This is a genomic window from Pseudomonas sp. URMO17WK12:I7 (genome assembly GCF_003269045.1).
GTDB classification, from domain to species: Bacteria; Pseudomonadota; Gammaproteobacteria; order Pseudomonadales; family Pseudomonadaceae; genus Aquipseudomonas; species Aquipseudomonas putida_J.
In genome coordinates this window covers 1-56268 of sequence record NZ_QLTL01000015.1, presented here as the reverse complement: position 1 = coordinate 56268, position 56268 = coordinate 1, and the positions used below count along the sequence as shown (strand labels likewise).

Here is a 56268-nt window from a genome sequence, read left to right as displayed (position 1 = left end):
GCCTCCAACTGGCAGCGTTTGTCATGCGGGCCGGGCTTGGCGCCGTTCTCGTCGCGCAGATGCACCTCGATGCGGGTAAGGTCGTCATCAAAGCGTTCGAGGGTGGCTTCCAGCGTACTGCGGACCCACTCGTTAAGACGGATGTTGCCTTCGATATGGTTGCTGCTGTTGACCTGGATTTGCATGATTCCAATCCTTATTCAGCTTGCTCGCATGGAGGCGTGCCTAGGCCCTTGAGGGCCCTGATATTTCTGCGCCTCTTGACTCTAAGGTCAGGCAACGGCGAAGCGATTACAACCCCTTTCCGAAAATAAATTTCCTGTTGCAAATTCGCCAGCGGGGGCTGCTTTGCAGCCCATCGCCGGCAAGCGCGGCTCCCACACCTCCAGGGTGTTGCCTCAGAATGCCACCGAGGTCTGCACATACAAGGTCCGCGGCTCACCCACGTACTTGCCCTTGTTGTTGTCGTCGAACGAGCGCGTGTAGAACTCGCGGTTGAAGAGGTTCTTTACCCCCACGGCCAGCTTCAGGTTGGACAGCGGCGGGCCGAAGTCGTAGCCGGCGCGGGTGCTGACCAGCATGTAACCCGGTATGCGCCCAGTGCTGCCATCGGCGCTTTCAGCGTGGGTGTTGGCGTTGTCGGCGTACTGGCTGCTCTGGAAGCTGCCATCCAGGTTCAACTGCCAGGTCCCTTCGGTGTAACCCACGCCCAGGTTGCCTTTGTGTCGTGACGAGAACGGCACCTGATCGCCCTTGTTCGGGCCATCTTCGCGGATGGTTGCGTCAACGAAGGCATAGCTGGCGTGCACGTCGAAACGGGCCTGTGCCGGGCTCAGGCCATCGAGTGCATAGCGTACGCTGGTCTCGACGCCTTGGTGGCGGGTCTCGCCACGGGCGATCACCGAATCGTTGGTCTGGTTGCTCTCGTACTGGTTATCGAAATTGATCAGGAAAACGCCGATCTCGGCCTGCAGGTCGCCGTTGTCATAGCGGGTCCCGAGCTCCCAGGTGCGTGCTTTTTCCGGTTTCACTTCGCCACTGCTCACGCGGTTGGGCATCTGGCCTAGCACTTGACCGTAGCCAGCGAAATGCCCAGCTCGCGGGCAATCGCTGTCTGGCCCAGGCCATCGACCTGAGCCAGCAGGAACACGCGTTTCACCAGCGCTGGCAGGCCATCGAGCAAGCGGTCGAGCTCCAGCAGGGTCTCGAAGACGCCTCGGCAATCCTCTGACCGCGGGTGTCTCAGTCTTTGCTTATGAGAATTGAAATCATTATTATTGCAGCCCCATTCCCCGGACATACGTCATGAAGCGCAGCGCCGCCGGACTCCCTCACAGCTACCGCCTGGCCGTGGTGTCACGCAGCCTGGCCGCCTTGCTGGGCGGCTATCTGCTGGCGTCGCTGCTGAGTGTCTGCCTTGCCCTGTTGCTGCCATTGCCCCAGGTCGACGCCACGCTGACCGGCCTGATGCTCTCGTTCGTGTTCTACCTGCTGGCCTTCATCTGGTGCTTCGCCTGCCGCAGCGCCTGGCGCGCCTGGCTTGGCGTGTTGCTGCCAAGCCTGGTACTGGGCCTGCTCGGCGGGTTCGCCTACTGGATGAAAAACCCATGAAGGAAGGCTTCCGTCAGGCCATGGCCTGGCTGCACACCTGGACCGGCCTGATCTTTGGCTGGTTGCTGTTCGCCATCTTCCTTACCGGCACCCTGTCTTATTTCAAGGAAGAAGTCAGCCACTGGGCGCAGCCGGAAGTGCGCCGCCATGCACTCGACCCGGTGGCCAGCCTGGGGCTGGCCCAGCGCTATCTGGAAAGCAACGCCGCGCATTCGGGCAGCTGGATGATTCGCCTGCCCAGCGAGCGCGACGCTGCCTTGAACGTGGGCTGGCGCGACCCTGAAGGCGGGCGTCGGGGCTTTGTCAGAAAAGACCTGGACGCGCAGAGCGGGCAGCCGGTCCAGGCGCGTGACAGCCGTGGCGGCGAGTTCTTCTACCGCTTCCATTTCGAACTGCAGATGCCGTACCCATGGGGCCGCTGGTTGTCCACCCTGTGCGCATTCATCATGCTGCTGGGGCTGGTCACCGGGATCATCACCCACAAGAAGATCTTCAAGGAGTTCTTTACCTTCCGCCCCGGCAAGGGCCAGCGCTCGTGGCTGGACGGCCACAACGCCATCGGCGTGCTGGTGCTGCCGTTCCATCTGATGATCAGCTACAGCAGCCTGGTGCTGTTCATGTACATGGTCATGCCGGCCGGCATCATGGCCAGCTACGGCGATACCAGCGGGTATTTCAATGACCTGTTCGGCCGCGACGAGGCCCCGAAGGTGGCCAATGTGGCCACGCCACTGGTGCCGCTGGCGAGCCTCTATGCCAAGGTCCAGGAGCAGGTGCCTGGCGCGCGCATGGGCTCTATCCAGGTACAGAACGCGGGTGATCGCAATGCCCGTGTCACCTTCACCCAGTCATCGGCCGACAATGTCCCCTACAAGCGCAGTGCCAACTGGACCTTCGAGGGTGCCACGGGCGAGCTGCTGAAACAGGGCGCGCCGGAAAGCGCCACGATGATGACCTCGTTCAGTTTCGCTGGCCTGCACATGGGCAACTACGCCGGGCCCTGGCTGCGCTGGTTGTACTTTGCCTTCGGGCTTGGAGGCACTGCGGTGATTGGCACCGGCCTGGTGATGTGGCTGGGCAAGCGCCAGCTCAAGCATGCCAAGTGCGAACGCCTGCCGGGCGAACTGCGCCTGGTCGAAGTGCTGAACATCGCCAGCATGAGTGGCCTGATCCTGGCCGTGGCCGGGTTCTTCTGGGCCAACCGGCTGTTGCCCGTCGCCCTGCAAGGGCGCGCTGACTGGGAAGTGAACACGTTCTTCCTGGTCTGGCTGGCGTCGTTGCTGCATGCCGTGCTGCGCCCGGGGCGCAAGGCCTGGGGTGAGCAGCTGGCGCTGGGCGCAGGGGCCTTTGCCTTGTTGCCACTGCTCAACGCCCTGAGCACCGGCCAAGGGCTGAACGCCTCTGTGCCTGCTGGTGACTGGGCCATGGCCGGGTTCGACCTCACCGCCCTGGCGTGCGGGCTGTTCCTGGCCTGGGCTGCGAGCAAGATGCTGCGCCCGCCAAAGCCCGCCGCAAAACGCGCGCCGAAGGCGGCCAAGGTTTCGTCTGAAAGGGTCGAGGTGCAGTGATGCTGAGCGTTGCCCTGATCGGTTTCGCAGGTTTCGCCGCGCTGTGCCTGGCGATGGAAAAGCACTTCAGCGAGCTGCTCAAGCGCAAGCCTGGCCCGGGCCAGCTGCGCGGGTTGCGCATCGGCGGCTGGCTGTTGCTGATGCTGTCGCTGGTACTCGCCGTTCACTGGCGTGGCTGGGCGCATGGCCTGGTGGAGTGGATTGCATTGCTGATGGCGGGCGTTACCTTGTGGGTGTTCGGTTTGCCGTACATGCCGCGGCTGTTGCTGGGCCTTGCGGCTGTCAGCCTGGTGCTTGGCCCGCTGTTGACGGTGTTGGCCGGGTGATGCCTTGACTGAACCCGATAGCGAAAGCACACGGGCGCGTTTCGTCCAGGTGTTCCTGGCCCAGCGTGCGCGCATGGAGGCCCTGGTCAGCCGCCGGGTAGGCTGCCGTGCCACGGCCTCGGACCTTGTGCAGGAGCTGTTCCTGCGCTTCTGGCGCCGGCCCGACTTCAAGGTCGAAGCGCTCGACACCTACCTGTTGCGCTGTGCCGGTAACCTGGCCATCGACCATTTACGCAGTGAAGGCAGCCGCGAGCGCGTCGCCGAAGCATCACTGCCGGTGGATGAAGATGGCCTGGTGCAGGCGCCAGAGCAAGCCGTGGAAATCGATCATGACCTGCAGCGCATCGAAACCGCCCTGCGTGCCCTGCCGGAGCGTACCCGGCAGATCTTTCTGCTCAATCGTATCCACGGCTGCAAGTACGGCGAAATCGCCAAAGCCATGCAGCTTTCCCAGAGTGCCGTGGAAAAGCATATGATGCGCGCCCTCGAAGCGTGCAAGGCCAGTGTTGCCGAGCCCGCGATCTTCACTCGCAGGCCTGGGAGCGCCCGCCGATGAGCCATCCAGACCTGATCACCGCTGCCCAGTCCGAGGCTGCCTTGCAGTGGTTGATGCGCATCAACGAGCAGCCGGAAGCCGCCAGCAGTGCTGAGTTCAAGCGCTGGTTGCTGGCTGACCCCAGGCATCGCGAAGCCTACGCCGAGGCCCAGCTGTTGTGGCAGCTCAGCGAAGCACCGGCAGCGCGCGTGGCCGAGGCAGAAGATGCGGCCTTGCAACGCTACTTGCTGGCCATGGCCAAGCCACCCGGCCAAGGGCATTGGCGGCGCGCCGGCATGGCGTTGGCAGCCGCGTGCCTGGTGCTGGCTGTCAGTGTGGCGGGTGGCTGGCGCCCGAGCGACTGGTTGCTGGACTTGCAAGCCGACTTCAGCAGCCGTGATGCGCTGCGCCAGGTGACCCTGGCAGACCAGTCGCAGGTGACCCTGGATGCTGGCAGCGCCATCGCCGTCGACTTCCAGCAAGGTGAACGCCGCGTGCGCCTGTTGCATGGCGCAGCGTTCTTCCAGGTTACCCACACGGGGCAGCCATTCGTGGTGGAGGCTGCTGGCGGCGAAGTCCGGGTGCTGGGTACGCAGTTCGAAGTGCGTGACCAAGGGCAGGGCGCGCAGGTCATTGTGCGCAGCGGGCGGGTAGCGGTTGTACCGGCGGTGGGGCAGGCAGGCCAGGTACTGACAGCCAACCAGCAGCTGGCCTATGCCGACGGGCATGCCGGCGAGCTGTCGAGTGTGGACAGCGAAAGCCGGCTGGCCTGGCGCCAGGGCTGGCTGAATTATTACCAGGTGCCGCTGGCGCAGGTGGTGGCAGACCTGGGCCGTTACTACCCGGGGAATATCGTCTTGCTCGACGGCGAGTTGGGGCAGCGCAAGGTCAGCGGTAGCTTCCCGGCGGATGAGCCGCTGCTGGCATTGGATTCGTTGGGCAAAGTGCTCGGGTTTTCTCGACAGACCTTGCTCGGGCGCTTGACCGTCATTCGGTAGTCGCCTGTACCCGAAAGCGGTGCAGAAAATAAATTGCGAAAGCGGATGAGGTAACAGCAGGTGGCATCCGTGTAATGAGTGGAAGTGCGATTCATTCGCAGTAATAGCCCTCTCACAGGTCAGCGTCCATGAAGTTCACCCCACGTTGCGTTCCCCTCTGGCTCGGCCTTTCAGCGTGCTCGGCCATCACCGCGGCCCCTGGCCTCATGGCTGCCGAGCAACTTCAACTGCACGCATTCGCCCAGCCCAGCCAGCCGCTGGCGCAAGCCCTGAATGCCTTCAGCCGTGCCACTGGCCAGAGCGTCGTCTACACCCTCGAACTGCCCAGTGTGCAGGCCCCGGCCCTCAACGGCTCGTTCAGTGCCGAACAAGCTCTGCAGCTGCTGCTGGGCAACACCGGGCTGGCCTGGCGCCGCCTCGACGCGCGCACCCTGACGCTCGAACCCGTGGATACTTCCGGCGCCCTCAACCTGCAGGCCACCACAGTGACCTCGCAAATGGACAGCTACAGCTATCAGCCGCCAGCCAGCGCTTCGATCATGCGCGGTCAGGGGCCGTCCCAGGACATCCCCCAGGCGATCAACGTGGTGCCGGCCCAGGTGATCCGCGACCAGGCCCCGCGCAACCTCGACGACGCCCTGGCCAACGTCAGCGGCATCACCCAAGGCAACAACTTTGGCGGCACCTCAGACACCGTGATGAAGCGCGGCTTTGGTGACAACCGCGATGGCTCGATCATGCGCGATGGCATGCCGCTGGTGCAGGGCCGCAGCCTCAATGCCAGCACCGAGCGGGTCGAAGTGCTCAAGGGCCCGGCCTCGCTGCTATACGGCATCCAGGACCCGGGCGGGGTCATCAACGTGGTCAGCAAGCGCCCGCAACTGCAGCAGTACAACGCCCTGACCGTGCGCGGCTCCACTTACGGCAGCGGCAAGACCGGCAGCGGTGGCGGGTTCGACAGTACCGGCGCGTTGGGTGACAGCAACTTCGCCTACCGCCTGATCGTCGATCACGAGGACGAGGACTACTGGCGCAACTTCGGCGTGCACCGCGAGTCGCTGGTGGCGCCGTCGCTGGCCTGGCTTGGCGAAGACACCCAGGTGGTGCTGGCCTATGAGCACCGTGAATTCCTTTACCCGTTCGACCGTGGCACGGCGTTCGGCAGCAACGGCCACCCTCTGGACATTCCTGCTACCCGGCGGCTGGACGAGCCATTCAACGACATGGAAGGGCGTTCCGACCTGTATCGCCTGGAAGTCGATCACCAACTGGCCGACGACTGGAAGCTGCACTTCGGTTACAGCTTCAACCGCGAGACCTACGATGCCAGCCAGGTTCGCGTTACCGGTGTGAACGAAACCAAGGGCACGTTGACGCGCAGCATCGACGGCACGCACAACGCCATGAGCCGCGACCAGTTCGCTACCCTGAGCCTCAATGGCAATGTCGAACTGGCTGGCATGCAGAACGACCTGCTGTTCGGCATCGACCATGAAGACCGCAAGATCTTTCGCGGCGACCTGATCCGTCAGTCCTCTCGGTCCACCTTCAGCTACGTGAACCCGATCTACGGTCAGGAAGTGGAGGGCACTGCAGTGCGTGCCAGCGACAGCGACCAGACCGACAAGCTGCGCACCGATGCCTTGTTCGTGCAGGACGCGTTGCACCTGGACGAGCACTGGATCCTGGTGGCAGGCGCGCGTTATCAGCAATACGACCAGTACGCCGGCCGCGGCCGCCCGTTCAAGGCCAACACCGACGCCAGTGGCCAGGCTTGGGTGCCCCATGCGGGCATCGTCTACAAGGTCGATGACCAGTTGTCGTTCTATGGCAGCTACAGCGAGTCGTTCAAGCCCAATTCCAGCATTGCCCCGCTGACCGGGGGCGTGGTGCTGGATTCGTCGGTGGCGCCGGAAGAGGGCAAGTCGTGGGAACTGGGCGCCAAGCTGGACATGCCAGGCAGCCTCACCGGTACCCTGGCGCTGTTCGACATCACCAAGCGCAACGTGCTGGTCGCCAACTTTGACAGTGGCACCGGTGAGACGGTCTACAGCAACGCAGGTGAAGTCAGCTCGCGCGGTGTCGAACTCGACCTGACCGGGCAGCTTAGTGAGCGTTGGAGCCTGATCGGCAGTTATGCCTTTACCGATGCCAAGGTGACCAAGGATCCCGACCTGCAAGGCAACCGCCTGCAGAACGTGGCCCGGCATACCGGTTCGCTGTCGGCGGTGTATGACTTTGGCAGCCTGTTCGGTGGCGATCGCCTGCGCTTCGGCGCCGGGGCGCGCTATGTGGGGGAACGGCCGGGGAACTCGACCAATACCTTCGACCTGCCGAGCTACACCGTGGCCGATGCGTTCGCCACCTATGAGACCAAGCTGGACGAGCACAACGTGCGCCTGCAGTTGAACGTCAAGAACCTGTTCGACAAGGTCTACTACAGCTCGGCGGTGAACCAGTATTTCGTCGCCATTGGTGATGCGCGGCAGGTGAGCCTGTCCAGCACCTTCGAGTTCTGAGCCTTAATTGCCGGGGCCGCTTCGCGGCCCATCGCCGGCAAGCGCGGCTCCCACAAGGATCGCGCCAGTTTTAAGAAATTGAGCAAGACAGCGGCTTCAGCCACGAATGGCCGAACGGTACTCTCCAGGTGTTGCGCCCATCGCCTGGCGGAAGCGGTTGCTGAAGTGGCTGGCACTGGCAAACCCGCACGACAGTGCCACCTGGCCCAAGGGCAGCTCGCCCAGGCGCAACAGCTGGCAGGCCCGATGCAGCCGTCGCGCCAGCAGGTATTGATGTGGCGGCAATCCGAAACTGGCGCGGAACATGCGCGCAAAGTGGTATTCGGACAAATTGCAGCGCAATGCCAGTTCGCCCAGGGTGATGGGCTGGTCCAGGTGCGCTTCCATGTAGTCGACCAGCTGCCGGCGCAGGTTCGGCGCCAGCCCGCCTTTCAGGCGCAGGCCATTGCGTACCCCGACCTGGCCAAGCAGTGCATGGTCGACAATCTCATGCGCCAGGCTGCTGGCCAGCAGGCGCTCACCGGGCTCGTCCCAGTTCAGGCGGATCAGCTGGCGAAAGCGTGTGGCCTGCTGCGGATCGTCCAGAAAGGTCGCTTCCTGCAACTGCAGTTCACGTGGTTCCCGGTCGAGCAGGCGCACGCAACCCAGGGCGAACTGCGCCTCGCTGACATACAGGTGCGCCAGGCGGATTGCCCCGTTCACCACCCAGTTCGACTCGTGCCCTGCCGGCATGATGCACAACTTGCCCGGCGCGCCCTTGTCGGCCGGGCGCTGGCGGCGGAAGGTGCCGGTGCCGTCGGCGATGTAGCACGACAGCGTGTGGTGGCTTGGTGCCTGATAGTCGCGGGCGTCGTCGCGGTTGCTCCACAACGCCGCCGCCAGCCCGTCGCCCAGCTGCGCGCTCAGCTCCAGCCGGGCGTTTGGCGAGGCATGCATGGCGTTGAACACTTGCAACTGGGTGAGTGGGGTCATGGCGCAATCCTCTTGCCAGCCATCCTACTGCCACTTGGGCTGGCGTACAGCTACCCGCGGGACAAAAGCGCAAGTTTGTGCAAGCGGGTAAACACCGATCGGCAGAACACTGCTGATCCCTGTGGGAGCGGGCTTGCCCGCAAAAAGCCAGATACCGAAATCGAAAGGCCCAAGGAACCGCCGCCATGAACCTGTCCCTTTACCTGCTCACCGTCCTGATCTGGGGCACCACCTGGATCGCCCTGAAACTGCAATTGGGCGTGGTCGCCATCCCGGTGTCGATCGTCTACCGCTTCGCCCTGGCCGGGTTGATCCTGTTCGCCATGCTTCTGCTCACCCGCCGCCTGCAGCCGATGGGGCGGCGTGGTCACCTGATCTGCCTGGCCCAGGGACTGTGCCTGTTCTGCGTCAACTTCATGTGCTTCCTCACCGCCAGTCAGTGGGTTGCCAGTGGCCTGATCGCCGTGGTGTTCTCGACCGCCACCTTGTGGAATGCCCTCAACGCCCGGGTCTTCTTCGGCCAGAAGATCGCCAGCAATGTCCTCGGTGGTGGTGCGCTTGGCTTGCTCGGCCTGGGCCTGCTGTTCTGGCCCGAGCTTTCGCATCACTCGGCCAGCCGTGAAACCCTCTATGGGCTGGGCCTGGCTCTGCTCGGCACACTGTGCTTCTCGGCCGGCAACATGCTCTCGAGCATGCAGCAGAAGGCCGGGCTCAAGCCCATGACCACCAATGCCTGGGGCATGGTCTATGGTGCGTCGATGCTGGCGGTGTACTGCCTGCTCAGCGGTATCCCGTTCGCCATGGAATGGAACGCCCGCTACATCGGCTCGTTGCTGTACCTGGTCATCCCTGGCTCGGTGATCGGCTTCACCGCCTACCTGACCCTGGTCGGGCGCATGGGGCCGGAGCGGGCGGCATACTGCACCGTGCTGTTTCCGCTGGTGGCGCTGAACGTGTCGGCCTTTGCCGAAGGCTATCAGTGGACGACACCGGCGCTGCTGGGGCTGGTGGCGGTGATGGTGGGGAACGTGCTGGTGTTTCGCAAGCCTGCACGTCCACAGGGTGTGGCCTTGGCGCGTTAGCGCAGTTTTGCAACTGGCAAAAATGTCAGATGTGCATTCGGGCAGTCTGACTAGACTTCGCCGTGTATCCCTGGGGGGAACCGACGATGTCATGGAACACGCCGCTGACGGGCACACAACGCTGGTTACTGTGCTCAGCCGCTTTGCTGTTGCAGATTGTGCCGCTGCTGATGGCGGACTTGCCGGCACTTGACGACTACGCGCGCCAGCAACTGGCGCGTAATGACTGGGAGGCGGTCGGTCGCCCGCTGGCAGTGACAATGCATATGCTGTTCAGCTTCGGGGCTGATGCGGTGAACGTCTACCCGTTGCCGCTGATCGTGGCGACCCTCGTCGCCGCACATGCGCTGGCGTGCCTTGCCCGGCACTGGTTCGGGTTACCAACGGCCAGTGCGGTACTGGTGGTGCTGCCCTTGTGGATGCAGCCCATGTTCCTGCAGAACTTGTCCTACCAGTACGATAGCGCGTCCATGGCGCTGGCGCTGGTTCTCAGTGTCTGGGCGATCATTCTGGGCCGCGCGTGGCCGGCTCGGTTTCTGCTCGGCAGCCTTCTTGTGGCGCTGGGGGCTGCACTTTATCAGCCGACCGTGAACGTTTTTGCAGGCTTGTGCTGCATCGAGGTGATGCGTCAGGTCATGGATGGCCATCGGCTGGCGAGGATTTGCCGATACGCCGCCTTGCGCTTGGGCCAGCTGCTGGTGGGGTGTGGTTTCTATTACTTCACCTGCAACTGGATGGTGCTCCGTGGGCGCGCGGAGTTGCTCGCGGTCGATGACCACTGGCCGGCGGCCATCTTGCGACACCTTGCGGCCACGGCAGAGGTGGTCAACTTGCTGATCACGCCCTGGATATTCTGGGGGGCCATTGGCCTGGGCATACTGGCGCTCGGAGGGCTGGGCAGGCAAATCCGAATCGTCTGGTTGCAGCCCTACGGCGCGGGTGAACGCTTGGGGCTGGTGGCGTTCCTGCTGCTGCCGATGGCGCTGCTGGTGCTGTGTGTACCTGGCGTGATGCTGGTGCTAAGGGATTTTTCCCCTGACCCGCGCGCGTTGATGGGCCTCGGTGCTGTCCTGGCCCTGTTGCTGTACTTAGTACACGATGCATTGTCTGCTCTACCGCGCTTGCGTTTGGGAGTGCTGGTGCTGACGGCGGTGGCCATGCTGTCTGTATCGTTTGCCTATGGCCGAGTTCTGCTGTGGCAAAAAACCTTGCTTCAGTCTGTGAGTCAGTCGGTGGCGCATGACCTGTCATCGTTGCCTGCCAGGCAGTACTACCTGCTCGATTACTGGCAAGCCAGGCTTTGGTTGCCAGCGGCCAAAGGGACGCTGCGCAACTTGCCGGTGCTGGAGCGGATCAACCCTAACAATTTCGTGATGTTGCCGGAGATGCTGCCGCTGGTCGGTATCGACCAGCTTCATACCTTTTACCAGCCGCCACCGCTCAGTCGCGAACAGGTATTGGCTGCCAGCCCGTCACCGCAGTTGGTCAGACAACTGTATGACATCCATTTGCTGGGCGACGCTGCCTATGTGTTGTTCAAGGTGCCACCTGCGCCTGCCGGAGGGCATTGAACATGCGTCGATTCGCTCGCTACGGGCTGGTCGGCATCGGCAACACGCTGGTGCACTGGGGGGTGTTCCTGTCGCTGCACCTTGCACTTGGGCTGAGCCAGGCGCAGAGCAACTTCTCAGCCTTCGTAGTGGCATCGAGCCTGTCATACCTGGTCAATGCTCGCTACACCTTTGCAGTCAGGCCGACAGGGCGGGGGTACATCATTTTTCTCTTTGGAATGGGCAGCTTCAGCCTTGTGCTGGGGGCCGTTGCGGATTGGGCAGACCTGTGGCCTGGCGTGATATTGCTGACATTTTCGGCAGCCAGCCTGGTAGTGGGGTATTGCTTTACACGCGGGGTGGTTTTCAGAACGAGGGCGCCATGAACATTACTCTGATCGTGCCGGTGTACAACGAGCAGGACACTCTGCAACGCTTCTATCATGCGGTGCGCAATGAGCCGACGCTACAGGGCGTGACGGTGGAGATCCTGTTCGTCAACGACGGCAGCAGCGATGCCAGCGAAGACATCTGCGCGGAGCTGGCAGCGCGGGACGAGTGGGTCACAGTGATCAATTTTTCGCGCAATTTCGGCAAGGAGTCGGCGTTGTTCGCTGGCCTTGAATATGCCGAAGGCGATGCCATGGTGCCGATCGATGTCGATCTGCAAGACCCTATCGACGTCATTGCGCAGATGCTCACGCTTTGGCAGGAGGGCGCCGACGTGGTGCTGGCCAAGCGCCGCAGCCGGGCCGCCGACACGCCGCTCAAGCGCTGGAGCGCGCGCTTCTACTACCGCCTTCACAATCGCATCGCCTCGACCCCTATCGAAGAAAACGTGGGCGATTTCCGCCTGCTCGACCGCAAGGTGGTGACCGCGATCCGGCAGTTGCCCGAGCAGCAGCTGTTCATGAAGGGCGTGCTGTCGTGGGTGGGCTTTCGCACCGCGATCGTCGAATACGACCGGCCGGAACGTGCGGCGGGCAACAGCAAGTTCAGTTTCTGGCGTTTGTGGAACCTGGCACTGGACGGCATCACCTCGTTCAGCACCGTGCCGTTGCGGCTGTGGAGCTACGTGGGCGCAGGGGTGTCGCTGTTCGCCTTTGCCTTTGCCGTGTACATGCTGGTCGACAAGATGCTGCACGGCAATGATGTGCCGGGCTATCCCTCGATGATGACGGCGATCTTGTTTCTTGGCGGGGTGCAGCTGATCGGCATCGGCATACTGGGGGAGTATGTCGGGCGGGTCTACCAGGAAACCAAGCATCGGCCGCGCTATGTGGTGCGCAAGGTACTGGGCAGGCGGCGGCAGCCCAGATGAAATGTGTTGCCTGTACCGGCCGCCCCACAGCTATTGCGCGGTCCCTGCAGGAGCGGCTTCAGCCGTGAACAGGCCGTTACAGGCGCTAGCGCATTGTCAGCCCTTCCACACCTGCGGATTCACCAGGTCCCGCGGCCGCTCACCGAGCAACGCCGCACGCAGGTTTTCCATCGCCCGGTTGGCCATGGCCTCACGGGTTTCGGCCGTTGCCGAGCCGATGTGCGGCAAGGTCAGCGCGTTGGGCAGCTTGAACAGCGGCGATTCGCTCAGCGGCTCTTTCTCGTACACATCAAGGCCGGCGCCACGAATGCTGCCGTTCTGCAACGCTTCGATCAGCGCCGTTTCGTCGACCACCGGGCCCCGGGCGATGTTGATCAGGAACGCGCTCGGTTTCATCAGCTTCAATTCACGGGCGCCGATCAGCTTGCGCGTGGCATCGGACAGCGGCACCACCAGGCAGACGAAGTCGGACTCGGCCAGCAACTGGTCGAGGCTGCGGTATTGGGCGCCCAGTTCCTGCTCCAGCGCACCCTTGCGGCTGTTGCCGGCATACAGGATCGACATGTTGAAGCCGAAGCGGCCACGCCGGGCGATAGCCGCGCCGATGTTGCCCAGGCCGACGATGCCCAGTGTCTTGCCATGCACATCGCTACCGAAGTGCATCGGTGCGACCGTGGCCTGCCAGTTGCCAGCCTTGGTCCAGGCGTCGAGCTCGGCGGTGCGGCGGGCGCAGCCCATGATCAGCGAGAAGCCAAGGTCCGCGGTGCTTTCGGTGAGCACGTCGGGGGTGTTGGTAAGGGCGATACCACGCTCGTTGAAATAGTCGACGTCGTAGTTGTCGTAGCCGACCGAGACGCTGGACACCACTTCGAGCTTGCCCGCGCCTTCGAGTTGCGCGCGGCCGAGCTTGCGGCCGGCACCGATCAGGCCGTGGGCCTCGGGCAGGGCCTCATTGAACTGGGCGCTGATGTCGCCGAGCTTGGGGTTCGGCACGATCACGTTGAAGTCTTGCTGCAGGCGCTCGGCCATGGCCGGGGTGATGCGGCTGAAGGCCAGGACGGTTTTTTTCATCGGGCAACTTCTCAGGGCGGTGGATGGGGTTGATTGGTTAGCAACCTACCATTGTCCACCGCCGCCGTGCAGCAGCTTTTTCAGTTGGCGATCAGCAGTTCATGGGTTTTCAGGTCGGCTTCATGGGCCGCCAGAATCTCTGGCAACGAGTTGCGCAGGTACTCGACCCAGGTCTTGATCTTGGCATCCAGGTACTGGCGCGAAGGGTAGATGGCATACAGGTTCAGCTCCTGCAGCCGGTACTCCGGCATCACTCGCACCAGGCTGCCGTCGCGCAAGCCATCGATCACCGAGTAGATCGGCAGCACGCCCATGCCCATGCCACTGCGGATTGCGGTTTTCATCGCATCCGCCGAGTTGACCTGGAACGGCGAGCTGGTGATGTTCACCAGTTCCTGGCCTTCCGGGCCGTCGAACAGCCATTTTTCCAGCGGGATCACCGGGCTGACCATGCGCAGGCAGGCGTGCTTGAGCAGGTCGACCGGCTTGTGCGCAAAACCGTGCTTGGCCACGTACTCAGGCGAGGCGCAGACAATGCTGTAGGTGATGCCCAGGCGCTGCGACACGAAGCCCGAGTCCGGCAGCTCGGTGGCCAGCACGATGGACACGTCGTAGCCCTCGTCGAGCAGGTCGGGCACCCGGTTGGCCATGGTCAGGTCGAAGGTCACATCCGGGTGCGACTCGCGGTAGCGGGCGATGGCATCGACCACGAAGTGCTGGCCGACCCCGGTCATCGAATGCACCTTCAGCTGGCCGGCAGGCCGCGCATGGGCGTCGCTGGCTTCGGCTTCGGCTTCTTCGACGTAGGTGAGGATCTGTTCACAGCGCATCAGGTATCGCTTGCCCGCCTCGGTCAGGGCGATGCGCCGGGTCGTGCGGTTGAGCAGCCGGGTTTGCAGATGGGCTTCCAGGTTGGAGACCGCCCGCGACACGTTCGCGGTGGTCGTATCCAGTTGCGCCGCAGCAGCGGTAAAGCTGCCTAGCTGGGCTACGCAACTGAAAGCACGCATGTTTTGCAGGGTGTCCATGGGTCACTCTCAAGGTAGAGGACAAAATTGTGTCACGAAGTAACGCGAATGTGCGTTCGACCAAAGCCGGATTATCGCTGTTTCGGTAACAAAGATTCGCAGGAATATGCGCTTATCGCCAGTGCGGCGGCCCCCTAGAATTGCCCGGCCCCTCCACCTCTTCCTCGGGAAATCGCAGCTGTGCCGCGTCGCATCATCAGAACGCTTCAAGTGTTCAGTGCCTGTGCCCTTAGTCTCACCTTGAGCGGCTGTATCGGAACCTGGGGTATCGCCCCGCAAAGCAAGACCTTGCAAGCCAACACCTTGAGCACCGACGCGGCCATTCGCGAAGCGGCCAGCGACGCGCACTGGCCTGACCAGCGGTGGTGGCACGCCTATGGCGACCCGCAACTTGACCGTTGGATCGACCTGGCGGTAGCCGGTAGCCCAAGCCTAGCCATGGCGGCAGCGCGTGTGCGTGAAGCCAAAGCCATGGCCGGTGTGGTCGAGTCGGCGGAAAAGCTCCAGGTCAATGGTGATGCCACGCTCAAGCGGCACAACTGGCCCGAGGATCAGTTCTATGGCCCAGGCGCGCTGTCGGGTGCCAACACCTGGGACAACAATGCCGCCTTCGGCTTCAGCTACGCGCTGGACCTGTGGGGCCGTGAGCGCAATGCCAGCGAGCAGGCAGTGGACCAGGCCCACATGAGCGTGGCCGAGGCTCGCCAGGCCCAGCTGGAACTGCAGAACAACGTGGTACGTGCCTACATTCAGCTGAGCCTGCATTTCGCCCAGCGCGACATCGTCAAGGCCGAGCTTGAACAGCAAGAGCAAATCCTGGCCTTGGCCAAGCGTCGTTTGGACGGCGGCATCGGCACCCATTTCGAGGTCAGCCAGGCCGAGGCACCGCTGCCCGAAACCCATCGCCAACTCGACAGCCTTGATGAAGAAATCGCCCTGACCCGCAACCAGCTCGCGGCGCTGGCCGGTAAAGGCCCGGGGGAGGGCGCGCAGTTGCAGCGGCCGACCCTGGCGCTCGCGGCGCCGCTTAAGCTGCCATCGAACCTGCCTGCCGAACTGGTCGGCCAGCGCCCGGACGTGGTCGCCAGCCGCTGGCAGGTCGCGGCCCAGGCACGTGGCATCGATGTCGCCCACGCCGGGTTCTTCCCCAACGTCGACCTGGTCGGCAGCCTGGGCTTCATGGCCACCGGTGGTGGCCCGCTGGAGTTCCTGACCGGGCGCAAGTTCAACTACAACGTTGGCCCGGCGATCAGCCTGCCGATCTTCGACGGTGGCCGCCTGCGCTCGCAGCTGGGCGTTGCCTCGGCGGGCTATGACGTGGCGGTGGCGCGGTACAACCAGACCGTGGTCGGCGCGCTGAAGAACATTTCCGACCAGCTGATCCGCCGCGAGTCGATGAAGGAACAGTCGCATTTCGCCGCCGAGTCGGTGGCTGCTGCGCAGAAGACCTATGACATCGCCACGGTGGCCTTCCAGCGCGGCCTGACCGACTACCTCAATGTGCTCAATGCGCAGACTTTGCTGTTCCGCCAGCAGCAGGTGCAGCAGCAGGTGCAGGCCGCACGCCTGATCGCCCATGCCGAACTGGTCACCGCCCTGGGCGGCGGCCTGCAGGCCGGCCAGGACGTGCCGAAGGAAGAACGCCAGGGCGCGCCGAAAACCCCGGCCACCCTGGCCATTTTCGACAAGAAGCCGGATAACGCCGAATGAGCACTTCCAGTTTGCCCGTGCGCTGGCTGCAAAGCCTCGAATGGCGCCGGGGCTTCTTCGCCTGGGCGCGTACCGATGGGGTGACCTGGGTCTACATCTTCAAGGTGCTGGCGGCAGCCTTTATCACCCTGTGGCTGGCCATGCGCCTGGAGCTGCCGCAACCGCGTACGGCGATGATCACCGTCTTCATCGTCATGCAGCCGCAGAGCGGGCATGTGTTCGCCAAGAGTTTCTATCGGGTGCTCGGCACCCTGGCTGGCTCGGCGATGATGGTCGCGCTGATCGCGATCTTCCCGCAGAACACCGAGCTGTTCCTGCCCAGCCTGGCGGTGTGGGTCGGCCTTTGCTCGGCCGGCGCCATGCGCTACCGCACCTTCCGCGCCTATGGCTTCGTCCTCGCCGGCTACACCGCGGCAATGATCGGCCTGCCAGTGCTGCAGCACCCTGACCAGGCGTTCATGGCGGCCGTATGGCGGGTGCTTGAAATTGCCCTGGGCATCCTGGTGTCGACGTTCGTCAGCGCCGCGATCCTGCCGCAGTCGGCCAGTGCCGCCATGCGCAACGCCCTGTACCAGCGCTTCGGTGTGTTTGCCGGGGTGGTGGTGGAAGCCCTGCGCGGTGATAGCCAGCGTGACCGTTTCGAGACCAGCAACGTGCGCTTCGTCGCCGAAGCGGTGGGGCTGGAGAGCCTGCGTAACGTCACCGCCTTCGAAGACCCGCACATGCGTCGACGCTCTGGCCGCCTGGTACGCATGAACAGTGAGTTCATGGCCATCACCACGCGCTTCAACGCCCTGCATCGCTTGCTGGAGCGCCTTCGCGCCCGTGGTCCGCTGCAGATCGTCGGTGCCATCGAGCCGGGGCTGAACACCTTGGTGGAGCTGTTGCAGCCCTATGTGGGCCGGGCGCTGACCGACGCCGATGCGCTGCGCCTGACCCTGGAACTGGCGGCCTACAAAGAGGGCCTGCAAGCGCAGGTGCGTGGCCTGCGTGCCGACTATGTAGCAACCGGCCCCAGCGAATCCGATCTGCTCGACTTCCATACCGCGTTCGAGCTGCTCTACCGCTTCGTCGACGAGATGTACAGCTACGCCGAAACCCACGCTTCGCTGGCCGCGCACAAGCACGAGCGCGAGCAGTGGGACGAGCCCTATGTGGCGCAGACCAGCTGGCTGGTGTCGCTGGCCGCCGGTGTGCGGGCGTCGGCGGTGCTGTTGCTGCTGGGTAGCTATTGGCTGATGAGCGACTGGCCCAGCGGCGCCATGATGACCCTGATCGCCACCGTCACCGTGGGCCTTTCGGCCGCCTCGCCAAACCCCAAGCGCATGTCGTTCCAGATGGCTTGCGGCACGGCGATCGGTGCCTTCATCGGTTTCTTCGAAACCTTCTTCGTCTTCCCCTGGATCGACGGCTTCCCGCTGCTGTGCATGGTCCTGGCCCCCGTCTTCGTGCTCGGTGCGTTTCTGTCGTCGCGGCCGGCGTACGCCGGTTACGGCATCGGCCTGCTGGTGTTCTTCGCCATCGGTTCGGTGCCGAACAACCTGACCGTCTACGACCCGTACAGCTTCATCAACGATTACATCGGCATGGTCATCGGCATGTTCGTCTGCGCCGCGGCGGGGGCGATCATTCTGCCGCCGAACAGCCGCTGGCTGTGGAGCCGCCTGGAGCAGGAGCTGCGCGAGCAGGTGCTGTTCGCCATCAGCGGGCGCCTGCGCGGCATCGGTTCGGCCTTCGAAAGCCGCACCCGTGACCTGCTGCACCAGGCCTATGGCTTGGCCGCCGGCAAGCCGCAGGTGCAGAGCCAGCTGATGGGCTGGATGTTCACCGTACTGGAGGTTGGCCACGCCGTCATCGAGTTGCGCAAGGAGCAGGCCCGCGCGCCGATCCACCCGGCCTACGCCGAATCGCAGCCGTGGCGCCAGGCCATTCGCGTCATGGGCCGCGCCCTGGCTCGCCTGTTCCTGCAGCCCAACGCCAGCAACCACGAGCGCGCCCTGGTCGCGGTGGACCACGCCATCGCCCGCGTGCAGGCCACCGACGAACCTTTTGCCCGGCACTTCGACACCTCGGTGCTGCGCCGCGCGCAGAGCTACCTGCACTTCATCCGTTCTTCCCTGCTGGACCCACAGTCGCCGCTGGCACCGGCGAAAGGATTGCACCATGTTCCGTGAAAGCATGCCCCGTGAGATCGCCTTCCATGGCGTGTACATGCCCACCATGACCCTGATGTTCCTGTTTGCCCTGGGCCTGGCCTGGGGCCTGGACCGGTTCATCGCCAGCCATGATGGCTACCGCTTCTTCTGGCATCCGGCGCTGCTGCGCCTGAGCCTGTTCGTCTGCCTGTTCGGCGCCCTGGCGCTGTCGCTCTACTGGTGAGAATCCTTCGATGAAAAAGTTCTTCAGCCTGATCGCCACCCTGCTGGTGCTGACCGCTGCCGTGGTGATTGGTCGCCAGTTGTGGTTGCACTACATGACCACGCCGTGGACCCGCGACGGCCGCGTGCGCGCCGACATCATCAACGTCGCCGCCGATGTGCCCGGTTATGTGGTGGACGTGCCGGTCAAGGACAACCAGCGGGTGAAGAAGGGCGACCTGCTGATCCAGATCGACCCCGAGCACTACCAGCTGGCGGTCGACCAGGCCAAGGCCCTGGTCGCTTCGCGCAAGGCCACCTGGGAAATGCGCAAGGTCAACGCCAAGCGCCGCGCCGACATGGACAACCTGGTGATCTCGAAGGAAAACCGCGACGACGCCAGCAACATCGCCAACTCCGCCCTTGCCGATTACCAGCAGGCCCAGGCAGCGCTGGCGGCCGCCGAGCTGAACCTCAAGCGCACCCATATCGTTGCTACGGTGGACGGTTACGTGACCAACCTGAACATCCACAAGGGTGACTATGCGCGCACCGGCGAAGCGGTGATGGCGGTGGTCGACGAGAACTCGTTCTGGGTGTACGGCTTCTTCGAGGAAACCAAGTTGCCGCACGTGAAAGTAGGCGACCAGGCCGAGCTGCAGATGATGAGTGGCGAACGCATCAAGGGGCACGTGGAGAGCATCGCCCGCGGCATCTACGACCGCGACAACCCACAGAGCCGCGAGCTGATCGCCGATGTGAACCCGACCTTCAACTGGGTGCGCCTGGCACAGCGGGTGCCGGTGCGGATTCATATCGATGAGGTGCCGGACGGGTTTGTGCTGGCGGCGGGGACGACCTGTACGGTGGTGGTAAAGCCAAATGAGAGCTAACCGGAACTGATGTTGAGCCTACCTCTGTCGTTAGGAATTGGACTACAGCGAGGTAGGGAGGTGATGTCATGAGCTGATTTAGCTCGCGCTGCACAATGCCTTTTCGTGTCGCCAGCAAGCGCGATGCGCAAAAGCAATGGCCCCGCGATGCGGGGCCATTGATACGTACCTAGGGTCATCACCAGCATGACCATCAGATCTTCTGGGAGAGGGCGACATAGGGCTGCACTGCGAATGCTAATACCGGATCGACGAGTTGACACACCAAGACTGGCTTAGCCGCTATGATGCATTTCCTCAGGCAGGGTCGAACGGGTTGGCTGTTCCTTCGCTGGGTATTAGTAAGCCACCCCCACCAGCACCGGCACCTCGACCCGATCAATGACCTTGGCGCTGATGGACGGGTCCAGCAGCCGCCCCAACCGCGACAGGTGGCGGTGGCCCATGATGATCAACTCGCAGTTCAGTGCCTGTGCCTTGCTGACGATCGCCTCGACCGGCTGCCCGGCGACCATGCAGCCTTGGCTGCTGAAACCGGCCTGCTGCAACTGTTGTACGGCCTCGGCCACGGCGCGGTCGCCCAGGCGTTGCTCCTCGCAGGCGGCGGGATACTCCTCCAGTTCTTCAACGGTGTAGGGCGCGGGTTTGTCGTGCACCGCGAAGGTGGAGTCGATGGCCAGCAACACGTGCAGTTCGTGTTCGCCCGGGCGGCAGTAGCGGCGGGCGAGGGTGAGCAGGGCAGCGGAAGCGGGGGAGGCGTCGATGGCGATCAGGACGGGGCTGGGCATCTGGGATCCTTGTTTGCAGCTGGCTAAGGGGTTGCCTGTACGGGCCTCTTCGCGGGCAAGCCCGCTCCCACAGGGAGTGCACAAAGTTGTGAGAATGTGAGGCTCCTGTGGGAGCGGGCTTGCCCGCGAAAGGGCCGGACCTGCCAATGCTTCATTTAAGGCCGAACACGGCCAGTGAATAAATGCCCCGCCACGCACGAGCGCATTGCGTCTGGTGCAATCGGCCAACCTGCTAACATCGCGTTTCCCCACAGCTGTAACGGAAAACGGCCATGCAACTCCCGGACATGAACCTGCTCGTCGCCCTCGATGCCTTGCTCGATGAAGGCAGCGTGGTGGGCGCCGCGCAGCGCATGAACCTGAGCCCGGCGGCGATGAGCCGCACCTTGGGGCGTATCCGCGACGCCCTGGGCGACCCGATCCTGGTGCGTGCCGGCCGTGGCCTGGTGCCGACGCCACGGGCGCTGGCCCTGCGCGAACAAGTGGCGGCACTTGTGGAGCAGGCCGGTGAAGTGTTCCGCAGCGTCGATGAAGTCGACTTGTCCAGGCTCGATCGCGCTTTCAACATTCGCACCAATGACTTGTTCATCGCCTTGTATGGCGCCCAGCTGCTGCAGCGCATGCATAAACAGGCGCCACGCACGGTGCTGCGTTTCGTGCCGGAAAGCCCCGGCGGCGATGACGACAGCGTGCTGCGCGATGGGCGCACCGACCTGATCATCAGCTCGACCGTCGACCTGGGCCCGGAGATCAAGGTGCAGAGCCTGTTCCAGACTTACTATGTAGGGCTGGCGCGGCGCGATCATCCGATCTTCGACCAACCCATCACACCGGACGCCTTTGCCAGTTATCCGCAGATCAGCGTTTCCCGCCGTGGCCGGGCCAACGGGCCGATCGATGTCGAGCTGGCCAATTTCAAGGTGCAGCGTCGGGTGGCACTGATTACCCCGAGTTTTCACTCGGCATTGTTCTCGCTGCCCGATTCCGACCTGATCCTGCCGATGCCGGCCAACATCCTCAACAGCGTGCACAAGCTCGGCCTGCCGCTACGCTCGTTCGAAATCCCGGTGCCGCTGGAGCGAGTGACAGTGCTGCAGGCCTGGCACCCGCGCTTCCATAACGACCCCGCCCACCGCTGGTTGCGGCAGACCTTGAAGGCTTGCTGCAGCGTCGATCCTTGATACCGCGTTGCTTGCTTCGCGGGTAAAACCCGCTCCCGCGCTGGCCTGATGCATTGCACTGATCCTGAGGGAGCGGGTTTACCCGCGAAGCAGGCGACTCGGTATCGAAGCCGATTGCGTCAGGCGCAATATAAAACTGCCGAGAAGTCAGTTTTCGTCAGCATTCGACCTTCTTAGACTTGCTCCAGTCGCAAATTTGTTGCTGGAGATGTATTCCATGAGTTCCCTGTCCGCCCCTTCGGCCGCGATTGCCGCCGCCCCCGCGCCGGCCGCGCCTGCGCAGACGGCGTTCGGCTTGCGGGTGGTGGTCGGGCTGTTCGGCGTGTTGCTGGCAGTGCTGTGTGCCGGCCTCAACGAGTCGGTGACCAAGATTTCCCTCGCCGACATCCGCGGCGCCATGGGTATTGGTGCCGACGAAGGGGCGTGGCTGCTGGCGGTGTACAGCGCAGCTTCCGTCTCGGCCATGGCCTTTGCCCCGTGGCTGGCCACCACCTTCTCCCTGCGCCGCTTCACCATGAGTGCGGTGGGCGTGTTCGCCGTGCTGGGTTTACTGCAACCGTTTGCCCCCAACCTGCACAGCTTGATGCTGCTGCGCGTGCTCCAGGGCTTTGCCTCGGGTGCATTGCCACCGATGCTGATGAGCGTGGCGCTGCGCTTCCTGCCTCCTGGCATCAAGGTCTACGGCCTGGCCTGCTATGCCCTGACCGCCACCTTCGGGCCCAACCTCGGTACGCCTCTGGCTGGCCTGTGGACCGAGTACGTCGGCTGGCAGTGGGCGTTCTGGCAAATCATCCTGCCCTCCGCGCTGGCCATGTTTTGTGTCGGTTGGGGCCTGCCGCAGGACCCATTGCGCCTGGAACGCTTCAAGCAGTTCGACTGGCGTGGCGTGTTGCTCGGCCTGCCGGCCATCAGCTGCATCGTCCTCGGCCTGTCGCTGGGTGACCGCTGGGGCTGGTTCGATTCGCCGCTGATCTGCTGGTTGCTGGGCGGTGGCGTACTGTTGCTGGTGTTGTTCATGTACAACGAATGGTCCGAGCCGCTGCCGTTCTTCCAGCTGCGCATGCTGCAACGGCGCAACCTCAGTTTTGCCCTGGTGACCCTGGCCGGCGTGCTGATCGTGCTGTCCGGTGTGGCCAGCATTCCGTCGGCGTACCTGGCGCAGATCCAGGGCTACCGCCCGGCGCAGACCAGCCCGCTGATGATGCTGGTGGCCATGCCGCAGCTGATCGCCCTGCCACTGACCGCAGCGTTGTGCAACATCCGGGCAGTGGATTGCCGCTGGGTGCTGGCCATCGGCCTGGCCATGCTGGCGGTGTCGTGCGTGGGCAGCAGCCTGCTGACCAGCGAGTGGATCCGCGGTGATTTCTACCCGTTCTACGTGCTGCAGGTTTTTGGCCAGCCAATGGCCGTGCTGCCGCTGCTGATGCTCTCCACCAACGGCATGACCCCGCAGGAAGGCCCGTTCGCCTCCAGCTGGTTCAACACCGTCAAAGGCCTGGCCGCAGTGATTGCCGGAGGCCTGCTGGATGCCTTGGGCACCCTGCGCCGGCACTTCCATTCCAACCACCTGGTAGACAGCTTGGGCAACGCGCCGCTGATCGACAGCAACACGGTGGGCCTTGCCAAGCGCATTCACGACCAGGCGCTGGTGCTGACCTCGGCCGACCTTTACCTGGTCATGGCCTGCATCGCCGTGGCGCTGATCTGCCTGATTCCTTTCGTGCCTACCCGGGTCTATCCGCCGCGCGCGGTGGCCTGAACCCTGGATGAATTCGAGACACTGAACATGACCAACAACCGCAAAACCCTTCTCATCGGCTCGGTGCTCGCCGTGGCCGTGCTGGCCGGTATCGTCGGCCCCTGGCTGTTGGGCAGCGACCACCGGCAGAGCACCAACGATGCCTATGTGATTGCCGACTACACCGTGGTCGCGCCCAAGGTCGCGGGCTTCATCAAGGAAGTGCTGGTCGAAGACAACCAGCAGGTGCAGGCCGGCCAGTTACTGGCGACCATCGATGCCCGTGACTACCAGGCCGCGCTGGATGCCGCCCAGGCGCAGCTGCTGGTGGCCAAGGCGCAGAGCGCCGATGCTCGCGCCACCCTCGAGCGCCAGGCCGCACTGATTGCCCAGGCCCAGGCGGCGGTGACGGCGGCTCAGGCTGAAGCAGCGTTCGCCGACCACGAGGTCAACCGCTACAGCCGCCTGGCCGAGCAGGGTGCCGGCACCGTTCAGAACGCCCAGCAGGCGCGCAGCCGGGTCGACCAGGCCCGCGCACGGCTGGCCAACGCCCAGGCGGCGCTGGTGGCAACCCGCAAGCAGGTGGACATCCTTACGGCCCAGGTGGCCAGTGCCGATGGCCAGTTGAAGCGTGCCGAAGCCGGCCTGGAGAAGGCCCAGCTGGACCTGTCCTACACCCGCATCACCGCGCCGGTTGACGGCATGGTCGGTGAGCGGGCATTGCGCGTCGGCGCCTTCGTCAACCCGGGCGCCCGCCTCTTGTCGGTGGTGCCGCTGCAGCATGCCTACGTGGTCGGCAATTTCCAGGAGACTCAGCTGACCCACGTGCAGCCGGGCCAGCCGGTGAGCATCAGCGTCGATACCTTCTCTGGCGAAACCCTCAAGGGCCATGTCGAGAGCATTGCCCCGGCCACCGGCGTGACCTTCGCTGCGGTGAAACCGGACAACGCCACCGGCAACTTCACCAAGGTGGTACAACGCATTCCGGTGAAGATCGTTTTCGATGATGGCCAGCCACTGCTCGAACGCCTGCGTGTGGGCATGTCGGTAGAAGCTACCATCGATACCCAGGGCGACAAGCTGGCTGGCAAAGAGGTGAGCACACGATGAAACCTGCCGCACGCTTGAGTCCGCTGCTGCTGGCCGTGCTGCTGGCCGGCTGCACCCTCGGGCCGGACTTCCAGCGCCCGGACAGCCAGGCGCCGCAGCAATGGGAAGCGCTGCAGGGTGAAGCCGCCGCGAGCCAGCCACAGGCCGAGCCGCTGGAACTGCGCTGGTGGGAAACCTTCCACGATGCACGGCTGAGTGCGTTGATCCAGCGCGTGGCCGACAACAACCTCGACGTGCAGATGGCCAGTGCACGCCTGCTACAAAGCCGCGCCCTGCGTAGCACGGTGGCAGCCGATGAAACGCCGTCGGTGGATGCCAACATCGGTTACAGCCGTGCCCGCAACAGCGCCGAAGGCCTGAGCGATCCATCGGGCAACGCCGGGAAATCGGCCTTCAACCTCTGGCAGGGCGACTTGGTCGCTGGCTGGGAACTGGACCTCTGGGGCCGGGTGCGGCGCCAGGTGGAAGCGGCCGATGCCACCGTGGAAATGGCCGAGAACGATCGCCGCGGCGTATTGCTGGCACTGCTTGCGGAAACCGCCGGCAATTACATCCAGCTGCGAGCCGTGCAACACACCCTGGACGTGACCCGCGACAACCTCAAGGTCGCCGAACATAGCCTGAAGCTTTCCCAGGATCGCCAGGCAGAAGGTGTTGCCACGCGTCTTGATGTGGCCCAGGCCAGTGCACAGGTTGCTTCCATCGAAGCGCGCCTGCCGAGCCTGGAAGCCAGGCGCGATGACTTGATCAATGCCCTCAGCCTGCTCGCCGCCGAGCCGCCGCGTAGCCTGCAGGCCGAGTTGCTGCAGGGCGCAGAGCTGCCCGCGCCGCAGCAGACGTTCGCCATCGGCCTGCCCTCCGAGCTGGCCGAGCGGCGCCCGGACATCCGCCAGGCCGAGGCGCGCCTGCATGCCGCCACCGCGAGTATTGGTGTGGCCAAGGCCGACTTCTATCCAAGCATCCGTCTATCTGGCAGCGTCGGCTTCCAGGCCATGCAGCTGGCCGATTTCGGCGGCTGGGATTCGCGTCGCTTCGCTTTCGGCCCGCAGTTGTCGCTGCCGATCTTCGAGGGTGGCCGGCTCAAGGGCACCTTGGAACTGCGCGAGGCGCAGCAACAGGAAGCGGCGCTGAACTATCGCAAGGTGGTGCTCGGTGCCTGGCACGAGATCGACGATGTGCTGCGCCTGTATAACGCCAGCCAGCTGCGTCGTGATCACCTGGCCGAGGCGGTGCGGCAGAATCGCATCGCCCTGGAAACCGCCCAGCGCCAATACGTGGAAGGGGCAGTGGACTTTCTCAACGTGCTGACCGTGCAGGGCGCACTGTTGGCCAGCCAAGAGCAGTGGATCGACAGTTCAGCGGCGGTTTCGCAGGCGCTGGTTGGCTTGTACAAGGCGCTGGGCGGCGGTTGGCAGGCGTTCGATACCCAGCCCCCGCACCGGGCGTGATCGGGGGCGATTGCCATGTACCTCTGTTTGAACGGCAAGCACGAGTGCCTTCCAAAGGTGATGCGCCTGGTATTGCTGCCAGTGTTCAGCATGGGGAGTAGTTTTGTTGTTGGCGAACGTCCTGGTGGCCGACAACATAGTGACTGAATCGCCCCGATCACAAAGGCCGTAACAAACCAAAGCGTTTGCGCAACACCCAATGCAAAACCCGTCGCGGCAGCCAGCGCGCCAACAATGGCAATGCGGTGCTGCCGTTACCTATGCGTACCAGCGTCGGTGGCGGCGATTTGTGTACCGCTTTCAACACACCTTGAGCGAACTCGCGCGCGGACGTCGGCTTGTCCTGTGAAGCGCGCGCCCTTGCTTGAACATACTCACGCAACGGCCACCATGGCGAGCCCGGGGTGAACATTTGTTGCGCCTGGCGCTGGGCATTGTCGGCGAACTGCGAAGCAATGGCTCCCGGCTGCACCTCCATGACCTGTATCCCGAACGGCACCAACTCCAGGCGCAGGGCATCGCTGAGCGCCTGCACGGCAGCCTTCGACGCGCAGTAGGCGCCGGCGAATGGCGTGACCAGCACGCCCGAGACACTGCCGATATTCACCACCAACCCGCGTGCACGACGCAACAGCGGGAACAGTGCGCGGGTTACGCCGACCACGGCGAAGACGTTGGTTTCGAACTGTTGGCGCATGGCCTCTACGCCGCCATCGAGCAAGGGCCCCATGGCGCCGTAGCCGGCGTTGTTGATCAGGATGTCGAGGCGACCGTGGTGCGCTTCCAGCTCATTGGCCAGGCGCTTGAGCGCTTCGCCATCGTTGACGTCCAGTTGCCGTGCAATGAAGCCGGCGGCGGACAGTTGTTCGACATCGTCGGGCTTGCGGGCCGTGGCCCAGACTTCATGGCCGGCATCGCGGAAAGCGTCGGCGAGGGCGCGGCCGATGCCGCTGGAACAACCGGTGATCAGGACGGTGGGCATGGATGGGCCTGTATTCTGGGGACGTTGAGGTTGCCTTCGCCGGCCCATTGGCGGGCAAGCCCGCTCCCCCAGGCATGCACAATGCCCGAGGTCTGTGCGAATCCTGTGGGAGCGGGCTTGCCCGCAAATGGGCCGGAACAGGCGCTGTATTAATTGGCAAATGTACCTTGCAAGTGTTCCGCGCGGAATTCCAAGGTCTGCGGCCGGTAGCCCGAACGCAGCGGTGGCAACGGCAGGCAGTCTTTCCACTCGGCGCCCGGCTGCAGCTCACCCGGCCCACGGTAGCGCGGTGCGTTGTAAGTGTTTTCTGCCAGGTTTACGGTATCGCCCGGCGCATACGCTGCAACGCGCCAGCGCAGTTCGACCAGCGGGGCCTTGTTGCCGTTGTGCATCGTGACTTGCAGGGTGCGATCAGCGGGGCATTGCGCGGGTGCGTAGGCCAGGCGCAGGTCCAGGCGCGCCAATTGCGAGGTTTCGCGAGTGTCCTGCCACGCGACCCACAGCGCAACCAGGCCCAGGCCACAGACGGCAGCCATTGAAAGGGGCAGGGCTTTCGCTGGGTAGCGCAGCAGCAATACCAGCCAGGTGAGGATGAGGATGGCACCGATAAGCATGAATCTGGGACCTCGAGATCGCCGGTTCAGCCATCCTAGCGTCAAATGGGCTGCGCTTGAAGATCAGCGATGGTATCTGTTAATCAAGGTATCACCCCCGTCGTACCTAGCATTTCTATCAGTTTCGACAGTCTGTGCGTGCCAGTAGCATCGTCGACAGCTGTGCACTGCGTGGCACAGATTCTGGTCATTCGACTGCCACTTCGGGGAACAAACGCATGGGAACAGTAAAGGTTGAACAGTATACGGTTGTGGGGTACATGAATGCCCAATTGCCCAATGGCGTACCCTTCCACGCCAGCTCGCTTGTTATTCAGCCCCGCGGAGTTGCTGCGTACGATGACAACGCAGTTGGCGATGAGCCCTTCCTCTTTATAAATTTCCCCAAAACGCTCGAAGTCAAAACCTTCCCGATGGAGCCGCAGGAGAAAGGGGACGTCTGGGCCTATCTCGGTTCGGCGTTTACGGGTTATGCCAGCAATGGCGAACTGGGCATTGAGCGTTTGAACGATGCCGCGGGCCCGCTGAAAGCGCACTTTGAATTCGAAGTGTCTGGGGAGGGCACGCCGTTCAAGGTGACCGACGGAGCCTTCGAGCTGCAAGTGTCGGAGCGTGCGCACACCGACGAGGCTACGGGCGCAGCAGGCGCGCAGGTCGAACCTGCTCTCGAAGGTAATAATGGGTTCAATGCGACCCTCATCAACCTGAACTACGGTCAGGATGGCAAACCCAATAGCCTGTTGATCGTCCAGCAACGTGACCTTGAATATGGCCTGTCCGACTTGGGCGCTTTCATTCGGCTAGACACTGACGGTGTATTGGGTGTCAGGGCTGTTGTCGGCAATGGCCTGATCGCCGCGGATGAAGGCAGCCTGGACTATTCAGACTTCCATTACGAAGAAGGGGTGGCGCTTTCCTTTGTGTTCAGCTTTTCGTTCAGATGGAAAGGCAAGGTCTACAGGTTTGAAAAGGGACGTGTGAAGCTCGACTTGCGCTGAGTGATCCGCTGAGCAACAAAAAGCCTCGCGCCCTGCCAAGGGCGCGAGGCTTTCAACAAGGGGTTCCTACTGCGCGATCGTCTTCACTGACACGCCACGCTCAGCCGGCGTCGACGTACGCCCATACACGTCCTCGAAGCGCTCGATGTCATCCTCGCCCAGGTAACTGCCAGACTGCACTTCGATGATTTCCAGCGGGATCTTGCCCGGGTTGCGCAAGCGGTGGATCGAGGCGATCGGGATGTAGGTCGACTGGTTCTCGGTGAGCAGGAACACGTTCTCGTCACAGGTCACCTCGGCAGTGCCGGACACCACGATCCAGTGCTCGGCACGGTGGTGGTGCATCTGCAGCGACAGGCTGGCGCCCGGCTTGACGGTGATGTGCTTGACCTGGAAGCGGCCGCCCATGTCCACCGAGTCGTACGAGCCCCACGGGCGATACACTTCCAGGTGGTTCTGGGTTTCGCTGCGGCCCTGCTCGTCGAGAGTCTTGACCATCTGCTTGACGCCCTGGACCTTGTCCTTGTGGGCGATCATCATCGCGTCCTTGGTCTCGACCACGACAATGTTCTCCAGGCCGATCACCGACACCAGCTTGCCATTGCCGTGGATCATGCAGTTGCGGCTGTCCTGCACCACCACATCGCCTTTGGTGACGTTGCCGTTATCGTCCTTCTCGTGCACGTCCCACAGCGACGACCAGCAGCCCACGTCGCTCCAGCCGGCCGACATTGGCACCACGCAGGCGCGCTGGGTCTTTTCCATCACGGCGTAGTCGATGGAGTTGTCTGGGCAGCATTCGAAGGTGGCTTCGTCGATGCTCAGTACATCGCCGTCTCCAGCACTGCGCTCCAGCGCCAGCACGCAGGTGTCGTAGATGTCCGCGTCGTGTTTCTTCAGCTCTTCGAGGAAGCGGCTGGCGCGGAACAGGAACATGCCGCTGTTCCAGAAGTAGCCACCGGCGGAGACGAACTCAGCGGCGCGCTTCTCGTCGGGCTTTTCGACGAACTGGGCGACCCGGGCCACACCTTCAGGCAGCAGCGCGTCCTGGCTGGAGCGGATATAGCCATAGCCGGTTTCCGGCTTGGTCGCCGGTACACCGAACAGCACCATCTCGCCGCGCTCGGCGGCCACGGTGGCCAGGGCCAGGGCGCGTTGCAGGGCTTTCTGGTCATCGATCACGTGGTCGGCAGGCAGCACCAGCATCAGCTCGTCGCGGCCTTCATTGACCAGTTTCATGGCCGCCATGGCCACCGCCGGCGCGGTATTGCGGCCGAACGGCTCCATCAGGATGCCCTGGGTTTCCAGCTTCAGGGCAGCGAGCTGCTCCTGGACGATGAACTTATGGTCCTTGTTGCAGACCACGATCGGGGCGTCCATGCCGTCAAAGCGCAGGCGCTCGATGGTTTGCTGGAACAGGGTGTGTTCACCGGTCAATGCCAGGAACTGCTTGGGGAACTGCTTGCGCGACAGAGGCCACAGACGGGAACCGCTACCACCAGAAAGAATTACCGGGATCATCATGTTTCTCCAATAGTCGTTATGAGGCAGGGGGATCAGTTGCTAGCCACGGGGCGAGTTACCCACACCGGCGACAAGTTGCTGCCGGAACCCGTTACGTACAGCACGGCAGCTTCGCCACGCTCCAGGGCGACCGGTTTCAGGTCGCTGACTTTCTTGTTGCCTTCGAACAAGGCCAGGTTGACCTTGACCGGATTGATTTCACGCTCGCCGCGGCCCTTGGTGGCCACCGATGGCACCACTTCGGTCTTGCCGTCGGCGGTCTTCAGGGTTACCGCCTGGTCGCTGAGGTTCTGCACCCGCACCAGGGCTTTCTGTTTGTTCTTGAACGGTGGTTCTTCGATCAGCTGCGGGGTGCCGCCAGCGTTGTTGACCAGGGTGTAGTACTTGTCCGCAGCCAGCTTGACCGGCACGCTCTTGCCACCGACCTGAGCGGTGTAGTCACCACCCGGCAGGAAGCTGAAGTCGCTGCTGGCCTGGGCGCCAACCTGCTTGATCTGGGTGTTGCCGACGCTGGCTGCAGCCGGGGCGCTGGTGGCGTTGTACAGGCGCACGAAGGTCGAGCCTTTCGGTGCGGTCGGGCCGTACAGCGCGGCATCGGCGCCGGCGAACGCCTGCATGGAAGCAAGGGAAAGGCCGGCCGCGAGGGTGAGGGCTTTGGCAATGGAAGTCTTGGTAGTCATGTGCATTTCCTCTCTTTCTATCAGTGGTTCGTCCGGGTGGACGACAAGGCCAGGTTTTCTTCGGATTGACGGGAGTTCTTCAGCTGCGCGATCCACTGCGGGTCGAAGCTGCTGAGGTCGTTGGTCATTGGCAGATAACGTTCGGGGAATTCCCACACCACCACTTGTGGTGCGGCGTTCTTGAAGGCATCGCTTTGCAGGTACTTGAGCATTGGCAACAGCGGGCCGTGGCCGTCTTCGGCGTAGTTGGCGACGTCGCTGTGCAGCGCCTGCTGCAGCGCACCGAGGAAGTTCCAGTGCGGGTTGGCGCTGTAGCTGGTGCCCACCAGGGCGACCGGGATCTGGTTGTCGGCGAACAGGGCGTCGCCGCCATCGCCTTCGGCCTCGGCCGGCCGGGTCGTGCGTTGCTGCAGGTTGTCCGGGGTCGGCAACAGGTTGCTGAACAGTGGGTCCAGGGGCAGGAAGTTGGTCAGGTCGCCCTTGTAGGGGGCGGTGTTGCCCGCTTCGGTGATGAAGGTCTGCGGCTCGCCATTGAGCAGGCGCTGGCGGCTGACCGCTTCGCCCAGTGCCTGCGCTACCACTTCGGCGCCCATTGGCGTCCAGTGGGTGTCGGTACGCAGGAACACCTGGCCACGGGCCTTGGCCTGTTCCAGTGCGGCCATCAGGTCGGGGGCGAACACATTGGCCTGGCGCGCCTGGGCATGGAACTGGTTGTACAGATCGTCATGCAGGCTGGCCGGTTGCTCCTTGCCGATGTACTCGGCGTACACCCGCGCCTTGGCCGGGATGATCGCCAGCACCAGTTGGCTGCCATGCTGCTGCAGGGTGTCGCGCACGCCGCGGATCAGCGCCAGGTTGTCCTGCATCAGCTGCTCGGCACCGGCGGTGGGCTTGAACTCTTCGTCGCTGAACAGCCACTGGTCGCGGCCCAGCACCACGCCCGGGCGGCCTTCGTTGAACAGCTTGAAGTCCAGCGCGGCCCAGAGATTGGTGCCCAGCCGCTTGATCGGGAACTGGTCGTCGTAGTGGGTCTCGGCGGCCTTGGCCAGCTTGCCGTTGAGCAAGGTCATCTGCTCGGTACGGTGGAAGCTGTCGAAGCCACCGGTGGACCAGGCGCCCATGCCCACCAGCAGGCCGAGGAACGACAAGGAATAGGTAATGCGTAATGTCCGGTTCATGTCATCCGCCTCAGAACTGGAAGTACAGGAACGGCGAGTAGCTCTGCGCCGAAAGCTTGAGGATCGAGGCCGCGAACAGCAGCAGGATCAGGGCGCGGCTCATCACCCGGGTCCAGTCCAGGCCGATCGAGCCATCGGCGTTGACCTGCACCGGGGTAGCGTTCGCCGTTGGCCTGGCGTTGCGGTAGAAGTCGCGCAGGCCGAAGAACGCCAGGGTGATGTAGGCGATCACCAGGGTCGCTACCTGCAGGCCGGTGAGCTGGGCGCGGTTGAGTTCCGACAGCTGCCACTCGCCGAAGCTGAACATGGCGCCGTACATGCGTGCGGCGACGTGCAGGTTCTCGGCACGGAAGATCACCCAGCCGACCACCACCAGCAGGAAGGTGAAGGCCCACTTGACCGGGTTGAAGCGCTGCGGGTTGGTGTCGATGCCCAGCGCCCGCTCGATCGCCAGCCACAGGCCGTGCCAGGCGCCCCAGATGATGTAGGTGAAGTTGGCACCGTGCCACAAGCCGCCCAGCAGCATGGTCAGGAACAGGTTGCGGTAGGTGTTGAAGGTGCCTTTGCGGTTGCCGCCCAGGGTGATGTACAGGTAGTCGCGCAGCCAGGTCGACAGGCTGATGTGCCAGCGCCGCCAGAACTCGGTGATCGACTGGCTGATGTACGGCTGCTTGAAGTTCTCCATGAAGCGGAAGCCCATCATCAGGCCCAGGCCGATGGCCATGTCGCTGTAGCCGCTGAAGTCGAAGTACAGCTGTGCGGTGTAGGCCAGGGCGCCGAGCCAGGCATCACCTGTGGTCGGGTTCTGCAGGGCGAAGCAGTGGTCGGCCACCACCGCCAGGGTGTCGGCGATGAACACCTTCTTGATGAAGCCCTGCATGAAGCGGGTGCAGCCCTCGGAGAACTTGTCCAGGGTGTGGGTGCGGTTGTTGAACTGGTCGACCAGGTCCTTGAAGCGCAGCACGGGGCCTGCGATCAGGTGCGGGAAGATCGCCACGAATGCCGCGAAGTCGATCAGGTTGCGGGTGGCCGGGGTGTCGCCGCGGTACACGTCGATGATGTAGCTGATCGACTCGAAGATGTAGAACGAGATACCGATCGGCAGCAGCACGTGGGTGAGGATGAACGGCTCCAGGCCGAACGAGCTGATGATCGCGTTGAGGCTCTCGACACCGAAGTTGGCGTACTTGAAGTAGCCGAGGATCGCAAGGTCCACACCGACGCCGAGCAGCAACCAGCGCTGGGCCGGTTTTGTGCGCACGCCGGCGGCGCCGACTTTGAGGCCGATCCAGTAGTTCCACAGGGTCACGCCGGCGAACAGGGCGAGGAAGTCGACCCGCCACCAGGCGTAGAAGATGTAGCTGGCGACCAGCAGTAGCAGGTTGCGATAGCGTTGCCCGCTCAAGTAGTACAGGCCGAGGAAGATCGGCAAGAACAGGAACAGGAACACGTTGGACGAGAAGACCATCCCGGTTCTCCTTGTTGTTCACAGCATCCGGGGCAAAGCGCCCCCCAAACCCCCCAGTACAAGACTGAAAGGCGATTAGGTCCCTGTGGGAGCGGGCTTGCCCGCGAAGAAGGTTTCGCGGTGCATGCCAAGGGCTTCGCCCTTGTTCGCGGGCAAGCCCGCTCCCACAGGTTTCACTCCCACATCGGGAGGTATTACTTCTTGCTTTCAGCGTTCGGGTCGTAAACCCGGGTCACATCGCCACCCAGCCTGAAGCTGTTGAACGGCTGCATGTGCTGCTTGCGCTGCAGGGTGTCGCCGACGCAGTGATAGAGCGCACACCACGGTTCGAGCCAGGAGTACTTGCTGTCGACCTTGAGGTCTTTCATGTCCTGCTTTTCGCCAGCTCGGGCCTTGAACTGACTCGGGTCGCGGGCACCAGCCAGCACGCCTTCACCCAGGCGCTGCAGGGCAAAGTTGTTCTCGCTGCGCAGGTCGACGTTGTTGGCCTGGGCGAAGCTGGCAATCATCGCCAGGGGTGGCAGGGCGTAGTTGTGGTAGGCCAGGGCACGCTGGCGGCGCTTGAGCTCGTTGGGCAGGAAGCCCTGGTCGTCGACCTGGTTGGCGCCGACCTTGTATTCCTTCACGGCCCAGTCGAAAAGGTCGCGGCGGTCGGTGGCCACGGCAGTGGCCATTACCGACCAGGCCGCCCAGTAACTGTGGTTGTTGATCTTCTCCAGCGGCAGGTTGCTCCAGTCGCGCACGGTCTGCTCGGCGAGGCGGGCGAACCACTTCTCGATCAGTTCGGCCTCGGCCTGGTGCGCGGCCAGCGGCTGCGAGTTGGAGAACTTCAGGCGCAGCCACGACCCGCTCATGCTGCCCAGCGCCCATTTGCGCATGGACTTGCCGGTGTGGTTGTAGTCGGTGGACAGCAGCGCATCGGCGCGTGCCCAGGTACCGAGCCAGGTCAGGGTGCAGTCGAGCTGCGCCGGACGGCCGTCACGCATGTACTGGCCGACCATCTTGCTCACGCCCTTCTCGAGTGTGGTGATGTCTTCGGTGGACTTGCGGAACGCCTTTTCCGAAGCGACGTTGAGCGTCGCCCGGGCCTTGTCCGAACCTTCGTACTTGCTGCGGAACTGCAGTGCCCCGGTGTAGGGCTTGGGCGCAGGCGCGCAGTGGAAGTTGCCGTCGCTGGTCTTGAGCTTCTCGATGCCCTCGTAGTAACCCTGCGGGGGCACCAGCGCGGCATGCGCGGCGCCGCCGCACAAGGCGAGGGCGAGCAGGGCAGGGCTGGACAGTCGCTTGAGCTTGTTCATGATCGCCTCACTGGCCGGCCTGCGCAGTCTGCGCGGGCACGGCGAAGTTGTTGCGTTTGCAGAGCTTGGCCTCGACTTTCTGGGTGCCGCTTTCCGGGCCCTGAACCTCGAAGGCCAACAGGTTCTGGTTGGCCCAGTCCTCGTCTTCGCGCATCTGGAAGACGAAACGGCCATCGGTGTCGGAGGTTTCCGGTTTTTCCAGCTTGATGTCCTCGTGGCGGCCATTGAGGTACCACAGGGTGGCCTGCAGCACCTTCACCGAAGGGTCCTCGAACTTGATGTCCATCTGCAGGTTGCGGTTGACCAGGTCCTTGATCACACCGCCCTTGCCGTTGACCATCAGCTCGTTCTTGCCAGGCTTGAGCGTGGTGCTGGCGCTCATCAGTGCCGGGCGCGCGTCGCAGCCGTCGTCGAGCAGGCCGAGGATCTGCCGCCAGATGGTTTCCTGGTCCAGGCGGTACAGCGGCGAGAATTCCCAGATCAGAATCTTCGGCGGGTTCTTCTGAAACTCTTCGCTGCCCAGGTACTGGATCATCGAGCCCTCCAGGCCGCCACCGGGGAAGGCGACGTTGAGCACGTCGGCGCCGATGTACTGTTCGAGGAAGCCGGAGAAGTTGTAGTTCTTGCCACTGTGGCTGGTGCCGACCAGGGTGATCTGGGCGTTGCCGCTGTCACCGAACAGGTCGTCGCCACCGCCGTCCGAGCCCTTCGGCTCGGTGGCGAACTGGTCCATGTACTGCACGGCGTAGCTGGTGCCGCAGAGCTGGCCGGCAACGTTGTGCAAGGTACCGGTCTTGCCCATGCGCCCGGACTTGTGGGTTTCGAACTCCTTGCGCGGGATGCCTTCGAAGGCCGGCATCTGGTGCACGGTATCGGCCACGATTTTCGCTGCACGCTCGGCGCCGTAAGGCGTCCAGTGCTGGTCACCACGGAAGTAGAAATCCTTGCCCTGGTCGGCGGCGGCCAGTTGCTCGTTGGTCAGCGGCGACAGGTCGGGCACGTTGTAGCCCATGCTGGCGAAGCGCTTGAGCATGGCCTGGTAGTTGCCCAGTGCCTTCTGGTAGTCGAAGGCGGCTTTTTCTTCGGGCTTGAGCATGTTGCGGTTCACCAGGCCGCGGGTCGGCTGGTAGACCACGACCAGTTCCACACCGCGCTTCTTGAACGCGTCATGCACCTGCTGCAGGCGCTTGTAACCGGCCGGCGTGGTGTTGAACTCGGTGCGCAGGTCTTCGCGGGTACGGAACAGCCAGTCGCCCTGGGCCTGCACCAGCGTGGTGAAGTTCTGCTGGTAGCGCGTGGTGTAGCGGCTGGCGTCATGCGCTTCGGGGCACAGCTGGCAGCAAGGCTCGGCGGTGAAGGTCGGGGCCTTCACCTCGTCGGCGCGCACGCCCTGGCTGATGGCCAGGAGGGCGGCGGACAGGCCCAGCAGTTTCATCAGGTGTGGAGTCATGGTCTGGGCTTCCTTAATCGATCATTTCGGTCTGGCGTTCGACCGGGTCGATCAGCACGGCCTTCTGCTGGCGCACCAGCAGGTCGAGGATTTCGTCCTGGCGCTCGCCGAGGATGCCGTTGAGGCTGATGCCGCTGGCTTTGCGCGGGGCGAGCATGGACACCTTGTACAACTCGACCGACAGCGGAGAGTCGATCGACAGCGGGCCGGAGCCGTTGGCGGCCAGCTCGCCGCCGACCACGATCAGCGACACCTTGGTGTCGAACGGGTCCAGGGCGATGTCGCGGTCGGTGTCGGACAGGTCCTTGATGTGCCCGTACACGCCGACCAGCCCGTTGGCCACGGCGACGTTTTCGTACAGGCGGATGTTCACGCTGTTGCGCACGCGGATGCCGTGGCGACGGTTGTTGATCAGCTTGTTACCCCAGATCAGGTTGTCGCCGCTTTCGTACAGGGTGATGCCGTCGGTGTGGTTGCGGTAGATCTCGTTGTAGGCCACCAGGTTGTTGACGCTGTTACGGTCGATCACAACGCCCGAGAGCTTGTTGTCGTAGCTCTTGTTGTTGATGATCCAGCTGTCGTTGACCTCGCGGGAAACGATGATGCCGTGCTTCTTCTTGGTGCCGTACACGGTGTTGCCGGCGATGATCAGGCGGTGTGACCGGTCGTGCGGGTCGATGCCGTAGACGATGTTGTCGTGGTAGGTGTTGTCCTTCACCACGAAGTCCTGGGTCTCGTAGCAGTAGAAGCCGTACCACATGTCGCTGAACGTCGAGCCGATGATCCAGCCGGTCGGCTCGGGGCGGCCCATGCGTTGGGACATGTTCGGCGTGTACTGCGAAATGCTCACGCCGTACGACTTGGACTTGGCATAGCCGAAGCTGGCCATTTTCGTGTTGACGATGTAGGTCTCGGTACCGCCCCACGACAGCAGGAACGGGCGGAATTCCTTCGGCGAGCGGAAGGTCGCCGGGCCGTTGTCCTTCTCGCGCCAGCCGGTCACCTGGGTGTCGGTGACGAACAGCTTGCCGTCGTTGACCAGGAACGAGCCGCCTTCCTGGGACAGGCGCAGCTGCTTGACCTTGCCGTCGATCTCGAGAATGCCCTTCTGCCCGACCACGATGGGCAGGCGCGCCAGGTACACGCCGGGTTCGACTTCGCTGAGGTACTGCTTGGGCAGCTTCTTGCTCAGCTCGACCAGGTCGACATGGCCGTCATCGATGAAGATTGCCTGGGGGATGCCGTGCTGGCGCTGCACCCATTCGGCGGCCTTGTTGTCGCCGCCGACGAATTCCTTGAGGGTGTCCTCCTGGAACATGCGGCGCACACTGACCTTGCCCTTGTGGCGGCGGTCGATCTTCTTCTGCACTGCTTCGGCGGTGTAGCCGGTCAGGTCGGGCAGCTTCGGCGGGTCCATCTGCAGCGGCTCGATCGGTGCGCTGGCCACGGTGTAGGTCTTGGCCTGCTGCAGCTCCTTGGCGATCACCTGGGGCTCTGCGGCGGCGGCCAGGCCGCTGGCCAGCAGCAGGGCGCTGGCCAGGAGGCTGTGACGGATGTGCGGGTGAAGGTTCATTGCTAAGGTCCTCTCCCGGCCTCAGAAGCGCCAGATCACGTCGACGAAGGCACGGTGCATGTACGAGTCCGCTTCCTTGCCATAGGCATCGCCCGGCTTGAACACACCGGCGCGCAGGCGCACCAGGGCGGAAGGTTCGTCGATCGCCTGGCTCATCGACGCCGGCAGCAGGCCTTGCTTGAAGTACTTGGTGACGACCACGTCCATTTCCTGGCCGAGGTCTTTTTCGCCATCGACCAGCGGGCGGTTCACGCCCTCGTCGTTGACCACCGCGTTGATGCCGCTGGAACCGATGTTCTGGTTGCCGTCGACGCGCCAGAACTTGTGGTAGATCAGGCTGGCGTCATAGTCGTCGCGCAGCTGCCAGGAGGCGAACAGGGTGGCCGCCTGCAGGTTGCCCAGCTCGCCACGGAAGGCTTCGCCGAAGCGGTGCACGCGCGAACGGGTGCCGGTGAAGTTGGAGCGGTTGCTCTCAAGGCCGGTCTGCTCGAAGTTGTTCGAACCGTCGTCGCCACCGCCGCCGCTGCCACGGGCATAGGCGGCACCGACTTGCCATTGCGGGTCAAGGCGCAGACGGATGCCGAGGTCGGTGGCCCAGGCGTTGACGTTACCGCTCTGCTTGCCGGTCGCCACGCTGTCGTTGCCGACGGTCTGGCTGCTCAGGGTATCGCGGTCACCGGTCAGCCAGGTGACGCTGCCCCAGTAGTTGACGGTGTGGTCGTTGCGCCAGTTATAGGCGTCGCTGTTGGCTTCAAGGCCCAGCCAGGTGAGGTCGCCGGTGCGGGTCTTGTCCAGGGCGTCGACGGTCTCGCCCGGGTTCTTCAGGCTGCCGCTGTCATGGGTGTGGTGGGCGCGCAGGCCGACCCAGTGGCCAGGGGTCCACTGCGTGGCGACGTTACCGTAGATGTGCGTGCGGTCCTTGTCTTCCGGGGCCAGTTCGGTGAGGTCGGTGCGGTACTCGCTGAAGCGCTGGGCCACGCCCAGGTCGGCCTTGAGCAGGGTGGTGTCGAAGGTCCAGTTCAGCGCTTCGATGTTGGTGTCGCGCCACATGCCGTCGTCGCTGCGCAGGCGCTGGCGGCCCAGGCGCAGCTGCTCGCCCGGGTAGGCGGTGAGGCCGCTGTAGCCGACCCAGAACTCGCGCATGGCCAGGTAGCTCTTGTCCTGCTTGCGGCCGTCGGCGGCGGTGTCGGTGCTGGTGCCGTCGTCGTTCTGGCGCAGGGTGTCGGTTTCGATGGTGTCGGTGGCGGTGACCGCCTGGCCCATGGCGTAGGCGCTCCAGTTGCCGCGCTCGCCGTACACCCAAGGGCGCAGGTCGAGGCCCAGGCCGTTGACGTCGCCGCCAGGGCGGGTACCGAGGTCACGGTCGTCTTCCGACTGGCCGGTGATTTTCACATCCAGGCCGAAGTTTTTTTCAGCGGTCATATCCGCCAGGGTCGGGCAGGACCACAGCAGGGCGAAGCTCAGGCCGATGCCGGCTTTCACGAATGGATTGAGCGTCATAGCGAGTCCTCACCTTCTACTTCTTTTTCGTCGTCTTGCAGGGCTTCGAGGGCCAGGGTGCTGTTGGCGCCCTGACCCATGCTGCCGCGGGCCTGCTTCTCCTGCGCCAGCAGGCTCTGCGCCTGGCTGCGCTGGTCAGGCGTGAGTTGCTGGTCGAGCTGTTGCAGCAGTTCGCTGGACTGGGGCGTCGGGTTGGCCTGGGCGAGCTGGGCGAACACCCAGGCGTTGCCAGGTTGCGGGCGAATGCCGTGGCCTTCACTGAACAGTTGGGCGAGGGCGTAGTCGGCGCTGTTCTGGCCGCCGCGGGCCGCGGTCAGCAGGTGGTCGACGGCCTTCTGGGGTGCGACGTTACCCAGGTAACCACGGCGGTACAGCTGGCCGAGGTAGTAATGGGCGCTGACTTCGCCAGCCTCGGCGGCAGACTGCAGGTGTTGTTCGGCCTTCACCGCATCGGCGGGCAAGGTCTTGCCTTCGTAGTACAGGCGGCCCAGCAGCAGCTCGGCGCGTGGCTGTTCAGCTTCGCGGCCCTTGTCGATGTAGGCCATCAGCTGGTCGATGTCGCCCAGCTCGGGGAAGTCGTACAGCAGTTGCGCCAGGCTGACCCAGGACGCCGGGTTGGCCGGGGCGACCTGTTCGAGCAGGTCCTTGGCAGTTTTCTCGTCGGTCTGGCCGAGGCTGCGGTCAGCCAGCACACGGGCGACGCTGTCGACCCGGGTGGCCGGCACCGCGCCACGGGCATAGGCAGACTTGAGCTGGCCGAGCAAGGCGGCCTGTTGATCAGCCTGTCCGCGCTTCTGGTACACGGTGGCCAGCTCGACGTAGCAGATGTCGGTGGCGTTCAGCGCCGCCTTGCAGATTTTTTCGACCTCACCCAGGTGCTGGTCGTAGGTGCCCTGGGTGCGGTACAGCAGCACCTGGGCCAGACCCGCTTCCGGGTTGCCGGCGGCGCGCCACTGGTCGATCTGCTGCTGGGCGTTGACCTTGGGGAAGCTCTGCGGGTAGGTCAGGTAGAGCATTGCCAGTGGGATCAGGGTATTGCTCTCACCTTGCTTGGCGGCGAGCTTGAGCAGGTTTTCGGCTTCTTCGCGTTCGGCCTGGGTGCTGTCGGGCTTGGCCACCAGCAGGCGGCCGAGGCGCGCCTGGGCTCGCGGCGAAGTGGCGGCGGCCGCGCGGTAGGTAGCTTCGGCTTCCTTGATTTTCGCCGGGTCGCGAGTGGATACCTTGATGTCGGCCAGGCCTACCTGGGCATCGCTGTAGCCGAGGTCGGCCAGGGCCTTGTAGTTGCGCTCGGCCAGCGCGGTGTCGCCACGCTTGAGGGCTTCGTTGGCCAGACGTTGGTCGGGCAGGCCCGCACAGCCGGCCAGGGCGACCGCCGCAGCCAGGGCACAAAGGCCCAGGCTCGCGCTTTTCTTGTGGGCAATCATCACGGTGTCCTCTTACAGGCCACGAGCCACGGCTTTGTCGATCAGCCAGTTCAGCGAAGGGCCACGGTCGCTGTTGACCGAGGCGGGGCGCCCGGCCAGTTCAGCCGGCATGGCACTGTCGGGCTTGATCTGCACGCGGATATCGGAGGCCAGGTCATCGCTGTTGAGGCTGGCGCTGCTGACGATCTGGCCGGTGCGCACTTCGTCTTCGCCGGCCACCTGGAAGTTGACCCGTGTGCCTGGCTTGACCTCGTCGAACTGGCGGTAGCTGAAGCGTGCCTCGACCATCGGCGTCGTGGTGCGCGGCACCAGCTGGAAGATCGGCTGCCCCTTGGCGGCGTATTGGCCGTCGTCCACCAGCTGGCGGGCGACCACGCAATCGCAAGGGCTGGTAAGGGTGCCGGACAACTGCTTGCCGAACAGCTCTTCGATTTTTGCCGGCTCCAGCTGCGAGTCATCCAGGTTGCCCTTGAGCATGTCCAGCATGCTGGTGGTGAAGCTTGCCAGCGGCGCGCCCTTGACGATCTGCCCACCGGTTTCGGCCAGGCTGTTCACGGTCCCGTCGCGCGGCATGGTGACGGTGGTGGTGGGCACCGCGACCACGCCGGCTTCGGCATGGCTGACGAAGTACATGCCGTACAGCGACTTGGCGACAAAGCCAAAGGCGGCCACGCCGACAACGAACACGCCGAGGGTCACGGTCACCGCCTTGAGCCGGCCGAAGGCAGACAGGCCGGAGCCACCGTCCTTCTGCTTGCGGGCCTTGGTGAAGTTGTCGCGCTGCAGGGTGCTGAGCACATCGCCCACGGTGATCAGCTCACCCGACAGGTGGGTGGTGATGATGTGGCGCAGGGTGGCGATGTCGCGCGGCTCAAGGTTCTGGAACTGCGCGCCGGTACGGCCGCTGCCCGCGTTGTAGGAGCGCACCTGGAACTCGATGTCCATCGACAGGCCGAGGTTGTCGACCGTGAACTGCAGGCGGCCGCGCAGCACTTCACCGACCGACAGTGGCTGTTTGGTGTGGAAGCTCAGGCCACCGGCGGAGAGGTCGTCGACCTTCACATCGTGGGCCTGGCGCTCTTTGTCGAGGAAGCGCAGCTTGGCGGGGATGCGCACCCGGGCGTGTTGGCGCTGGGCTTCGGACTCATGCACGACGTTGACGTTCACGGCGGTATTCATCTGGTTTTGTTCCTGTTAGTTCCGATCCGGGTTGGGCTCACACGACCATGAACAGCACAGCGACGAAGATGCTGGCAGCCGAGAAGGTCATGGTCCGCGAGGACCAGGTGTTGAACCATTGTTGAAAACTGGCGAGGTCACGCTTGAGGGCAGTCGGCTGGCGGGTCCAGGACTGCTTGTCGAGGCGGAAGAACACGTAGATCTTCATTAGCGCGCCGACGATCTGGTTGTAATAGAGAATCAGTGGGTAGGCCGGGCCTACGTTGTGGCCAGAGCACAGCAGCATGATGGTGAGGATCAGGCGGGTGATGCCGATCCACAGCAGGTACACCAGCAGGTAGGCCATGCCGAACTTGAGGCTGGCGATCACCGCCACGGTCAGGCCGAGCAGGCTGGTCCACATCGACACGCGCTGGTCGAACAGCACGATGCTGGTGAACAGGCCCAGGCGGCGCAGGCCAAGGCCCAGGGCGCGGGAGTTCTGCCGCAGGTTGTTGCCGTACCAGCGGTACATCAGCTTGCGGCTGGCCTTGAGGAAGCTTTTTTCCGGCGGGTGCTCGACCGTGTTGATCGCCGCATCCGGCACGTAGAAGGTGTCGTAGCCAAGGCGCATCAGGCTGAACCAGCTGGACTTGTCGTCACCGGTGAGGAACTTGAAGCGGCCAAGGCGCCAGTGCATCAGCGAGTCGCTTTCGACGTCGGCGATGAACTCGGGGTTGGTCACCACGCTTGCGCGGAACATCGACATGCGCCCGGTCATGGTCAGCACGCGCTTGGACAGGGCCATCGAGCACATGTTGATGTGGCGCTGGGCGAAGCGCAGCTTGTGCCACTCGCTCATGATGTAGCCGCCGCGCACTTCGCAGAATTCGTTGGTGGTCAGGCCGCCGACGTTGGGGAACAGCTTGAACCACGGCACGGTCTTGCGCACCACGCCTTCGCCGAGCACGGTATCGCCGTCGATCACCGCGACCACGGCGTTTTCGTCCGGCAGCATTCGCGAGATGGCGCGGAAACCATAGGCCAGGCCGTCACGCTTGCCGGTACCGGCGATGCGCACGATGTCCAGGGTGACGTGTGCGGGTGGGTTGTACCTGGCCCACAGGCTCTTCACCAGCAGTTCATCGGACATCTCCACCAGCGAGCAGACCACGGTGGTGGGGTAGCCGCATTCAATCGCCTCGCGGATCACCGAGCTGTACACCTGGGCGGTGGTCAGCGCTTCGATTCGGAAGCTGGTGACCATCAGGTACACGTGCGACGGCGCGGCGGCATCGCCCATCTTCTGCACCTTGCGGCGCAGGTACGGGTAGACGCCGTAGAGGAAGATCATGCCGCGGATGAAATGGGTGGCGCCCATGGAATAGCGCCAGATGCCGACTGCGCCGACCAGGAAGATGAAGTGCTTCGACTGCGAGTCGAAGATATCGGCTGGCAGGGCCAGGGCGATCAGCATGAGCAGGCTCATGTAGAGCAGCCACCCGGCGCACTGCAACAGCACTGTCTGGAGCCTTTGCATGTTCAGCATCCGTCGAGAATTCGGGAAAGGGTGGGCAGCGATGGTGGGGAGGCCACCGCTGCCCGGTCGGGCATTTACCAGCAAATGCCTTCGGTACGGCTGGTGGTGCAGGTCGGTTTGCTCATGAAGCCGACCAGGTCGATCACCTGTTTGCCTTCCGGCGCTTGCTCGGCAAGGGCGCGGAACTGCTCGTCACGGTTGCCCAGGACGATGATGTCGGCGTTGTCGATGACCTTCTGGAAGTCGGCGTTGAGCAGGTTCGATACGTGCGGGATCTTCGACTCGATGTACTCCTTGTTCGCCCCGTGGACGCGGGCGTACTCGACGTTCTCGTCGTAGATGTCCAGCTGGTAGCCCTTGCCGATCAGGCGCTCGGCCAGTTCGACCAAGGGGCTCTCGCGCAGGTCATCGGTGCCGGCCTTGAAGCTGAGGCCGAGCAGGGCGACCTTGCGCTTGTCGTGGGCCTCGATCAGTTCGAATGCGTTTTGCACTTGCGACTCGTTGCTGCGCATCAGCGAATCGAGCAGCGGGGCACGCACGTCGAGGGAGGCAGCGCGGTAGGTGAGGGCACGCACGTCCTTCGGCAGGCACGAACCGCCGAAGGCGAAGCCTGGGCGCATGTAGTACTGCGACAGGTTCAGCACTTTGTCCTGGCAGACCACGTCCATCACGTCACGGCCGTCGACGCCGACGGCCTTGGCGATGTTGCCGATCTCGTTGGCGAAGGTGACCTTGGTGGCGTGCCACACGTTGCAGGTGTACTTGATCATCTCGGCCACTTCGATCGGCTTGCGGATGACCGGCGCGTCGAGTTCTTCGTACAGGGCTTGCAGTACATCGCCGCTGGCCTTGTCCAGTTCACCGATGACGGTCATCGGCGGATGGTCATAGTCCTTGATCGCGGTGCTTTCACGCAGGAACTCCGGGTTCACTGCCACGCCGAAGTCGACGCCGGCTTTTTTGCCCGAGCAATCTTCGAGAATCGGGATCACCACGTTCTTCACGGTGCCCGGCAGCACGGTGCTGCGAACCACGATGGTGTGGCGGCGTTCGCTGTCGCGCAGGACGTAGCCAATCTCGCGGCACACCGACTCGATGTACTCCAGGCCCAGGTCGCCGTTCTTCTTGCTTGGGGTGCCAACGCAGATCATCGATACATCGCTGGCACGGATGGCCTCGGCGAAGTCGGTAGTGCCACGCAGGCGGCCGTTGGCGATGCCTTGCTGCAGCAGTGCTTCCAGGCCAGGTTCGACAATGGGCGACTTGCCCTGATTGATCAGGTCGATCTTGGTCTTGGACACGTCCACACCAATCACGTCATGGCCTCGCGCCGTCAGGCAGCCTGCACAGACCGCACCCACATAACCCAAACCAAAGATGCTGATACGCATCGCTATCACCTCGTGTGTTTATCACGCCAGCTCCTCCGGGAAGAGCCGGACTGGGTTGATTAACAACAGTTTTCGGGCGCACGGGTCCATGGCGAAAGCTCACTTCGCCGCGCGCAGGCATGAATAAATCCGTCGCGCACAAAGTTGTGCGCTAAAAAAAGGCAGTCATAAGCCAGTATTTAAGTGGCGTGCCCTGTCATGCAGCCGTCTTTATTGCAAGGCGCTACTTGGCGCTTTGCTGTGCTTGTTCTTTCAAGTGGAAAAATCCTTTGAAATCAACCACTAGGACGATTTGTAAGGGCGCGTCAGTCCTCCACGAATCGGGTTCTAAAACGAGCCCGTTGCACCTTCCTAAGTTAACAAGGTGGTAGTAGATACCTGCTGCTTGTCATCTGTAAGTCATCTCTCACAACCCGAGGGCATGAAATTCGTTACGGCAGTATGAGCGGTTGCTCGCAGGAGAAGTTCCGGGGTGGGTTTCGCATCCATGAAAGATTTCTAAATAATTTTTCAGTGGCAAATACTTTCAATTTGATAGCACGTCGCAGTTTCACCCCCGGTTATAAAGGACGAGACTGGGGCGCGCTGTTGTTATGCCAGCATGCAAAAATATTTTTCAAAATTCGTCAAAAAAGTACGAACGGTCTTATGGCGTTTGGCGATAGCGACCATTATGACGAAATATTGACGACGTAAAATTGACACGTCGTCGTTGTGCAAGGCTGCGCTTGGATGGTGCAGAGGCACACATTCCGAAACACTCAAAGGCCTTACGATTGCTAAGGTTTCTCCGTTGTCCGCCGTTAAGCCCTTTGGACGCTCCCAAGAGCTGTCCATGAACGAAGGAGCGTCTTGGGCAGCCCGGGCCATTGGCCAGCGGGAGCGTCTCATCCATCAAACACAGGGAAGAGACGAGAAAACGCTTATGAAAAAGACACTGCAAATCCTCACGGCCAGCGCTTCGCTGCTGGTAGCCGGCATGGTGCATGCGGGGCCCAACGTCAATGTGACGTTCAAAAACCTAGGTGAACCTCCTGTCGATTTGAAATTAGTCACAGCGAACGAGACGACGACTTATCAAATCGCCAATCCAAAACCCCTGCAACGTGTTGGGGCTCAGTCATCAATCAACTTCAATGTCCAACGCCTTGTGAGCCCGGACGTCAACGGCGCAATGATTCGATACGTGAACGGGGGCAAGACCTGCGCGTTTGGTACCACCTTTCAGATGCGCGTTCTACCCGGAGGTATAAAGCAACCTCAGTGGACCAAGACCGCAACGCCTAGTGGTGGTGCAACGTGCACTGCAACGATCACCAGTACGCGCGCAGATTATCCGTGGGATGTCGTCTTCACGATGAAGTAATCCACTCCACTCGGCTGGTTTAATCAGTTTTTCTGCTTGGCCAGTCGACTTTTTCGATGTCTCCTCGTTGGAGGTTGATATCGGTGAGGGTAACTGCATGGATGTGTTAAAACTTGGTTGCAAGTTTAAAGGTCAAACGTTAGTCGGTCCTCAGTCGGAGAGCCTTGATAGGTCGAGTTCTTCGAGACGAGCCGTTGAAGTTGGCTGTTCAGAAGACGAAAAAGTAGATCTTGACCCCCTGGCTCGGCAGTTAAGTGAAGCCGCAAAAAGGGCGGACGAGAGAAACGCTTCTATGGATAGGAAAGCGCTTGCCGCCTTGGCCGAGCGTGTGCTGGAAAAAGTTTCGGGCCGTAGCTTCGCATTTGCCAAGCCTGTCCATGACACGTTCATTCCGGAAACCGATGACCCACAGTTATTGGCAAGAGCACGACAGGCAACAGACTTTCTGAATGGGCAAGGTGAAAACCCGTTTTCGCGGCTGCCTCGCGACGATCTGAGCATGATTGTGTACGACGAGGGCGGGGGCTTTACCATGAATGAGCGCAATGCGGCATGGAGGGAGCTCAACAAGCGCGATTGTGAATGGACAATGCAAATTGGTAAGAAAATTAGTGCCGAGCTCCAGGCGGCTGGGCAAAGTAAAAGTGTGCAGGAAGTGCTGGGTTACTACCGCTCGTTACCATTGATAGAACAAGCGCAAATGCCAGGAAATATTGAGGCGGATCTCGTGGATCGATTGCCTGCTAATGAAACGGAGATGCCAGAGTTTTTGACATCTTTGATGAATATTATTGCTGGTGATTGGGCGACTAAAAATTCGTCATCTGTAGGCGCCATGGACAACGGTAACGAGTCTGAGAAGCAGGGGGATAAAAAATGAAATACGTGATTTCTCTATCGGGTATCACACGCGTCTTGAACAGGCAGCCAATCTTGAGGGGGATTTCCCTGTCCATCCCTTATCATCAGGCCTGTGCCATTGTTGGAACTTCCGGCTCAGGCAAGAGTACGCTTCTCAATTTGATCGGGCTTCTCGATAAACCGTGCGGTGGTCAACTTATCCTTGATGGACAAGACATGACCAATGCCAATGACGATCGACGTGCGCTGATGCGCAACCGCCTGCTCGGCTTCATCTTTCAAAGCTTCAACCTGCTGCCACGTCTGTCCGCCCTGGACAACGTCGCGCTGCCGCTGTGTTATCGCGGCATCCCCCTGTCGACGGCACGGCAAGCCGCGCACAGTCAACTGGTGAAGGTAGGCCTTGAACACCGAGCCAGTTACCGGCCCGCTGACCTCTCCGGCGGCCAGCGTCAGCGTGTGGCAATCGCCAGGGCGCTGGTCACCGACCCCAAGGTACTGCTTGCCGATGAGCCTACGGGAAGCCTTGATAGCGACACCGCTCAGGACATCGTGGGGCTGCTGGTGGCGCTGAATCGTCAGCAAGGCACGACGGTACTGATGGTCACCCATGACCCAGCACTGGCGCGGTGCATGGACCGACGCCTGCTGGTGCATGAGGGTGCTGTATTCGATGCCTGAACGGTACGGACCCAGCTGGCCGCATCGCTTCGCTGAAGCGCTGGGCAGTGTGCGACAGCTGGGCACTCGAGCCTGGCTCGCGCTACTGGGCATTGCTGCTGGCTGCGCCGCGCTCGTGGCGTTGATGAACATCGGCCACAGCGCTTCGCAGCATGTGCGGCAGATGTTTCAAGGGTTGGGTAGCGAGTTACTGGTGGTCAGCCTGGAAGCCAGGGACGAGGGCCCCGGGCTGATGCAACTGGCGCTGGCCGGCCTGCCCCCCGGCATCCGTGCTGCGGCACCGCTGGCGGTCAGCGTGGCCACGGTGCGATTCAACGCAGTGAACGTCGAGGCCATGATCGTAGCAAGTACTTCGCAGTTGATCGAAGTACTCGACCTTCGGGTTGCTCGAGGCCGGTTGTTGTCGCGTCACGATGACCCGGCCCGGCATGTGCTGCTGGGGGCTTCGCTTGCCAACCAGCTGCGGGCGAGCAGTGGCGATCGTTTGCAATTGGGTAGCTATGTCTTCGATGTGATTGGTGTGCTTGCCCCGCGTGGGTTCAACCCCGTGCTGCCGGTCAATTTCGACGACGTCGTACTGATGCCGCTGGCCGGTGTGCGCCGCCTCGATCCTGTGCCTGAAGTCGCCGCGCTGGTGGCGCTAGGCCAGGATGCCGCAACCTTGCCGCTGGCCGCCGAGGCGCTGGCGCAGTACCTGCAGGCCCGCCTGCCCCGGCATGACGTGGATGTTCAACTGCCTCGGCAGATGCTGCAGAGCATGGCTGCTCAGTCGACGATGATGACCTGGATGCTCGCAGGTACCGCTGCCATAGCGCTGCTGCTCGGCGGTGTCGGAGTGATGAGCGTCATGGTGATGAATGTGCTGCAGCGCCGCCGCGAAATAGGCGTACGCCTGGCATTGGGCGCGCGTGGCCGTGACATTGCCTGGTTGTTCTTGCTCGAAGCGCTGTTGTTGTCGGTCGCCGGTGCTGTGCTGGGGGTGTTGCTTGGATTGGGCGCCGCCTGGTTGTTCGCACTCGCCAGCGGCTGGCGCTTTGCACTGGATGCAGGGTCGCTGCCGGTAAGCATCGGCATTTCGCTGATGCTGGGGCTGGTCTTCGGTTTGCAGCCTGCGTTGGTCGCTGCGCGGTTGCAGCCGGTAGTGGCTCTGCGTGATGACTAAGCGATGGATGGCCGTCTGGGCCTTGTTTTTACCGTTGCTGGCATTGGCCGACAGCGGGTTACGGCCGTCCCGGCCGACGTTGCCGCATGCGCCACCGGTGAGCGCCTTGTCGGTCGCGCACGACGGTGTGGTGGCTATCGAGCTGGTCGATGCGATTGCGTTGGCCTTGCGCGACAACCGTGCGATCCGCAGTGCCTACCTTCAGCGTATCGCGCAGAAGTTCGACTTGCGGGTAGCCCGCGACCATTACGCCCCGCAACTGTCACTCAAGGCTCGCTACTCAGGTAATCGCAACCACAGTGATCGCTACCGCGAGGCGCAGCTGACACCGGCAGCGAGCCTGCTCACGCCCTTCGGCATGCGCCTGAGCCTCGACTGGGCGTATGGCCATACCCGTGCCGATGGTGCTGGGCGACGCTTCAGCGATGGCGCGAATTTCCTGATCATTCAACCGCTGCTGCGCGGTGCCGGGCGCGAAATCGCCAGCGCGCCTCTGCGCCAGGCGCGCCTGGACGAGCAGTTGAACCGTCTGGCGCTCAAAGACGACGTTATCCAGATCATTACCCGTACGATCACGCTGTACCGCAGCCTTTTACGCGCACAGGAGCAGCTACGCATCGCCGATGACGGCCTTCTGCGTTCGCGGCAATTGGTGGCGGTGAACCGGGAGCTGATCGCTGCCGGCCGTATGGCTGCATTCGACATCGTTCAGGCCGAGGCAGAAGTGGCCAGCCAGGAGCTGGCCCGGGAAGGTAGCCGCAATCATCTGCAGCAAAGCCGCCTGGCACTGGCGCAGCTTTTGGCCATCGACCTGTCCACGGAACTGAAGGCTGTTGATGCGCTGCATGTCGAGCCCTTGCAGGTGGATATCGACCAAGCGCTGGCCCGGGCAGAGCTGCTCCAGCCCGCTTACTTGATGCAACGTGTGGCCAGCGAGCAGGCACTGATCGACCTGCAGGTCGCGCACGATGCGCAGTGGTGGAACCTGTCGCTGGTGGGTGGTGCCAGTCAGCTGCGTGAGCGGCCAGGCAATGAGCGTACCTGGGAGCACTATGTGGGGCTTGAGCTGGAGGTGCCGATCAACGATGTCAGCCGGCGCCAGGCCTTGGTACGGGCGCAGGTCAGCGTGGACCAGCAGGCATTGAGCCAGGCCGAATCGCGTCAGCAATTGCAGCGGGAAGTGACCAGCGCCGTACGGGATATTCAGGTGCGCTGGCGTCAGCTGAAACTTGCCGAGCGGGCGTTGGCGTTGTCGCGGCGCACGTTCGATATCGAGCAGGAAAAACTGGCAGCCGGGCGCTCCAGCAACTTTCAGGTGCTGAGCTTCGAAAGCGACCTGCGTTACGCGCAAAGCACGCACCTCGATGCCACCCTCGACTATCTGGATGCCCAGGTTGTGCTGGACCAGGTAGTGGGGTCCACGCTCGAAAGCTGGGAGGTTGCGCTCAATGACTAGGCGATGGTGGCTATTGCTGGGGGGCGGCATGGGGCTGCTCCTGGCAGTTGCATGGTTGGCATGGCCAGAAGCGCCGGGGCCTGCGGCGCAACGCTGGGTGCCAGTCGAACCGCAGCGACTGGAAGTTCGCCTCGGCCTGGTCGGCAAGCTGCAGGCTGGGCGTCAGATGATCCTCAGCGCGCCTTTCGATGGCACGCTGGAGGCCTTGTGGGCGCATGAAGGGCAGCGGGTGGCCGCGGGCCAGCCGTTGCTGCGCCTGGCGACCGCACACATCGACATTCAGTGGCGCCAGGCTGAGGCCGAGCGGTTGAGTGCCCAGGCATTGGTCGATCGGTTACGTACATGGCAAACCAGCCCGGAAGTTGCTCGCAGCGTGCGTGCACTGGGCGCTGCGCGTAGCGCACTCGCTGCTGGCCAGGGGGCGCTGGATGAGGCGCGTCGGCTGTTCGAGCGCGGTATTGTGGCGCGCATCGAGGTCGACAGCCTCCAACAGTCACTGCAGGTGCAGCGTGAAGCTGTGCTGGATGCTGAAATGGAGCTGCAGCAAACGCGGGCGAGAGGGCAGGGTGAGGCGCTGGCCATTGCCGAAATGACACTGGCAAACGCGCAGGCGCGGTGGCAGGCGTTGACGGCAATGCGTGAGCAAAGGGTGATCAAGGCCCCCTTCGCTGGCCTGCTGACACGCGCAGATGACAGCGCTACCGGCACCGCGCGGCAGTTGCAAGCGGGTTTGCCGGTGACCCAGGGCTTGCCGCTGCTGATACTGAGCGACCTTGAGCACTTGCAGGTGATTGCCAAAGTGCAAGAGAGCGACCTTGCTGAATTACGTGAAGGGATGTCCGCGCAGATCACCATCGCTGGGCGCGCGTTTTCCGGTCGTCTACGGCACATCGGCCAGCAGGCTCGCAACGATGCTGGGCAGGGGGCGTGGTATGACGTGGGGGTGGATCTGCATCTGCCCCAGGAACAGCCGCAACCCAGTCTGCGCCTGGGGATGAGTGCGCAGTTGGCGGTGCTGACGCATTGCCAGGCGCATGCGCTGGTGGTACCTGCCGAGGCGTTGCAAGAAGATGACGCAGGCCAGCCCTATGTCGTTTTTCGCACGGCCGGCGACCCTGCGCCGCGCAGGGTTCGCGTGCTGCCGCAAAGGGTGGTTGAGCAAGGAGTAGCGGTAACCGGGCTTCAGGCAGGCTTCGTGCAGCTTCCATAGGGGCCGCGATGCGGCCCGATTGCCGGCAGCGTTTACTCGCCAGGGTGGTCGCGCAGGAACACCAGCTGGTCTGGCTTGGACTGTTCGGCACTGTAGTAGTAGCCCTGCACATCGAACTGCTTGAGCTGCTCCGGGTCGTTGACCCGTTCCTGGATCACGAAGCGGCTCATCATGCCGCGGGCTTTCTTGGCGTAGAAGCTGATGATCTTGTACTGGCCGTTCTTCAGGTCCTTGAAGTCGACGTTGATCACCCGGGCTTTCAGGGCGCTGCGTTTCACTGCGCTGAAGTACTCGTTGCTGGCCAGGTTCAGCAGCAGGTCGTCACCCTGGTCGGCCAGCGCCTGGTTCAGCCATTCACTGATGCGCGTGCCCCAGAAGGCATACAGGTCCTTGCCACGGGCGTTGGCCAGCTTGGTGCCCATTTCCAGGCGGTAGGGCTGCATCAGGTCGAGGGGGCGCAGCAGGCCGTACAGGCCGGATAGCATGCGCAGGTGCTCCTGGGCGTAGCTGAAGTCATCCTCGCCGAGGGTTTCGGCGTCCAGGCCGGTGTACACGTCACCTTTGAACGCCAGCAGCGCCTGCTTGGCGTTGGCCGGGGTGAATTCCGGTGTCCAGCTGCCGAAGCGCGCGGCATTGAGGCCGGCGAGCTTGTCGGACAGGTGCATCAGCTCGCTGATCTGCGCTGGCGTCAGTTCGCGCAACTGCAGGATCAGTTCCTGGGAATCGTCCAGGTATTGCGGCAGGGTGAAGCGCTCGGTCACCGGCGCGGTGTCGTAGTCGAGGGTCTTGGCGGGGGAAATCACCGTCAGCATCGGGTCGGCTCCTGGAATCGTTGCGGTGAATTCTACGGATAGCTGCCGGTAACGCCAAACTATGGCGACAATAGTCACAGACCATCGCCGAAGCAGGCGCTATAGTGCGCGTTTTGGCCGTCACGGAGAGACCGATCGTGCGCATTGTCGGGGCCTTGCTGGCCATGTTGTTGAGCCTGACCGCCCAGGCCGCCCCCATGCCCCCGGCCAGCCTGGACCGCAGCCTGTGGCCCGAGCAGCTGGACAGTCCGGTGCTGTTCGACGTCGCCTCAAGGGCCGAGATCCTGTCTTTTGCCCAGGTGCTGCATGAAAGCGAGCTGCTCGATGATGGCGCGCTGGCGGCTCGGTTGGGTTTGCGACAGATAAACCTGCAGAAGATCCGCGCCGTGCGCGCACAGATGTGGCAGCGTCTGTGGCAGGGTTACCAGCAGGCTCAGCGCAGCTGCGAGCAGGATGCCTCGTTCTGCTATCTGCTTGAGTCAATGGCTGACTTGCGCACCAAAGCGGCGACGTTCGCTACTGATGTCGGCACGTTTTATACAGGTTGGGTTGAGCCCAGTCATCAGTTCCATGTTCGTTATCTGGATGAGCAATTGCGCAAGGCAGCGTTGCTGCCGCAGACCAGCAGCGAGGTCGAACGGCTGTCCAGCCGCGAGCGCAATGGCGATGAACTGAACGACCGGATGTTCCTGCTGACCTTTGTCGGTGGCCCGGCGCCCGATGGCGGTAGCACCGACGCGCTCACCGAATACCTGCGCAAGCAGAAACTGCCAGGCACCTTCTTTGTATTGGGCAACCGCCTGCAGCAGCGGCGCGACACCGGCGCGGCCAATACGCTGAACCACCTCTACGCCGGCCAATGCGTGGGCATCCAAGGTTGGGAGTACCGCTCGCACGCCCAGTGGCAGGGCTGGCAGGATTCGATCAGGCGCGCCCAGGCCCGGGTCCAGGCCGACCTGCCGGCGCAATACGTGCCGCTGTTCCGCCCGCCCTACGGCCAGCGCCGTGCCGACGGCGAAGCGTTCATGGCCAGCCAGCAGCTGCGGGTGTCGCTATGGGATATCGATGCTCAGGATGATGGGCCGCTGACTGCCGACGCTTCGGCCCAGCGTGTGATGACCTTGATGCTGCTGTGGCGCAAAGGCGTGATCCAGTTCCATGACAGCCTGCCCAAGGCCCAGCCGGCGGTCGAGTGGCTGCTGCACAGCACGGTGCAAAGCGGAATCGGCTGGGAGGACTGCCGTGATTACGCTTATCGCGAATAGAGGGTATGACTTCTGACTGTAGACCCGTGCGGCCTTGCCGCCAAGCGTTCTTCGTCAAACCGAAAAATAAACTTCAAAAACGCGTAAAAATGCTTTTTTTGGTCATCGTTTTTGCGGTATGAAGAAACCAGACAGCCGATTCCTGCAGCACAGGTGGCGTCATCCAGGCCCACCTTGCCAGGTACGCTTCCCGCCCGTAGCAACGCGGATACGGGGAGAACGGCAGTCACTCTGCGGCGCACTACAGAGCGTGCCGTGTGGCTTCGACATAAGGTGACCGAGTATGGATGACCAAGGACGCAACCCTTCCTCCAGCAAGCCAATCCTCTATGTGCTCGATACCAACGTCCTGATTCACGACCCCAACGCATTGCTCAACTTCGAGGAGCACCACGTCGCCATACCGATGACGGTGCTGGAGGAACTCGACAAGCTCAAGACCGGTAAACAGACCATCGCCGCCGAGTGTCGCCAGGCCATCCGCCTGATCGACCAGACCCTTGGTGACGCTTCGCCCAGCGATGTCGAGCAGGGCGTGCCGATCCAGCGTGGCAAGAGCGGGCCCAAGGGTTATCTGTCGATCCTGATGAGCCCGCGCAACGAACCCAGCAAGTTGCTGCCGGAAAACCTCAACGACAACATCATCATCAACACCCTGCTCGACGTACGCAGCCGGCGCACCGAACTGGACGTGGTGCTGGTCACCAAAGACATCAACATGCGCCTGAAGGCGCGCGCCTGCGGGATCGCGGCCGAGGACTACAGCACTGACCAGTTAGTCGATGACGTGTCTTTGCTGTCCAAGGGTTATCACTCGGTCACCGGCTCCTTCTGGGACCGCGTCAGCAAGGTGGATACCCGTCAGGAACGTGGCCGCACCTGGCATCGGGTGCAGATGATCGACAACCTGCCTGCGGTGCACATCAACGAGTTCATCATTGACGAGCAGGGTTTTGTCGGCTGGGTAAAAGGCATCCGTAACGACGAACTGCTATTGCTCGACCTGCACCAGGAGCCATTGCTGCACCAGGAAGCCTGGGGCCTGAAGCCGCGGGACATTCATCAGAGCCTGGCGCTGTTTGCCTTGCTCGACCCGGATATCCACCTGGTCAACCTGACCGGCGCTGCCGGCTCCGGCAAGACCATCCTGGCCCTGGCCGCGGCCATCGAGCAGACCATGGTCAGCAAGCGCTACCGGCGCATCATCGCCACCCGCAGCGTGCAGGGCCTGGACCAGGAAATCGGCTTCTTGCCGGGCACCGAGGCGGAGAAGATGGAGCCTTGGCTGGGTGCCATCACCGACAACCTCGAAGCCTTGCACATGGACGACGAAAGCACCCATGGCAGCGTCGAGTACATCCTCGAACGCGTGCCGCTGCAGTTCAAGTCGCTGAACTACATCCGAGGGCGCAGCTTCCAGCAGAGCCTGATCCTGATCGATGAGTGCCAGAACCTCACGCCGCACCAGATGAAAACCATCATCACCCGTGCCGGCTCGGGTTCCAAGGTGGTGTGCCTGGGCAACCTGGCGCAGATCGACACGCCTTACCTGTCCGCGACCAGTTCGGGCCTCACCTACCTGACCGAGCGCTTCAAGGACTTCCCCCATGGTGTGCACATCACCCTGCAGGGTGTGCCACGCTCGGTGCTGGCCGAGTACGCCGAGTCGCATCTGTAACCGGGTCTTAGGAGCGGCCTTGCGTCGCGAAAGAGCTGCTAAGCAGCCCGTTCGCGACGCAAGGCCGCTCCTACAAGTGGGGCGAGTATTCACGACGGATACATTCCTCTGCTCAAACCTGACCCACAGGTTTACACTCTCTGTTCCCTTCACAGGAGCAGAGCAGTGCTGACACATCTTGATTCCCAGGGCCGCGCCAATATGGTCGACGTCACTGAAAAGGCCGTGACCGAGCGCGAGGCCGTGGCCGAGGCGCGGGTGCGCATGTTGCCGCAGACCTTGCAGATGATCGTCGATGGCGAGCATCCCAAGGGTGATGTGTTTGCCGTGGCGCGAATTGCCGGCATTCAGGCGGCGAAGAAGACCAGTGACCTGATCCCGCTGTGCCACCCGCTGATGCTGACCAGCGTCAAGGTCGAACTGAGCGCCGAAGGCCAGGACGCGGTGCGCATTGTCGCGCGTTGCAAGTTGGCCGGGCAGACTGGCGTCGAGATGGAAGCGCTGACCGCCGCAAGCGTCGCGGCGCTGACGATCTACGACATGTGCAAGGCCGTGGACAAGTGCATGGTCATCGAGCAGGTGCGCCTGCTGGAAAAGGTCGGTGGCAAGAGCGGGCACTACAAGGTGGACGCATGATGAAGGTCAAGGTGATGTACTTCGCCCGTTACCGCGAGCTGCTGGGCGTCGATGGCGAGCGCCTGGAAGGCGAGTTCAAAGTGCTCGACGACGTGCGCCAGGCGCTGGTGGCCAAAGGCGGGCAGTATGCCGTGCTGGCCGAGCAGAACCTGATGTGCGCGCGTAATGAAGAGCTGTGCCGGCTCGACGAGCCGCTGGAAGAGGGCGATGACGTGGCGTTCTTCCCACCGGTGACCGGAGGCTGAACATGGCAGTGCGAGTGCACCAAGGGGCGTTCGACCCGGGGGCCGAGGTCAATGCCATGCAGGCGGCCAATGTTGGCGTCGGCGCCGTGGTCGGTTTCGTTGGTTATGTGCGCGATTTCAATGACGGCCGGGAAGTGGCGGGGATGTTCCTCGAGCACTATCCGGGCATGACCGAAAAGGCGCTGGCCAAGATCGTGGTCGAGGCCGAGCAGCGCTGGCCGTTACTCAAGGTCGAAGTGCTGCACCGCATCGGTGCACTGGAACCAGGCGAGCCGATCGTCTTCGTTGGCGTGGCCAGTGCCCATCGGCAGG

50 protein-coding genes and 2 pseudogenes (1 of these 52 only partly in view) are annotated in these 56268 nt (G+C 63.0%); 30 read left to right on the top strand and 22 right to left on the bottom strand.

Going from position 1 to position 56268, the window contains the following annotated elements:
* The 3 genes and pseudogenes from H040_RS20770 to H040_RS20760 form a co-directional block, all read right to left on the bottom strand.
* Positions 1 to 185: the 5' portion of an HPF/RaiA family ribosome-associated protein gene (locus H040_RS20770; protein WP_027918449.1), read on the bottom strand. It extends 163 nt beyond the left edge of the window; only the first 185 of its 348 coding nucleotides appear in the window; the start codon lies at positions 183 to 185; the stop codon falls past the left edge of the window.
* Between the two features lie 213 nt (positions 186 to 398).
* A pseudogene (locus tag H040_RS20765) lies at positions 399 to 1061 on the bottom strand (TonB-dependent receptor domain-containing protein); the annotation flags it as partial.
* A 2-nt stretch (positions 1062 to 1063) separates the two neighbouring features.
* Positions 1064 to 1210, bottom strand: a pseudogene (locus tag H040_RS20760) (sigma factor-like helix-turn-helix DNA-binding protein); the annotation flags it as partial.
* A 95-nt stretch (positions 1211 to 1305) separates the two neighbouring features.
* Between H040_RS20760 and H040_RS20755 the strand changes: the two are divergent.
* From H040_RS20755 to H040_RS20730, 6 genes are all read left to right on the top strand, one after another.
* The gene (locus H040_RS20755) at positions 1306 to 1611 is read left to right on the top strand and encodes a DUF3649 domain-containing protein (RefSeq protein WP_027918451.1); all 306 of its coding nucleotides are present in this window, start codon (positions 1306 to 1308) and stop codon (positions 1609 to 1611) included.
* Positions 1608 to 3179 carry a PepSY-associated TM helix domain-containing protein gene (locus H040_RS20750; RefSeq protein ID WP_027918452.1) on the top strand — a complete coding sequence of 524 codons (1572 nt, stop codon included), beginning with the start codon at positions 1608 to 1610 and terminating at the stop codon, positions 3177 to 3179. Before H040_RS20755 ends, H040_RS20750 begins: the two co-directional genes overlap by 4 nt.
* A complete protein-coding gene (locus H040_RS20745; protein WP_027918453.1) occupies positions 3179 to 3505 on the top strand; it encodes a DUF3325 domain-containing protein in 327 nt (108 codons plus the stop codon). The genes H040_RS20750 and H040_RS20745 overlap by 1 nt, the downstream gene beginning before the upstream one ends.
* Before the next feature lie 4 nt (positions 3506 to 3509).
* Positions 3510 to 4061, top strand: coding sequence for an RNA polymerase sigma factor (locus tag H040_RS20740; protein WP_027918454.1), 552 nt, complete (start codon positions 3510 to 3512; stop codon positions 4059 to 4061).
* Positions 4058 to 5038 carry a FecR family protein gene (locus H040_RS20735; protein ID WP_027918455.1) on the top strand — a complete coding sequence of 327 codons (981 nt, stop codon included), beginning with the start codon at positions 4058 to 4060 and terminating at the stop codon, positions 5036 to 5038. Before H040_RS20740 ends, H040_RS20735 begins: the two co-directional genes overlap by 4 nt.
* Before the next feature lie 128 nt (positions 5039 to 5166).
* Complete coding sequence (locus H040_RS20730) at positions 5167 to 7557, top strand: TonB-dependent siderophore receptor (protein ID WP_027918456.1); 2391 nt, start codon at positions 5167 to 5169, stop codon at positions 7555 to 7557.
* A 96-nt stretch (positions 7558 to 7653) separates the two neighbouring features.
* On the opposite strand, the gene H040_RS20725 is transcribed toward H040_RS20730, so the two are convergent.
* Positions 7654 to 8529, bottom strand: coding sequence for a helix-turn-helix domain-containing protein (locus tag H040_RS20725; protein WP_027918457.1), 876 nt, complete (start codon positions 8527 to 8529; stop codon positions 7654 to 7656).
* Positions 8530 to 8714: 185 nt separating this feature from the next.
* On the opposite strand from H040_RS20725, the gene H040_RS20720 reads away from it, so the two are divergent.
* The 4 genes from H040_RS20720 (at position 8715) to H040_RS20705 (ending at position 12482) form a co-directional block, all read left to right on the top strand.
* Positions 8715 to 9611 (top strand): DMT family transporter, encoded by an 897-nt coding sequence (locus H040_RS20720; RefSeq protein ID WP_027918458.1) that lies wholly within the window; start codon positions 8715 to 8717, stop codon positions 9609 to 9611.
* A 62-nt stretch (positions 9612 to 9673) separates the two neighbouring features.
* Positions 9674 to 11182 carry a glucosyltransferase domain-containing protein gene (locus H040_RS20715; protein WP_143512530.1) on the top strand — a complete coding sequence of 503 codons (1509 nt, stop codon included), beginning with the start codon at positions 9674 to 9676 and terminating at the stop codon, positions 11180 to 11182.
* Between the two features lie 2 nt (positions 11183 to 11184).
* Entirely contained in the window at positions 11185 to 11547 is a 363-nt protein-coding gene (locus H040_RS20710; RefSeq protein ID WP_033696121.1) for a GtrA family protein, read from the top strand.
* Entirely contained in the window at positions 11544 to 12482 is a 939-nt protein-coding gene (locus H040_RS20705; RefSeq protein WP_027918461.1) for a glycosyltransferase family 2 protein, read from the top strand. Before H040_RS20710 ends, H040_RS20705 begins: the two co-directional genes overlap by 4 nt.
* 96 nt (positions 12483 to 12578) lie before the next feature.
* Here H040_RS20705 and H040_RS20700 read toward each other — a convergent pair whose 3' ends face one another.
* Both H040_RS20700 and H040_RS20695 read right to left on the bottom strand, forming a co-directional pair.
* Positions 12579 to 13553: a 2-hydroxyacid dehydrogenase gene (locus H040_RS20700; protein ID WP_027918462.1), complete on the bottom strand. Its 975-nt coding sequence runs from the start codon at positions 13551 to 13553 to the stop codon at positions 12579 to 12581.
* Between the two features lie 80 nt (positions 13554 to 13633).
* Positions 13634 to 14581 (bottom strand): LysR family transcriptional regulator, encoded by a 948-nt coding sequence (locus tag H040_RS20695; RefSeq protein WP_027918463.1) that lies wholly within the window; start codon positions 14579 to 14581, stop codon positions 13634 to 13636.
* Positions 14582 to 14761: 180 nt separating this feature from the next.
* Here H040_RS20695 and H040_RS20690 point away from each other — a divergent pair, with 180 nt between their 5' ends.
* From H040_RS20690 to H040_RS20675, 4 genes are read left to right on the top strand one after another with little or no spacing between them, the layout of a single operon-like run.
* Positions 14762 to 16291, top strand: a complete 1530-nt coding sequence (locus H040_RS20690) for an efflux transporter outer membrane subunit (RefSeq protein WP_027918464.1) — start codon at positions 14762 to 14764, stop codon at positions 16289 to 16291.
* Positions 16288 to 18465 carry an FUSC family protein gene (locus tag H040_RS20685; RefSeq protein WP_027918465.1) on the top strand — a complete coding sequence of 726 codons (2178 nt, stop codon included), beginning with the start codon at positions 16288 to 16290 and terminating at the stop codon, positions 18463 to 18465. The genes H040_RS20690 and H040_RS20685 overlap by 4 nt, the downstream gene beginning before the upstream one ends.
* A gap of 4 nt (positions 18466 to 18469) precedes the next feature.
* Positions 18470 to 18670, top strand: a complete 201-nt coding sequence (locus tag H040_RS20680) for a DUF1656 domain-containing protein (RefSeq protein WP_008097766.1) — start codon at positions 18470 to 18472, stop codon at positions 18668 to 18670.
* Positions 18671 to 18680: 10 nt separating this feature from the next.
* The gene (locus tag H040_RS20675; protein WP_027918466.1) at positions 18681 to 19541 is read left to right on the top strand and encodes an efflux RND transporter periplasmic adaptor subunit; all 861 of its coding nucleotides are present in this window, start codon (positions 18681 to 18683) and stop codon (positions 19539 to 19541) included.
* 338 nt (positions 19542 to 19879) lie between these two features.
* On the opposite strand, the gene H040_RS20670 is transcribed toward H040_RS20675, so the two are convergent.
* Positions 19880 to 20329, bottom strand: coding sequence for a universal stress protein (locus H040_RS20670; protein WP_027918467.1), 450 nt, complete (start codon positions 20327 to 20329; stop codon positions 19880 to 19882).
* A 272-nt stretch (positions 20330 to 20601) separates the two neighbouring features.
* Here H040_RS20670 and H040_RS20665 point away from each other — a divergent pair, with 272 nt between their 5' ends.
* The 4 genes from H040_RS20665 to H040_RS20650 all read left to right on the top strand — a co-directional run bounded on the left by H040_RS20665 (position 20602) and on the right by H040_RS20650 (position 25806).
* Positions 20602 to 21510 (top strand): LysR family transcriptional regulator, encoded by a 909-nt coding sequence (locus tag H040_RS20665; protein ID WP_027918468.1) that lies wholly within the window; start codon positions 20602 to 20604, stop codon positions 21508 to 21510.
* Positions 21511 to 21727: 217 nt separating this feature from the next.
* Positions 21728 to 23269, top strand: a complete 1542-nt coding sequence (locus H040_RS20660; protein ID WP_027918469.1) for an MFS transporter — start codon at positions 21728 to 21730, stop codon at positions 23267 to 23269.
* Positions 23270 to 23296: 27 nt separating this feature from the next.
* A complete protein-coding gene (locus H040_RS20655) occupies positions 23297 to 24358 on the top strand; it encodes an HlyD family secretion protein (protein WP_027918470.1) in 1062 nt (353 codons plus the stop codon).
* Positions 24355 to 25806, top strand: a complete 1452-nt coding sequence (locus tag H040_RS20650) for an efflux transporter outer membrane subunit (RefSeq protein ID WP_027918471.1) — start codon at positions 24355 to 24357, stop codon at positions 25804 to 25806. Before H040_RS20655 ends, H040_RS20650 begins: the two co-directional genes overlap by 4 nt.
* Positions 25807 to 25963: 157 nt before the next feature.
* On the opposite strand, the gene H040_RS20645 is transcribed toward H040_RS20650, so the two are convergent.
* Entirely contained in the window at positions 25964 to 26788 is an 825-nt protein-coding gene (locus tag H040_RS20645; protein WP_027918472.1) for an SDR family oxidoreductase, read from the bottom strand.
* Positions 26789 to 26937: 149 nt separating this feature from the next.
* Positions 26938 to 27402 (bottom strand): hypothetical protein, encoded by a 465-nt coding sequence (locus H040_RS20640; RefSeq protein ID WP_027918473.1) that lies wholly within the window; start codon positions 27400 to 27402, stop codon positions 26938 to 26940.
* A gap of 260 nt (positions 27403 to 27662) precedes the next feature.
* On the opposite strand from H040_RS20640, the gene H040_RS20635 reads away from it, so the two are divergent.
* A complete protein-coding gene (locus H040_RS20635) occupies positions 27663 to 28400 on the top strand; it encodes a hypothetical protein (protein WP_143512531.1) in 738 nt (245 codons plus the stop codon).
* Between the two features lie 66 nt (positions 28401 to 28466).
* Here H040_RS20635 and H040_RS20630 read toward each other — a convergent pair whose 3' ends face one another.
* From H040_RS20630 to H040_RS20575, 12 genes are all read right to left on the bottom strand, one after another.
* Positions 28467 to 29921 (bottom strand): mannose-1-phosphate guanylyltransferase/mannose-6-phosphate isomerase, encoded by a 1455-nt coding sequence (locus tag H040_RS20630; protein WP_027918475.1) that lies wholly within the window; start codon positions 29919 to 29921, stop codon positions 28467 to 28469.
* 35 nt (positions 29922 to 29956) lie between these two features.
* Positions 29957 to 30604, bottom strand: coding sequence for an alginate O-acetyltransferase AlgF (locus H040_RS20625; RefSeq protein ID WP_027918476.1), 648 nt, complete (start codon positions 30602 to 30604; stop codon positions 29957 to 29959).
* A gap of 20 nt (positions 30605 to 30624) precedes the next feature.
* The gene (locus H040_RS20620) at positions 30625 to 31782 is read right to left on the bottom strand and encodes an alginate O-acetyltransferase (RefSeq protein WP_027918477.1); all 1158 of its coding nucleotides are present in this window, start codon (positions 31780 to 31782) and stop codon (positions 30625 to 30627) included.
* A gap of 10 nt (positions 31783 to 31792) precedes the next feature.
* The gene (locus H040_RS20615) at positions 31793 to 33250 is read right to left on the bottom strand and encodes an MBOAT family O-acyltransferase (protein WP_027918478.1); all 1458 of its coding nucleotides are present in this window, start codon (positions 33248 to 33250) and stop codon (positions 31793 to 31795) included.
* 194 nt (positions 33251 to 33444) lie between these two features.
* Positions 33445 to 34548: a mannuronate-specific alginate lyase gene (locus tag H040_RS20610; RefSeq protein ID WP_027918479.1), complete on the bottom strand. Its 1104-nt coding sequence runs from the start codon at positions 34546 to 34548 to the stop codon at positions 33445 to 33447.
* Between the two features lie 7 nt (positions 34549 to 34555).
* Entirely contained in the window at positions 34556 to 35998 is a 1443-nt protein-coding gene (locus H040_RS20605) for an alginate O-acetyltransferase (protein ID WP_027918480.1), read from the bottom strand.
* A gap of 13 nt (positions 35999 to 36011) precedes the next feature.
* Positions 36012 to 37571 (bottom strand): mannuronan 5-epimerase AlgG, encoded by a 1560-nt coding sequence (algG, locus tag H040_RS20600; protein ID WP_027918481.1) that lies wholly within the window; start codon positions 37569 to 37571, stop codon positions 36012 to 36014.
* Between the two features lie 21 nt (positions 37572 to 37592).
* Complete coding sequence (locus H040_RS20595; protein ID WP_027918482.1) at positions 37593 to 39071, bottom strand: alginate export family protein; 1479 nt, start codon at positions 39069 to 39071, stop codon at positions 37593 to 37595.
* Positions 39068 to 40495 carry an alginate biosynthesis TPR repeat lipoprotein AlgK gene (gene algK, locus H040_RS20590; protein WP_027918483.1) on the bottom strand — a complete coding sequence of 476 codons (1428 nt, stop codon included), beginning with the start codon at positions 40493 to 40495 and terminating at the stop codon, positions 39068 to 39070. The genes H040_RS20595 and algK overlap by 4 nt, the downstream gene beginning before the upstream one ends.
* 12 nt (positions 40496 to 40507) lie before the next feature.
* Positions 40508 to 41674, bottom strand: a complete 1167-nt coding sequence (locus tag H040_RS20585; protein WP_027918484.1) for an alginate biosynthesis protein Alg44 — start codon at positions 41672 to 41674, stop codon at positions 40508 to 40510.
* A gap of 37 nt (positions 41675 to 41711) precedes the next feature.
* Complete coding sequence (locus H040_RS20580; RefSeq protein WP_177326695.1) at positions 41712 to 43193, bottom strand: glycosyltransferase family 2 protein; 1482 nt, start codon at positions 43191 to 43193, stop codon at positions 41712 to 41714.
* A gap of 74 nt (positions 43194 to 43267) precedes the next feature.
* Positions 43268 to 44584 carry a nucleotide sugar dehydrogenase gene (locus H040_RS20575; protein ID WP_027918486.1) on the bottom strand — a complete coding sequence of 439 codons (1317 nt, stop codon included), beginning with the start codon at positions 44582 to 44584 and terminating at the stop codon, positions 43268 to 43270.
* Positions 44585 to 45419: 835 nt separating this feature from the next.
* Here H040_RS20575 and H040_RS20570 point away from each other — a divergent pair.
* The 6 genes from H040_RS20570 to H040_RS20545 all read left to right on the top strand — a co-directional run bounded on the left by H040_RS20570 (position 45420) and on the right by H040_RS20545 (position 51320).
* A complete protein-coding gene (locus H040_RS20570) occupies positions 45420 to 45950 on the top strand; it encodes a hypothetical protein (RefSeq protein ID WP_256208053.1) in 531 nt (176 codons plus the stop codon).
* A gap of 97 nt (positions 45951 to 46047) precedes the next feature.
* On the top strand, positions 46048 to 46830 hold the full coding sequence (locus H040_RS20565; protein ID WP_143512532.1) for a hypothetical protein: 783 nt from the start codon (positions 46048 to 46050) through the stop codon (positions 46828 to 46830).
* Positions 46827 to 47492: an ABC transporter ATP-binding protein gene (locus tag H040_RS20560; RefSeq protein ID WP_027918488.1), complete on the top strand. Its 666-nt coding sequence runs from the start codon at positions 46827 to 46829 to the stop codon at positions 47490 to 47492. Before H040_RS20565 ends, H040_RS20560 begins: the two co-directional genes overlap by 4 nt.
* Positions 47485 to 48654, top strand: coding sequence for an ABC transporter permease (locus tag H040_RS20555; protein WP_050437201.1), 1170 nt, complete (start codon positions 47485 to 47487; stop codon positions 48652 to 48654). The genes H040_RS20560 and H040_RS20555 overlap by 8 nt, the downstream gene beginning before the upstream one ends.
* Positions 48647 to 50110 carry a TolC family protein gene (locus H040_RS20550; protein ID WP_027918490.1) on the top strand — a complete coding sequence of 488 codons (1464 nt, stop codon included), beginning with the start codon at positions 48647 to 48649 and terminating at the stop codon, positions 50108 to 50110. The genes H040_RS20555 and H040_RS20550 overlap by 8 nt, the downstream gene beginning before the upstream one ends.
* On the top strand, positions 50103 to 51320 hold the full coding sequence (locus tag H040_RS20545) for an efflux RND transporter periplasmic adaptor subunit (protein ID WP_033696123.1): 1218 nt from the start codon (positions 50103 to 50105) through the stop codon (positions 51318 to 51320). Before H040_RS20550 ends, H040_RS20545 begins: the two co-directional genes overlap by 8 nt.
* Before the next feature lie 32 nt (positions 51321 to 51352).
* On the opposite strand, the gene yaaA is transcribed toward H040_RS20545, so the two are convergent.
* Positions 51353 to 52132, bottom strand: coding sequence for a peroxide stress protein YaaA (yaaA, locus tag H040_RS20540; RefSeq protein WP_027918492.1), 780 nt, complete (start codon positions 52130 to 52132; stop codon positions 51353 to 51355).
* Between the two features lie 137 nt (positions 52133 to 52269).
* Between yaaA and H040_RS20535 the strand changes: the two genes are divergently transcribed.
* The 5 genes from H040_RS20535 to H040_RS20515 all read left to right on the top strand — a co-directional run.
* Positions 52270 to 53397 (top strand): polysaccharide deacetylase family protein, encoded by a 1128-nt coding sequence (locus H040_RS20535; RefSeq protein WP_027918493.1) that lies wholly within the window; start codon positions 52270 to 52272, stop codon positions 53395 to 53397.
* A gap of 283 nt (positions 53398 to 53680) precedes the next feature.
* Positions 53681 to 55075, top strand: coding sequence for a PhoH family protein (locus H040_RS20530; RefSeq protein WP_027918494.1), 1395 nt, complete (start codon positions 53681 to 53683; stop codon positions 55073 to 55075).
* Positions 55076 to 55240: 165 nt separating this feature from the next.
* Complete coding sequence (gene moaC / locus H040_RS20525; RefSeq protein WP_027918495.1) at positions 55241 to 55711, top strand: cyclic pyranopterin monophosphate synthase MoaC; 471 nt, start codon at positions 55241 to 55243, stop codon at positions 55709 to 55711.
* Positions 55711 to 55956 carry a MoaD/ThiS family protein gene (locus tag H040_RS20520; RefSeq protein WP_027918496.1) on the top strand — a complete coding sequence of 82 codons (246 nt, stop codon included), beginning with the start codon at positions 55711 to 55713 and terminating at the stop codon, positions 55954 to 55956. Before moaC ends, H040_RS20520 begins: the two co-directional genes overlap by 1 nt.
* Positions 55957 to 55958: 2 nt before the next feature.
* A partial coding sequence (locus tag H040_RS20515) for a molybdenum cofactor biosynthesis protein MoaE (protein ID WP_112312893.1) occupies positions 55959 to 56268 on the top strand: 310 nt, incomplete at its 3' end.

What these genes read in the sequence shown, in the direction of transcription:
- H040_RS20685 (WP_027918465.1), top strand. Translation starts at nt 16,288, where the DNA reads ATGAGCACTTCCAGTTTGCCCGTGCGCTGGCTGCAAAGCCTCGAATGG.
- H040_RS20665 (WP_027918468.1), top strand. Translation starts at nt 20,602, where the DNA reads ATGCAACTCCCGGACATGAACCTGCTCGTCGCCCTCGATGCCTTGCTC.
- H040_RS20565 (WP_143512532.1), top strand. Translation starts at nt 46,048, where the DNA reads ATGGATGTGTTAAAACTTGGTTGCAAGTTTAAAGGTCAAACGTTAGTC.
- H040_RS20640 (WP_027918473.1), bottom strand. Translation starts at nt 27,402, where the DNA reads ATGCTTATCGGTGCCATCCTCATCCTCACCTGGCTGGTATTGCTGCTG.
- H040_RS20520 (WP_027918496.1), top strand. Translation starts at nt 55,711, where the DNA reads ATGAAGGTCAAGGTGATGTACTTCGCCCGTTACCGCGAGCTGCTGGGC.
- H040_RS20570 (WP_256208053.1), top strand. Translation starts at nt 45,420, where the DNA reads ATGAACGAAGGAGCGTCTTGGGCAGCCCGGGCCATTGGCCAGCGGGAG.
- H040_RS20730 (WP_027918456.1), top strand. Translation starts at nt 5,167, where the DNA reads ATGAAGTTCACCCCACGTTGCGTTCCCCTCTGGCTCGGCCTTTCAGCG.
- H040_RS20585 (WP_027918484.1), bottom strand. Translation starts at nt 41,674, where the DNA reads ATGAATACCGCCGTGAACGTCAACGTCGTGCATGAGTCCGAAGCCCAG.
- H040_RS20625 (WP_027918476.1), bottom strand. Translation starts at nt 30,604, where the DNA reads ATGACTACCAAGACTTCCATTGCCAAAGCCCTCACCCTCGCGGCCGGC.
- H040_RS20550 (WP_027918490.1), top strand. Translation starts at nt 48,647, where the DNA reads ATGACTAAGCGATGGATGGCCGTCTGGGCCTTGTTTTTACCGTTGCTG.
- H040_RS20655 (WP_027918470.1), top strand. Translation starts at nt 23,297, where the DNA reads ATGACCAACAACCGCAAAACCCTTCTCATCGGCTCGGTGCTCGCCGTG.
- H040_RS20620 (WP_027918477.1), bottom strand. Translation starts at nt 31,782, where the DNA reads ATGAACCGGACATTACGCATTACCTATTCCTTGTCGTTCCTCGGCCTG.
- H040_RS20575 (WP_027918486.1), bottom strand. Translation starts at nt 44,584, where the DNA reads ATGCGTATCAGCATCTTTGGTTTGGGTTATGTGGGTGCGGTCTGTGCA.
- H040_RS20660 (WP_027918469.1), top strand. Translation starts at nt 21,728, where the DNA reads ATGAGTTCCCTGTCCGCCCCTTCGGCCGCGATTGCCGCCGCCCCCGCG.
- algG (WP_027918481.1), bottom strand. Translation starts at nt 37,571, where the DNA reads ATGAACCTTCACCCGCACATCCGTCACAGCCTCCTGGCCAGCGCCCTG.
- H040_RS20605 (WP_027918480.1), bottom strand. Translation starts at nt 35,998, where the DNA reads ATGACTCCACACCTGATGAAACTGCTGGGCCTGTCCGCCGCCCTCCTG.
- H040_RS20725 (WP_027918457.1), bottom strand. Translation starts at nt 8,529, where the DNA reads ATGACCCCACTCACCCAGTTGCAAGTGTTCAACGCCATGCATGCCTCG.
- H040_RS20675 (WP_027918466.1), top strand. Translation starts at nt 18,681, where the DNA reads ATGAAAAAGTTCTTCAGCCTGATCGCCACCCTGCTGGTGCTGACCGCT.
- H040_RS20700 (WP_027918462.1), bottom strand. Translation starts at nt 13,553, where the DNA reads ATGAAAAAAACCGTCCTGGCCTTCAGCCGCATCACCCCGGCCATGGCC.
- H040_RS20650 (WP_027918471.1), top strand. Translation starts at nt 24,355, where the DNA reads ATGAAACCTGCCGCACGCTTGAGTCCGCTGCTGCTGGCCGTGCTGCTG.
- H040_RS20610 (WP_027918479.1), bottom strand. Translation starts at nt 34,548, where the DNA reads ATGAACAAGCTCAAGCGACTGTCCAGCCCTGCCCTGCTCGCCCTCGCC.
- H040_RS20670 (WP_027918467.1), bottom strand. Translation starts at nt 20,329, where the DNA reads ATGCCCAGCCCCGTCCTGATCGCCATCGACGCCTCCCCCGCTTCCGCT.
- H040_RS20555 (WP_050437201.1), top strand. Translation starts at nt 47,485, where the DNA reads ATGCCTGAACGGTACGGACCCAGCTGGCCGCATCGCTTCGCTGAAGCG.
- H040_RS20705 (WP_027918461.1), top strand. Translation starts at nt 11,544, where the DNA reads ATGAACATTACTCTGATCGTGCCGGTGTACAACGAGCAGGACACTCTG.
- H040_RS20750 (WP_027918452.1), top strand. Translation starts at nt 1,608, where the DNA reads ATGAAGGAAGGCTTCCGTCAGGCCATGGCCTGGCTGCACACCTGGACC.
- H040_RS20695 (WP_027918463.1), bottom strand. Translation starts at nt 14,581, where the DNA reads ATGGACACCCTGCAAAACATGCGTGCTTTCAGTTGCGTAGCCCAGCTA.
- H040_RS20635 (WP_143512531.1), top strand. Translation starts at nt 27,663, where the DNA reads ATGAATGCCCAATTGCCCAATGGCGTACCCTTCCACGCCAGCTCGCTT.
- H040_RS20645 (WP_027918472.1), bottom strand. Translation starts at nt 26,788, where the DNA reads ATGCCCACCGTCCTGATCACCGGTTGTTCCAGCGGCATCGGCCGCGCC.
- H040_RS20630 (WP_027918475.1), bottom strand. Translation starts at nt 29,921, where the DNA reads ATGATCCCGGTAATTCTTTCTGGTGGTAGCGGTTCCCGTCTGTGGCCT.
- algK (WP_027918483.1), bottom strand. Translation starts at nt 40,495, where the DNA reads ATGATTGCCCACAAGAAAAGCGCGAGCCTGGGCCTTTGTGCCCTGGCT.
- H040_RS20735 (WP_027918455.1), top strand. Translation starts at nt 4,058, where the DNA reads ATGAGCCATCCAGACCTGATCACCGCTGCCCAGTCCGAGGCTGCCTTG.
- H040_RS20595 (WP_027918482.1), bottom strand. Translation starts at nt 39,071, where the DNA reads ATGACGCTCAATCCATTCGTGAAAGCCGGCATCGGCCTGAGCTTCGCC.
- H040_RS20755 (WP_027918451.1), top strand. Translation starts at nt 1,306, where the DNA reads ATGAAGCGCAGCGCCGCCGGACTCCCTCACAGCTACCGCCTGGCCGTG.
- H040_RS20560 (WP_027918488.1), top strand. Translation starts at nt 46,827, where the DNA reads ATGAAATACGTGATTTCTCTATCGGGTATCACACGCGTCTTGAACAGG.
- H040_RS20580 (WP_177326695.1), bottom strand. Translation starts at nt 43,193, where the DNA reads ATGCAAAGGCTCCAGACAGTGCTGTTGCAGTGCGCCGGGTGGCTGCTC.
- H040_RS20720 (WP_027918458.1), top strand. Translation starts at nt 8,715, where the DNA reads ATGAACCTGTCCCTTTACCTGCTCACCGTCCTGATCTGGGGCACCACC.
- yaaA (WP_027918492.1), bottom strand. Translation starts at nt 52,132, where the DNA reads ATGCTGACGGTGATTTCCCCCGCCAAGACCCTCGACTACGACACCGCG.
- H040_RS20615 (WP_027918478.1), bottom strand. Translation starts at nt 33,250, where the DNA reads ATGGTCTTCTCGTCCAACGTGTTCCTGTTCCTGTTCTTGCCGATCTTC.
- H040_RS20710 (WP_033696121.1), top strand. Translation starts at nt 11,185, where the DNA reads ATGCGTCGATTCGCTCGCTACGGGCTGGTCGGCATCGGCAACACGCTG.
- H040_RS20530 (WP_027918494.1), top strand. Translation starts at nt 53,681, where the DNA reads ATGGATGACCAAGGACGCAACCCTTCCTCCAGCAAGCCAATCCTCTAT.
- H040_RS20545 (WP_033696123.1), top strand. Translation starts at nt 50,103, where the DNA reads ATGACTAGGCGATGGTGGCTATTGCTGGGGGGCGGCATGGGGCTGCTC.
- H040_RS20680 (WP_008097766.1), top strand. Translation starts at nt 18,470, where the DNA reads ATGCCCCGTGAGATCGCCTTCCATGGCGTGTACATGCCCACCATGACC.
- H040_RS20745 (WP_027918453.1), top strand. Translation starts at nt 3,179, where the DNA reads ATGCTGAGCGTTGCCCTGATCGGTTTCGCAGGTTTCGCCGCGCTGTGC.